Raw genomic sequence first — 53,601 nt, forward strand, 5'->3', positions numbered from 1 at the left:
CTTTTTATTCATATCATCTCCTTTCCATAGGTTAATTTATCGGAAAGGAGATGATATGAATAAAAAGACAACTGGATTATTAATAATTAGTCTGGCGTCAGTTTTCTTAAGTGGTTGCACTCATCAAAATAAAAAAGACAGGTTTGTATATGTTATCAATAACAAGTCATTTCTTTTGACGAAGGAGTGTGTTTCAGAAATTAAATTGGGCACTCCAGAAATTAAAGATAATAATTTCATATTTATAAAGCTAAAAGAAAAACCTTATTGTTCTGAAGAATTCAACAAATTTATTATTGATAACATCGGAAGTGATATGCAACAATACTTCAATGGCAAGCTAATAGGAAAGAGTTACATAGCAAGTAAATTGACGACTGAAAATGGTTACAGACAAATGCTACCAAGTCGAGATATTGGAAAAGAAATTATAAGTGCATACACTCAATAGTTTATAAAGCATGAAGTAATAAATGTAACTTCATGCTTTTCTTATAAAATATAATTATCGCGGGAAATCAATGGTTACAGTGACTGGTACTGAGTGTGATTTAACTCTTATGTATGAGTTTCCACCTCCAGTGGCTCTTATTTGATAAGAACCCGGGCCTATTGTATTAATGGTTTTCATGCCATTAGACTCTGGATATTTAATTTCAACATCAAAAGATGACTCTAAATTAGATGAAGTATTAAAATTTATGGTCTGTACAAGTGGGCGTTGTTCGCTACCAGTACCCCCTGTAATTTCAGTCCACTCACTCCAGATCCCAGGTGTGGCAATTACTCGTCTTGACTGGAAGGATTGACTACCTCCACACTTGCCGTCCTTTTTCCTTGCATCACGGGCTGCCTGAAGACCTTGTATCACTGCACCTTTGCTTTGTCCCCTACGTTGAGCAAACTTTATCATATATATTTTTCTGGCTTCTCCTGAATTGCCTTTTTTTAGGGCGCCAATGAGTTCCTGATAATCTTTGTCATTTTTGATATATGGACAGTTCTTTTTTCCACAAATGATACAAATATTATTTTCCAGCGCTTCTTTGACCTCTTCTGGGAATGAATCAGGAACTGAACCGGAACTCACACTCAGATCATCCCATTCCCAAGCACTTGTATTGGGATCCCAGTGGGTATTGGGTTCGTGCGGTTTACCGCTGTTACAGTCAAATGCATCATAAGTGACACTATCCGGATGATTTACCATTGATAATCTCCTTTCAGTTTTTTAGGTAAAAATACTGCATATATCACTGTTTATATATACAGTATCAATAAGCTACAGCAATCAGAAAAACCAGTCAACAAATGGGAATTACTCGCATTTGTGGCATTAATCACAGTACAGAGAAATATTCAAAAGGGATGGAGGAAATGATAAAATTTATTTATAAACAATACATTGCAATATTATCGTATTTTTTACATCATTAACCGTCAAACCCCTTGTATGGTTTTTTCTGCGAAAAATGCATTCTGATAGTTGTCAAAAGTCGTTTTTAGACCAAGTGGTATCAAAATAGTCCAATAAGAGAGTCGTTGAGTCTGGAGTTATAGGGGCGAATCCACCGTAGCAGATGGCACATCGTTGCGCGTAAAGGGTTCAGGTGGCTCCAGCGTGATGTAAGTCTGGGTCTTTAAGATGGTTGAGGCAGCAATGCTACCCTTCTTACTCTGATGGAGCGCTAAATTTTTCATGTGATATCACTCGAGGATTATCGCAGACAGTAAAATATGACACTGCCTTCTTCAGTCAATGGCATCTATCACACCACAACAAAGGCTTAAAATGGGACATCTGATATATGGATTTGGCTCTGTTTGTGCCGAGATATCGATTTAATAAAAGAACCGCCCATAAAGGGCGGTAATAGAAAAACTAAGAAAGAAGCTTTGGGTTGCTATGATTACCCAAGCTTATAGGAATATAGGTAGTAATTAGTTTGTATTCCACAAAGCATGAGCTAAATCAGAATTTACGCACCTGAAGCTAAGTGAATTTTTAGTAGACTTACGCTTCTTATGTATTCATGGACGGTTACATGCCAGGTGCCGCATATCCACCTATGATAAACCATGCCAATAATGCAACAGCCGTTATGATTATTGCTACTGGGAACAAATGTCCAATTTTCATACTTTCTCGCTATTTGGTGGCGCTTCCCGCCCAAGACTGGTGCTAACGCCCATTAGCTCGTGATGTTTGGGAATGCGCCGTAGATTAATTTCAAAAGTTATAACGTTGTGCTAAGGACGACAAGTCCGCACTAGGCGCAGACAATGTCATTCAAAGGAGTAAAACAACTATAACTCCGATTGCCAACCAAATTGCACAATCATCCATAGGCACTTCCCTGTTAGGTCTCTTCCTGAATGACCGACCAGCCCCCAAGATGACGGTCAATTTTAGATTCATACCATATCTAAAACGCTTTAGGCAAGTTATGGCAGTGTCATGACTTAAAAAATGCAAATTATCTTCAATTTTATGCTTGAAAGAGATTTTAACTCCTCTATTTACTTCTAACCATTTGAAATAAAATGGCATTAATATCAGCTGGACGATTTTTCGATTATATCTCGGTGAGCGGCACACAACAGGGCGTGATGCTCGGCACCTCCAACATTGCCGAACCGCAGATGCTGAAAGAGCCGAAAAATCTTGCAGAAATGCTTATAAATTAGGTAATAAGCTCATCTGAGATTAAGTTAGGGGCACTACCAGACTGGCTGACGAAGTGTGTCACCCTGTAAGGCTTGGTGGGTTGATCGGCCAGGCCGATCAATAGGCCATTATTGATCTGCCGAACCCATTGGACGCTCAATCGCCGCGCCGCCTATAGTGGCAGTGACCGAATATATGCAGCAACACCAGGGCATCCTATCGGCCGCTGAACGGCCAACATCATAACGACAAGCGCTCCCCAAACCGGCTCCGGCCGGTTTTTTATGCTTGCGGTTCAGGCTGTTCACTCTGTAGGTGAACAGGGGTGTACACCGAGAAGGTAGCTATACATCCATCTGTCTGCAGAAGCCTTGTTGAAAGCATTGCAGGCTGGTGTGTTACTGGAGGTGCATTGTGAGCAAGATCATTGAATCGCTGCGTGCCGTCGTCGGGTTCGCGGGCTTGGGCCCCGGGCCTCGTACCAAGTCATGGCCATCCGGCTTTGACCCTGACGCATTCGGCCCGTAGTCGAAGCAGCCGGAATTTCCCAGGCAGTGTCTAGGAAATTGATTTTGGCTTTTGCTCTTGTGGGCCTGCGTGCTTCGGTTGCCGGAAACCCAGGGCGTGGATATGTGGAGAAGGCGGCTTTCGGCGGCCAGATGGGCCATGCCGCCACCTACCATTCAACGTCCACTCCTGCCCTGGAAGCAATGAACTGCGACCCGAGTAGCATCGACGGCGTGAAGTAACCTGCCTGGTCCGTTGCCGACAGGCAATGCCCGGCAATTTCCAGTGCCGTGTCGACGGTCAGGGCGTAGACGTTGGGCGCAGTCATCCGCACGCTCAGCCGGTTTCCGGCGGCGTCGGTGGCTTCTCCCCAGAATTCCGTCCGTTGGTCCGCCCGGGCTTGTGCATCCGGGCCGCCGCCGAACATGCGATCGACCACTCGATTGAGCAGGCTTTGTGCCCATCCCGTCGCAAGCAGGCGCCGCAGCGGGTTGGTCACGCGCATCAGCACGCCCAACGCCAGCGGCAGCGCCGTGTAGACCATGCCATTGGGCACGCCCGTCGATACGTCGGCCGTGTAGACATCGCCCCAGGGAATCGTCACGGCCCAGCGCGCGCCCACAGGGAAGGGAATGCGCCTGATGCGGTAACCGTTCGCCACCTGTTGCATGCGATGGTTGCGGCGGATCAGGCCACCGGCCTCGGCGCCCTCCACGATCGTCCGCGCGGTACCGATGCTGGGCCGGGTCCCGAACGAGAATGCGAGATCGATCGTCACTGCGCCCGGCATCCGTTCCTTGAGCATGGCCGCAAGGCAATCGGTGGGCACGATGTCGAAGCCCGCACCGGGACACAGCACCACGCCCGCCGCTTTCGCCCGCGCATCGAGCCCATGGCACATCTCGAACACCGGAATCTCGCCGGTGATGTCCACATAATGGGTCCGGGTTTCGAGGCACGCTTCCACCAGGGGTTTGGCGGTCGATGAGAACGGCCCCGCGCAATTGACCATGACGCCAATGTCGTGCAAGTGCGCCGATGCCTGCCCGACATCGAAAGCCCGGTACTCGAGCCCGAGTTCGTCCGCCAATGGCGCCAGCTTCGATCCGGAACGCCCGGCGATCACCGGACGCAACCCGCGCCGCACGGCTTCGCGCACCACCAGTTCGCCGGTGTAGCCATAGCTGCCGTAGATCATCCATTCATTGCCCATGATCGCCTCCTTCCTCGTCTCCGGTCACCTTTCGACAGAACGCGTCGATGGCATCCACCATACGTGAGAGCCCTGGTTGTTCGAGCGGATAATGGCCGGCGTTCTCGAGCATGACGGTCTCGACCGGGACGTGCTTGATGCGCTCGAGGAACGGCTCGCTGAGATGCAGCGGCGTCCATCGATCCGCCGCCGGCTGGGTCAGCAGGACCGGGCAGACGTCGAACGCTTCGGGCTCGATCTCGGGCCGGTACGCGGCATAGGACGCCAGGAACGCCATGGTCATGGCATTGCCCGCTGAACGCCGATCGGACAGCCATATCTTCAGTGCCGCCTCGTTGTTCACCAAGGTATGCATCTTGCTCGCCAGGCGCATCGGCATGCGCAGACTCCTGAGCGGCGTCTTCGCGGCGATGGCCGCCATCGGCACGCCGATCCGGCTCATGAACAGGTTCAGCGCGGTCTCGTCGCGCACCTGCCGCAGGCACTGGTCGAGGAAGGTCATGCCAACGATGCCTTTCACCTTCCGGTTCATCGCCGCCACGTGGTAGGTGAGCATGCCGCCCGCGCTCAGCCCATACAGCACGATGGGACGGTCGTCGCGCGCCAGTTCCGCGTCGATCAGGTCGCTGCCGGCGCGCACCCAGTCGTCGTAGCGGACCAGCGCGCCCTTGGCGACTTCGGTCATGCCGTATTCGGGCATGTCGACTGCGATCGTCTCGAAACCGCGCCGCGCCAGCGGCTCGCCCAGGATCATCGACATCTGCCGCCCGTTGGTGCCGACGCCATGGAACAGGATGACTTTCATCTGCGCGTGCGGATTGCGGTAGGTGTCGAGGTGGAGGCGATGGCCCTTCCAGTCCCGCCATTCCTCTTGTGGTTGCTGACCTGCGTCCCACTGGAATTCCGGCGGCAAGAAGCGCTGCATATCGCGCCAGACAGGCTGGTCCGCATAGGTTTTGGGTGTGGTCTTCATGGCGAATTCGGCTCCAGGGTTGCGATAACGTCATCGTGCATGGCCAGCCCCATTCAAGCCATGACAGGATGGGTCATTCGCTTTAGAATTTAGGCCAAGTAGATAAAGGGGGCAACGCAGCATGAGTCACTGGAACTTTGTGCGCAGTCCGGCATCGGTGCTGCTCATGGTCGAATACGGGCGCGAGCGCAGGATCACCCCGGCGGTGCTGCTCAAAGGCGCGCACCTCACCCTGAACCAGCTCTCCGATCCCGACTTCACCGTGACGGCCGCGCAGGAGTTGGCCGTCGCCACGAATCTGCTGGAACTGACCCGACACGAGGCCGACCTCGGCCTTAAACTGGGTCTGTCCTACCGCCTCTCGGCCTATGGATTGCTGGGATACGGCCTGTTGAGCAGCGCGACGGGCCGGGAGGCTGTCGCGCTCGCGCAGCGCTATCTGGCGCTGACCTACACCTATGTCGGAATGGCGTTCCGCCACGTCGGGCAACGCGGCGTCGTGACCTTCGAGCCTTCGCCGGAGCTATCCGCGGAACTGCAGCGTTTCTTCGTCGGGCGGGCCATGGGCGCCACGTGCCGGGTGCTGCGCGACGTGATCGGCAGCGATTTCGAGCTTGCCGCCTTCGACCTCGCCTTCGGCGAAGCGTCCGGCGGCAAGAAGCAGGTCCTGGGTGCGCGGATCCGGCACGGCCAGCGCGCCAATGCGATCGCGTTCGAATACGCCTTCCTCGATCGGCCCCTGCCGCAGGCGAATGCCGCCACGGCGGCGATGTGCGAGCGCATGTGCGCGGAGCTGATCGCGCGCCGGCGGACCCGCCTGGACATGGCGTCGTTCCTGACCGAATACCTGTCGGCGCATGCGTTCGACAGTCCGCCGAAGTTGCAGGACATCGCGGCACTGCTCAACGTCAGCGAGCGCACGCTGAAACGCAGGTTGAAGGATGAAGGTGCCTCTTTCCGCGATATTTCGAACGGCGTGCGCAAGTCCAGGGCACAAGCACTGGTTGCCGAGGGACGCCTCTCGATGACCGAGATCGCCTATGTATTGGGCTTCAGCGACCTGTCCTCATTTTCGCAGTCCTACAAGCGGTGGACCGGCACGGCGCCAAGTTCTATGAGGCAAAACTCGACCGCTATGCCCGGCTCCATGCGCAAACCTATGGCGAAGCGGTCGATGCAGCGACGCTGATCCCGTACATGCTGGAAGCCTTCATGGCGGGGGATCGGGGGGGGCAGGAAGGGTGACGTGGACAAGCCCGCCGTCCCTTGGCAATCGTCACCGCTACAGCGCGACCCGGCTTGCTTTCCCAAGGCTCTCATGTGGCTCCCAGCCTAAACGCCGTATCCCCTGCAAGCTGCATGAAACAGAGCTAACCTATTGCCCCATATATGGTTTCAAGCCTCGCGTGATTTGCACGAAGGTCTTGACTCTGGCCGTTTTTTGTGCATGTGATTCAGGCTGTTCACCCTGTAGGTGAACAGAGGTGTACACCGAGAAGGTAGCTATGCACCCATCAATGCATTGAAATAAAAGGATAAAATAAAAAGGTGTATAGGGTGAACAGTTTTCCTATAAATCTTTTTTTAACATGATGAGCGCTGGGTTAGTGCTAATTGCTTATAATTTATTCTATGTATTGTGCACCATTTTATTGTGTATAGTTGTATGTATAGATTGCTGTTTTTTTATTATAAAAATGATTTTAAAACAGTTGCTTACTTTATTTGTTTTGTTCCTATTATCGCACCACCTCTCCTTCAGATTCCCTTTGCTTACCTTTTTGCCGGTTAAACAACCGTTTAATTAATCACTGTTATAATTACCCCTGTTGAGTCTTGATGGGTGAATGTTTTCTCCTCAAGCATTGCGATGCGGCGCTCTGTGGAGCGGCATCCGTTTTTAGGCATGCCGGTGGTTCGGTGAGAAGTAAGGAGAAGTGCACTATGAGCAGAAAAGACAAGCTCGCGGCGGCCCTGCTGGCCATCTTCCTGGGTGGGCTGGGCATTCACAAGTTTTACTTAGGGATGAAATGGTGGGGGCTGTTCTACCTGCTGTTCTGCTGGACGGGGATCCCGGCGATTGTCGGCTTTATCGAAGGCATTATTTATCTGTTCCAATCGGAAGAGAAGTTCAACCAGAAATACAATCCGGGTCTGATTTAACGCTTTTCTGACGGCGCTTCCTGTTGCGGGAAGCGCCGTTTTTCATTCCGTTACTGTTTCTTCATCATCATCTTGCCGCGCATCTCTTTGCTCATCATTTTATTCGAGCTGGAAATGACGCAGTTATATTGCTTGCCTTGGTTGATGATCATAAAGGTGCTGACCGGATCTTTAAAATTCTTGTCGATGGTGAAATAAATATAGGCCTGCGGCAACGCGGCCGGTTTAAAGGCGCCGAAGGCATACACATCCGCCAGGCCCAGCGCGGAGAGATCGACCGTCAGTTCCATCGGCTGTTTGTCATTTGGCGATGGGAACATCGATTTGGCCGACATCATCATGGTGCTGCTGTTAATGCTGTAATCGGTTTTAACCTTCATGCCGATATATTTCGATTCCGGCATGGAAAGTTCTTTTTGGCAGGCGGCGTCGTGCTGTGGCGCCGGGCTGCCGTTTTCCATCACGGCGTGCACGTGTTCCAGCGTCACTTCCGCGCTGCCTGTGGTAGGCTGCGCATCGGCCGCGTAAGCCGTGCCGCTGAAGGCGGCCACAGAGGTAAGGATAATGCCCGTAACGATTTTCATTGTCGGTCTCCGGAATGCTAATAATGATATTAATTGCGGTGTGTAGCCTATTGGCCCGATAAAATGCAAAGTGACCCGTTCCGTGGAGATAAAATATCCTCGGAATTTTTATAATTAATAGCGTTTCACCCACGCGGTATGCGAGGTTTGTTTAATTATATTGGGAGCCTTTCTCTTTTTTTTCAGTCTATTTACCTGCATATAAAGAGTATGTATAAACATAGTCAATATTTAGAATATGCACAAATTACTGCAGTTTTTTTTTCCCTTTTATCTTTTGGTTTTTAATAGGGTTGCGAATATTGCATTGAGATACAGGGAGTTGTCTTTTCTACGTTAAAATCACTCTTTGAAGCGTTATTTATGTGATCTTTGTAGTCACAGAAATAACGCTGAAATTATTATCTTTCTATTTAACGGCTAATTATTCATGGCATAGGCTTCAACCCTTTGCGTTTCCTGCGCTAGAATCAGGCGGTTTTCTCGTGGAAAAGGATATCGCCATGGCCGCCTGGGCCTTTTTGATCGTCGGTTGGGGGTTGATTTGGCAGGATCACCCGATTTTCGGCGTGCTGTGCATCGCGCTGTTTGCCGTGCTGCAATGGGCGAAGCACGCCGCTAAAGGCGTGCAAGACCCCGAAGAGGCCGCAGAGTGGCGCAAGACCGACTGGCGTTCGCAGCCGATTGAGATGGCGCACGCCGGCGACAGCGATCGGCAGATTGGCGGCGTGGGGGAACTGGGCATGGGCGGCCCCAATTTTTGGACGCTGCTGCTGCGTGACGGGGCGATTGTGCATGGCGCCTGTGCGGCGCCGCAGGACGTGGACGATGGCAAGCTGCGCCTGATCCCGACCCGCAGTCGTGAGGGTGAGGGGCTGACGGTGTACGAGCCTGCTGCCCGGATGATGTACGCGCTGCCGGCATTGACCGATCGCGAGCAGGACGCGCTGGCCGCCGGTACCGCCGAGGCGCTGGCGCGGCTGCGGGCGAGGTGTCGGCAGGCGGAGGCTACGCCATTGCACCTTGTGCGCGGTCTGTGGGTGCCGCCGTGGACAGAGGATCCGGCCGATCGTCTGGAGATCGCCTTGCCCAACGGCCGGGTGCTGGCGGCGCGCTTGATGTTGCCGGCGAATCTGCGCCTGGCGGACGATCCTGCCGCGCTGCTGCACACGCCGCCTTATGAACTGTTGCTGGATAACCGGCCGACCGATCGCTTCGTGCGCGATCTCGAACGCGTGGCGGAATCCCCGGCGGGTGACGGTTTGAGCGTCGGCGGCTGCCAGTTCCGCGGCGAGCATATCGTCGATGGCCTATACCATCTCTACTTCGCCGGCGAGTGGTTCAGCCTGCTCTCGTATGCGCATAAACCGGCGGGCGGGCGCGGTTCGGACACCACCTTTTTCGTCGAGCGGATCGAGCCGCAAGACGGCGGGGTGTTTGTGATTGAATGGGATGCCTACAGCGTGGGGCCAGGCGGGCGTGAGCCGCGCGTGCCGGCTCCGCCGGTATTGGTTATCGCGGTGAGCTGGCAGGAAACGCCGCTGCAGTTGCCCACGGCCAATAACCGCGTGATCGTGCGCTTGCCCAACGCCACGGCGTAAGGCTTAAGGCAGCACCCTGACTTCGCCGTTGTGCAAGGTCAGCACCGCGATCGGGCTGCCGGAGAAGCACTCCCTAAAGATCCAGTCGCTGGGCCGAAACGCCGCCGCAGGCAGCCCGGCCTGCCACTCCTCCCACTGCGGGGCCGGCCGATCCGGCGGCAACAAGAAGGTGACCAGCCAACCCGCTTCGCAGTGCACCCTTTGGCCGCTCGGGCGGGTAAAGGTATGCGCACCTGCCAGCTCCATCACCGGCGGTAAAACCTCGAAGGCGATGATCGGCACGCCGGCCACGCTCTGCGGCTGAGGAAAACGCACGGCGGTCACGCCGTTCATCGTGATAGGACTGTCTTCGGTGCCGGGCAGGCGTGGCTCCTGGCGGTTTACCCAACTGCCTTTCGGCAGCGTCGTTTCACCGAACGGCTTTGCCTCGTCGAGCGTCAAGTAGCTGCGTTGATTCCAACGATCTTCCGCCCGCTGGCTCTTGATGTCCTGGATGGCCATGCCGATCAGCATCAGCGCGAACGCCACCGGGTAGATCGCCAGCGCCGAGGCCAACAGATAGCCGCCCCAGGAAAGCGGCGGGCGCGGGCGGCCGCAGCGGGCGGCGGCGTATCGCCAGCCCCACCAGGCGAGCAGGATGCCGGCGAGCAGCAGGGCCAATAACAGCGCCAGCAGGCCGGCGGCGCCGGCGCCATAACCTAACAGCATGGCAAGTTCCTTATGTTCACGGCGTGGTGGAGCGATAGCGAACGAAGTAGGGCAGCGCCGGGATCTCCCCGTCATCGTCATAGTGGCTTTCTGGTTCGATCACGGTTTGGCGCGCGTCGTCGCGCCCGTTGTACCGGTACTCCAACGGCTGTCGGTAGTGCACGTCGGATGAGCGCAGATCGAAAATCAGCGAAAGACGCGCATCGCCGTTATCCGTTTGGGCGACCAGCTTATCGTTGCCCGCCCAGAGCTGATACAGCGATTTATCGCCGGTCTCCAGCAGCACCTTCAACTGCCCGTCGGATTGATAACGCAGAAGCTGATACAGCCCTCTGTCCAGCGTTTGTGCGATCAGGTAGATGCCGCCGTCCGGGGCTTGCGCGCTTTCCTCCACGCGCACCAGCAGCCAATGCATTTCAATCACCTCGCCGGTTTTACCGTTAACGGCGATGTGTAACGCGCCAGATCCGAGCACCGGGTTCATCCAGAAATGCACGCGGTCGCCATCAATGGCGGTGAATATCTCGGGTACGGATTTGCGCTTACCGGAGGCGTAAGCCGTCGGTGACTCCTCCTCGCCGCGCTCAAAGCCCAGCAGTTGCCGCGCGTCCAGCAGCGCCGGCAGATCCAGCGTCTGCCGCCAATGGGCGCCGAAGTCCGGGCTGTAGAATACGCCTTCGGTGCTGATGAGATACAGCGCGCGTTTTCCCGGTTGCGCCACCAGTTTGCCGCCGACAAAGGAAGGCCGGTTGTCGTCGCCCTCCGGCCAGGGGATCAGCGCCCCGATGGTACCCCGTTGCACATCAACCAGCCTGCGGCCCTCAGAGAGAAAAAGCACGCACTCCTGCTCGCCGCAAACCGCATCGTGGATCAAGTCGTCGAGTTCCCCCAGCATCTGTAACCCTTTTGGGCCGGCAAACAGCACCTGGCTGAGGTAGTTGGCCGCCCAACCGTAAAAGCTATTGTACGCGCGGTCTTCACTTCTTTTGCTGGTGAGCAGCAGGGCGCCGTCCTGCGCCGGGTAGCTGTGGATGAGATCGTACCGGGCTATCGTCGGCAACGCCTGGTCGCCCCGAGTCCATTGCCACTGCGCATAGCGTTGCTCAGGGGCGAGCAAATAGACGCCCAGCGCGCTGGCTAAAAACAGCGTCAGGATAATAAGGGGTCTTTTATAAAGCGCTAACGTCATCATTTCAGCTCCGTCACCTGAGCCTGCCGCCACAACCTGCGACGCAGATTTCGCAGGTATTTAAACGTTTTAAACGTGCGGTGCTGGTCAAAAGAGTACAGGCGACAGATCTGGGCGAAACCCTCGATCAGCAGCGCCAGGCCGCTGACCATCAGCATCAGCAGCAGAATAATCGGCGGCAATTCACTGCCGAGGCGCTTCAGGGTCCAGGCATCCAGGTAAAAGCCCGCCGGGGTATCGGCGTTATCCACCACCGTCATGCCGAGCACAAAACACGCCACGATTGCCCCAAAAATGAAGACAACGCGCGCGCACAGGTTAAGGCCGGCTTCGGTGAAGTAGCGGCTGCCGCCGATGAGATAGGTTTGGCGATCGCGATGATTGATGATCCCACGCACCGTCGGCAACTCGGGGACGGTGTCGTTTTCGCAATACAGCACCTGCAGCGGATCGCCTTTGGCGATGAAAAGCGGATGTTGCCGACGAAATACCGGGTGCAGTTTGGTATTGGGGACGTTGAGCGCGCGGGTCGTCAACGCGAAGTGCGTCTCCTTCTGGCGCCACGCATAGGTGTCCAAATACTGCACCTGCCGCGGGATCTCATAGTGGCAGAGTTCGTAGCTCAGGGCGTTGACCGTCTCTATGCCGGAGGCCTCGACGCCCTCGGGGAGGGGGAACTCGGTTTGTGGCGTTGCGGGCACTGGCGCGGCGTCTGCGCGGACGGCCCGGTATCTGATGCCGGGGATTTTCAGGCTGAGCGAGCCGGGCGGCGTGACGTCTTGCCCCTGCAGCACGCGATCCAGCGCTCTGAGCAGGCGCCTGCGGCCGCGGTGCGCAATCAACAGGAGCTCCGAACCGACGAACAGCACCATGCCGATGCCGATAAGGCCGGCGATGATGGCGATAAAGAACAGGACGATGGTCAGCCAGGAATCTTCCCGGTCCATGATGAAAAAGGCCGCCGGGAAACCGCCGGCCAGCGCCGCGCCCAGCAGCAGCAGGGCGAAGTATTTCAGCTTATATTTCAGCGTTCTGTCAGGCTCCAGCCGGCCTTTCGTGCCGTGCAGCAGCCAGTGCAGCCAGTAGCTGCCGTCCCGCAGGCGGTGGGCGCCGATCTTCACCCGATCGCCGGCGGCGAGCCTGGCCAGCAGATTTTCGCTGTCGCTGAAGTCATCGCGATAAAAAAAGAACGTCTGGCCGGAGGCGATGATCCTCACCAGATTGTCGGGCGCCGTCTGTTGGCAAGCGCATTGCTCGACGGTCACATGAAAAAATTGGGTTTGCATATCATTCCCTGTCAGCAGGCGTGGCCCGAAAATTCATCCCTGGCGCCGGATGGTCAGCGCTTTTTCATCAGTGGCAGCATGCGCACCAGCGCATTGTCCTTGACGATATAGTGGTGGAACAGCGCGGCGGCGGTATGCAGGCCGATCAGCCAGTAGCCGAATGACGCCAGCGTTTTGTGCCAGCCGATAATCGCCCGCGCCTGCGGCCGATCGGCCACGTCGGCGAACGGCATCGGCAGGCCGAATAGATACCACTCTTTGCCCCCCAGATAGCGCGAATAGACCCCCAGCACCGGCAGCGTCAGCAGCAGCAGGTAGATCAGGGTGTGCGTCAGGTGCGCCAGGCCGGTTTGCCACTTCGGCGGTTTGGGCGCGATGGCGGGCGAGGGGTGGCGCCAGCGCAGGAACAGGCGGGCGATCATCAGCGCAAATACCGTTACGCCGCAGCTGAAGTGGGTGACAACCAGCACGTACCAAGGGGCGCTGCCCGGTTCGGCAAAGCCCCGCAGCTCGATGGTGACACAGGTGATGACCAGCAGGATCGCCACCAGCCAGTGCAGGCGAATTTGCCACGGCATGTAGGTGTTCTGCACCGGGTTACCTTTTGATGTTAAAGGGTCTGTACGTCGATGGTAACGAAATGTTACACCGGAGGAAAGCGCGTGCGCGCAATTTAGGCAAAACGCCAGGTTCAGCTCGCTTATTAAGCTATTGGTTTAGTGGGATATGCGTCTGGTGATAGGTGAGCGCCGTAAGTTATGAAGCTAATAATGATAGGTTCAGAGGCTGGCAGCTTATTAAGCGATGAAGCGGGTTGCGCCGCAGTCCGCGCTGCGGCGCCTAAGATCAGTTCAATTTGGCCTTGGCGAAATCGCTGCCGTTCACGTCCACCACATAGCCGCTCAGGTTGCTGCGGGTGGCGTAGAACACTTTGCCGGTGGCCAGCGGCAGCCACGGCGCCTGTTTGGCGAAGATCACCTGCGCCTGTTGATACAGCTTGGCGCGCGCCTGCGGCTGGTTCTCCTGGATCGCCTGCTGGATCAGCCGGTCATAATCCTTATCGCACCAGCGTGCCACGTTGGCGCCGCTCTGCACGCCGGCGCAGCCGAGCAGGGTGGCGAAGTTGTCCGGATCGCCATTGTCCGACACCCAGCCGTACAGCGCGCTCTGTTGCTCGCCTTTGCGCAGCCCGGCCAGATACTGCCCCCACTCCCAGGTGACGATCTTGGCCTTCACGCCCACCTTCGCCCAGTCGCTCTGGATCATCTCGGCGATGCGCTTGGAGTTCGGGTTGTAAGGGCGCTGTACCGGCATCGACCAGATGTCGGTTTCAAAGCCCTGTTCCAGCCCGGCCTGCTTCAGCAGCTCGCGCGCCTTCTGCGGATCGTAGGCGTACTCCGGCAGTTTGTCGTTGTAGCCCAGCATGCCCGGCGGCAGCAGTGAATTGGCCGGCGTGCCGCTGTCTTTGAACACCGCGGCGACGATCGCTTTCTTGTCTACCGCGTAGCTCAACGCTTGGCGCACCAGCAGGTTGTCGAACGGTTTTTTCTGGGTGTTGAACGCCAGATAGCCGACGTTCAGCCCGGTAATGTCGTGCAGCTGCAGGTTGCCGTCGGCCTTGATGGCGGCGAACTGTTCCGGCAGCGGCGCGGGGATGATCTGGCATTCGTTGGTTTTCAGCTTGGCCAGCCGGGTTTGCGGATCCGGCGTGATGGAGAAGATGAGGTGCTTGCTGGCCACTTCGCCCTGCCAGTAGTGCGGATTGGCGATGTAGCGGATCAGCGAATCCTGTTTGTACTGCTGCAGCGCAAACGGCCCGGTGCCGATCGGCCAGTTGTCGACGTATTCCGGCGTGCCCTTTTTCAGCATGGCGTCGGCGTATTCGGCGGACAGGATCGAGGCGAAATCCATCGCCCAGTCAGCGACGAAGGCGGCGTTGGGCTGGCTCAGCGTGAAGCGCACGTGATGCTCGTCCACCGCTTCCACCTTGGTGATCAGCTTATCCAGGCCCATGTCGGTGAAGTATTCATAGTTGCCGCCGGAGACCTTGTGATAAGGGTTAGCGGGATCCTTCTGCCGCATCACGGTGAACACCACGTCTTCGGCGTTGAAGTCGCGTGTCGGGGTGAAGTATTTGTTGCTGTTGAATTTCACGCCCTGGCGCAGGGTAAAGGTATAGGTCTTGCCGTCCGGGCTGACGCTCCACTCGGTGGCCAGCGACGGGGCCGGGGTTTTATCGCTTTCACGCAGCGTCACCAAGCGGTTGTACAGCACCTGCGAGGTGGCGATAAAGGTCGGCCCGGAGCTGGAGAGCTGCGGGTTGAACGATTCCGGCGAGGCGACGGTGCAGTACACCAGCGCATCGGAAGCGGCCAGCGCGCCGCCCGCCGACAGCAGGCCGCAGCCGGCCAGCACCAATCCGGCGATAGGGTGTTTTAAAAACGTCAAGGCAAGATCCTCAGGTGGAGTGGGCCGTTACCGGCGAATTGATCTAACTATAGATAACGGATGGCGAGACGGGGAACAAGCGTCTCACCTGCGCATTCTGTGCGCCCCGCGTTGCCTGCCGCCGCAGCGCAGATCTACACTGCGGGACAATCAGTCACTCGCAAGGATTTCCCGATGAGCCACTTTCGTCCTGTCGCCCTCGAACACGCCAGCCGCCTGCTGAACCACGGCCCGACGGTATTGATCACCAGCCGCAGCCACGACGGCGCCAAACGCAACGTGATGGCCGCCGCCTGGTCGATGCCGGTGGAGTTCAGCCCGCCGCGCATCGCCATTGTGGTGGACAAAGGGGCGCACAGCCGGCAAATGATCGAGGAGAGCGGCGCATTCGGCATTTGCGTGCCGGCGGCCATGTTCATCGACGCCACCTACGCGGTTGGCAGCGTGTCCGGGCTGGATGAAGACAAGTTTGCCCGCTTTCACATCGCCGCAGCGCCGAGCGCCACGCTGCAGGTGCCGCTGATCGAACAGGGTTGCGTGGCGTGGCTGGAGTGCCGCTTATTGCCGGAAAGCGGCGCACAGGAAAAATACGACACCTGCTTCGGCGAGGTGTTGAGCGCGGCGGCGGACGAGCGGGTGTTCCAGCAAGGGCGCTGGAACTTCACCGCCGCCAATGCGGATCTGCACACCATTCATCATCTGGGGGCCGGCAACTTCGTGCGCAGCGGCGAGACGCTGCGGGCCAAACCGCTTTAATCGGCCTCGCGCCCGCGGTCGGCATCATAGCGCTCGCGGGCGGCGTCCAGCTCGGGGAAATGGTATTCCGCCCATCGGTCCAGCGCCGCCAGCGTCTCGACCAGCGAGCAGGCGACGGCGCTGAGCCGGTATTCCACATGCGCCTGATTCTTTTCACTTAAATCTAGCCGTTCGAGCAGCCCGTTGCGTTCCAGCTGGCGCAGCGTTTGCGTCAGCACCTTCTGCGAAATGCCGTCGATGCGGCGCAGCAGCTCGCCGTTGCGCATCGGGCGCTGCGCCAGCGCAGGCAGGATCAGCATCACCCACTTGCCGGAAATCAGCGCCAGCGCATCGCGTGCGGAACACTTGCTCGAATAGACGTCGCCGGGATAAGCCATTGGGGGTTACCTTCAGGTGCGTAATTGCCAAGGGGACGATAAAGCCACAGCATAACAGCACCACCTTACAACGGGAGACACAGGATGAACGTGCTGATTGTGCTGGCTCACCCCGAGCCGCATTCTTTCAATGCCCATTTGGCCGAACAGGCGCGGCAGGCCTGGCTGGCGCAGGGGCATCAGGTGAAAACGGTCGATCTGTATCAGGAGGGGTTTGATCCGTGCGAGGGCGCCGGCCATTACCCCAGCAGAAAGCAGGTGGACCGGTTCGATGCGATGCAGGAGCAGCGCCATCACTGGACGATCCAGGCGCTGCCGGCGGAGATCCGGCGGCATATCGAGCTGTTGCGCTGGGCGGATACGCTGGTGCTGCAGTTCCCTTTCTGGTGGTTCGGCGCGCCGGCCATCATCAAGGGCTGGATGGATCGGGTGTTCGTTTACGGCGGGATCTACGACAGCCGCCACCGCCATGAGAACGGCGTGATGTGCGGTAAGCGGGCGCTGCTGACCGTGACCGCCGGCGCTTCCGCACAGGCCTGCGCGCCGAACGGGCGCGACGGCGATATGCGGCTGATGCTGTGGCCAATCATGCATGCGCTGCACTATATCGGCTTTAGCGTGCTGGAGCCGTTCCTGGTCTATGGCGTGCGCGGCGGGTTGGCGGGCGAAGCTCTGCAGGCGCAAAATGCCGCTTTGGCACAGGTGACACAGACGTACCGGGACGGTTTGAACGCGTTTTCCACCTGGCCGGCGGTGCCGTTCAATCGCAATGAAGATTTTGACGCCGATCTGGCGTTGAAGCCCGGCGCGCCGGTCTACAGTCCGTTCGTGCGGCACCGCGATCCGGATTAGAACCCAGCCTTCAGCAGTTCCTCGCGCAAATCGTCGATAATCGCCGGTTCGATGTCGGGGAACTGTTGCTGAATATCGGCGATGGCTTCGGCCACGCTGGGGCCGGCGAAAGTGCCGGAGAAGGGCAGCAGCGGCAGATTGGCGTCGCTGTCCGGCAGTTCGCCGCGGATGGTGCCGGTGATCATGCCCGCTTTTTTTTCCGCCGTGAGGTCGTACTCCCCCACGTTTTTGTCGATCGGTTTCATTGGCCGCCTCGCTGTCGGTGAGTGTTTACCCTGTTCTGTTAAAGCATAGTGTTTCAGGCAATGAATACCAATCAGTGTATATAATATTAATATAAAACAATGTGATGCGTTTTTTGTCGTTTGACGTTTGCCGGGTGGCGGCGCTATGCTCGTGGCGCTAAAGGAACCTTCCTCACTGACAGGGACAGACGACATGAAAAGACTGAAAAGCGCGGCGCTGTTGTTGCCGCTGTTGGCGCTCAGCGCCTGCACCCATCACCTCAGCAGTGCCGAGCAGCATGCCAAACACTACGTTTATCAAACTCGCGACGATTTTGATCCGCAATTCCGCACCGATGTGAACGGCAGTATTAAGAACGCCGTGCCGATGTTCGAACAGTTCTACCAACTGGGGAAAAAGGATCGCGCGGCAGGCGTGGCGCGCAGCGAGGCGCAGAAAAAGGCCGATTACCTGGCCAGCGCGGAGTTCCAGCAGAACATGGAACACAAAACCATTTTCATTAATCGCGCCTACAGCAGTGCCGACAATCCTAAGCGCCGCCAGGTGCTCTCACAGGAAGCGGTAGGTGCGTACTGGGACGGTTACGAAGGTCGCTGAACATAATCCCTCACAAATAGAAGGTAATAAAAACTGGTCTTCTGGCGGTTATTTGATTATAAAAACCGCCGCTAAGGACGATGTTCATAGATGAAACCAGGAGTGTTTATGTTGGCAAAAGTTAAGCGTTCGTTCGCCGCCGCCGTCGTATTGATGTTGGCGCTGCCTGCGGTTCAGGCCGCGGATTACCGTGCGGGCGAGCAATACACCCGGCTGGATAAGCCGGTGGCCGCCGCGCCGGCGGTGGTGGAGTTCTTCTCCTTCTACTGCGGCCCTTGCTATCAGTTCGCCGATACCTATCGCGTAGGCAGTACCGTGGCGCAGGCGCTGCCCGCCGGTGAGAAAGTCACCAAATATCACGTCAGCCTGATGGGCAAACTGGGCAATGAGCTGACCGAAGCCTGGGCGGTGGCGACGGTGCTGGGCGTGGAAGACAAGATTGAAGGGGCGATGTTCGACGCGGTGCAGAAACAGCGCGCCGTCAACGGCGCCGACGATATTCAGCGGGTGTTTACGGCGGCCGGCATCGATGCCGCTACCTATGAAAACGCGCGCCACAGCCTGCTGGTCAAAGGATTGATCGCCAAGCAGAACGAAGCGGTGAAAGCATTCGAGGTGCGCGGCACCCCGTCGTTCTACGTGGCCGGCAAATACAAGATAGACAATGCCGGCATGGCCAGCACCAGCGTTGAAGGCTACGCCAAAGAGTACGCGGCGGTGGTGCGTTACCTGTTGGACAAACAGCCGTAAACCGGGTCGTCAGGGCCCGGTGCTAGCCGCCGGGTCTATTTCGCCGCGGGTAAATCCAGCGCCTGGCGCAGCTCGTCGCGTGCTTGCCGGTACTGCTGCTGGAAATCCTGCTGCTGTGAAAGCTGCTGGCTGATCACGCTGCCGGCGATGCGGCCCATCTCGATATCGGAAGGGTAGTGGATCCCCGCCACCACCCGGTTGTCGCCGTATTGCCAGGCGCGCGTCATGATGGCGGCACGCTTCTCCGGCACCATATTGGCCAGGGTGATGCCCATCAGCGTGCCCAGCGTGGTGTGGCCGGAAGGCCAGGAGCCGGAGCTGGAGCGCTTGACGATCGGCTCGATGCGGCTGTCCAGCATATGCGGGCGCGGGCGCTTCCAGAAATCTTTCGCCGGATCGACCACCGCCGCTTCGGTTGCGACGATGCGATCGAAGAAGGCGCTCACGGCCGGCAACGCTTCGGCGTTGAACTTCGGCCCCATCACGTTGCTGTATACCCAGACGTTCTCTTCCGCATCCGCCTTAGCCTGGCTGGCCATTTCCGGCGTGCGTTTCTGCTGCATGTCGAGCACTTCCCGCAGTTCGCGCTGGGTCTGCGCCGAGTCGTTGGCCGGCGGCGGCGGCAGGATGTGGGTCAGATCCACCTGCTGCGCGGTGGTGAACGGTTGGGCTTCCTCTGCCGCCTGCGCATGGAACGCGGCCAGGGCGCTGGTGGTAAACAAACACAGCGCTAAAATGGATTTCTGCAACGATTTCATCGGGTCATGTCCAGGGAGTCAACGTGAAGGGGGAACAGCCTGTATTTTTGGCGAGGCCTGTGACGATGAGATGACGGTTTCGTGGCGGATTGATGACGTGCGCCCGATGATCTGTGATCGCGGCGCCAAATCCCCCGCTCGCCATTGATTGTGTGTTAACGGATTGTTATGGTGTTTTTCTGTTCAACGGCGCAGCACCGCTGCTGTTTGAAGGGAGAGATCATGACGGCATTGGCAACGCTCCGGGACGTCGGCTTCGAAGAGTGGCTGGGGAAAATCAACACCGCCTGCGGCCGATTCTGCGCGAAAACGTTGGGGCCCGGCTTCAGCGGGGCGATGCAGGAGTTTCGTGCCCATGCCCTGCGCCTGAGCGTGGTCGATGTGTCCCAGGCCCGGCTGTACCGTACGCCGCGTGAAATTGCCCGCAGCGACGGTGCGCACTTTTTCACCGTCATCCAGCTGCGCGGCAGCGCATTGATGGAGCAGGGCGATCGCCAAACGGTGCTCTCTCCCGGCGACATGACGCTGATCGATGCCTCACAGCCCAGCAGTTTCACTTTCCAGCGCGATTCGCGCCAAATCTCCCTGTTGTTGCCGCGCGGCTGCCTGCCGCTGCCGCCGCCTTGCGCTCAGCGTCTGGGAGCCGAGCTCAGCGCGGTGCGCCTCAGCCGCCAGCTGGTGCTGAGCAGCATGCAGGATCCTCAGCTTGCCGCGGCGGAAAGCGAGGCGGTGCTGAATGCGCTGGCGGCGCTGCTGCGTCCGGCGTTGGCGCTCGAGCAGGCGCGGCCGGAGGGGCAGCAACCGGTCTTTGACAAGGCGCTGGCATTGATCGACAGGCATATTCAGTCGGCGCAGCTGCGCCCTGAGTGGGTGGCGGCCGAGTTGGGGGTGTCGTTACGCAGCCTGTATCGGATGTTCGCCCGTCAGGGGCTGGTGGTGGCGCAGTACATCAGGAACCGCAGGCTGGATCTGTGCGCGCAGGCGCTGCGCAGCGCCGCCGGGCAGGAAAAACTGGCCGGCGTCGGCCTCGACTGGGGTTTCACCGATCACAGCCATTTCTCGACCGCTTTCAAGCAGCGTTTCGGCATGTCGCCGAGCGAATACCGTCGTCAGTATCAGTAAATCAGGGCGCGGGCCAGGCCCGCGCCGCTTCACTCAATAGCGGATGCAGACCGATTTCGATTCGGTGTAAGCGTCCAGCCAATCCGGGCCGAAATCACGGCCGCTGCCCGACTGTTTGAACCCGCCGAACGGCATGTTCGGGTCGATCAGCGTATGGGTGTTGACCCACACGGTGCCGGCCTGAATGCGCGGCGTCAGCGCCATCGCCTGCTGCAGGCTGGTGGTCCACAGGCTGGCGGTCAGCCCGAAGTCGGTGTCGTTGGCCTTGCTCAAGGCCTCTTCGGCGCTCGCCACCCGAATCAGGTTGACCACCGGGCCGAACACTTCCTCGCGCGTCAGGTTCAGCCGATCGTCCGGGTTGATCACCAGGGTCGGCGGAATGTAGAAGCCGTTGGCGTCCGGCCCGGCCGCGCCGCCGATAAGCTCAGCGTTTTTCGCCCGGGCGTCGTCCAGGTAGGCCGCCACCTTGTTGCGGTGCGCGAGCGACACCAGCGGGTTGATTTGCGCGCCGGTATCCATCCCCGGCCCGACCGACAGCGATTTCACCGCCTGTTCGAATCCGGCCACCAACCGATCATAAATCGGCGCTTCAATATAAATTCGCGAGCTGGCGGCGCATACCTGCCCCTGATTGAGGAAGCTGCCAAGCATCAGGCCTTCGATCACCTGCTGCGGATCGGCATCTTTCAGCACGATGGCCGGGTTTTTGCCGCCCAGCTCCAGCGTCACGCGGGTCAGGCGATCCGCCGCCGAGCGCGCGATGCTTTTGCCCACCGGGGTGGAGCCGGTAAAGCTGACTTTGGCGATCAGTGGATGTTCGGTCAGCGCTTTGCCGCACACGGTGCCGCGGCCGGTGACCACGTTGAACACGCCCGGCGGCACGCCGGCTTCGCTCGCCAGCTCGGCGATGCGCAGCAGGGTGAGCGGGGTGGTTTCCGACGGCTTGATGACGATGGAGCAGCCCGCGGCCAGCGCCGGCATCACTTTCCACATGCCGATCATCAGCGGGAAGTTCCAGGGCACGATGCCGGCGACCACGCCGATCGGCTCTTTACGGGTATAAACCTGATATTTGGCGCCCGGCGGCATCGGAATAGAGGCGTCCAGCGTTTGACCGGTGATTTTTGTCGCCAGCCCGGCGGTGTAACGCATCCAGTTCAGGGTGCTGCCGACTTCGAAAGCGCGGGCGATGTTGATGGATTTGCCCTGCTCCAGGGTTTCGAGCTGCGCCAGCTCTTCGGCGTGCTGCTCCACCAGATCGGCGAAGCGCAGCAGGATACGCTCGCGCTCGACCGGCAGACGCTGCGCCCAGACGCCTTCACTGAAGGCTTTGTGGGCGGACTGCACCGCCAGTGCGACGTCGTGTTCATTGGCGTCGGCGGTGGTGGCGATCTGCTGCCCATTGGCGGGGTTATACACCGCCAGGCGGCCTTCCGCGGCGGACGCGCGCCACTGGCCGTCGATATACAGCCCATGCTGACGATCGAGAAAACGCGATACGCTATCCAGCACGGCTACGGTATTGTCAGACATACATCCTCCGATCAGGCTCATCAGGTTATCGTTAACCCTGCAAGTCTAGATCAGCGGGAAAGCGGCGGCTTTGGTCTGCCTGACATTCGGTTTGTCCTGCGTGTCATTTTGCCGTGACGGAAGGGTAAACCGCGGCCGGCGGGCGCCGGCCGGGAGGGATCACGAGCTCAGGGTCGCCAGACGGGTGGCGAAGCCGAGGAACAGCAGGCCGATGAGGCCGTTGCCGAGCTTCGCCAGGCCTTTCTTGTGATTGAAGAAATGCGCCAGCATCGCGCCGGAGAAGATCAGCGTGCTCATGTAGATAAAGCTGACGGCTTCGAGGATCAGCGCCAAAATGGTGAACGACAGCCCGGTGTGCGCATAGTTGAAATCGATGAACTGCACGAAGAACGACACGTAAAACAGGATCGCCTTCGGGTTGGTCAGGCTCAGCGTCAGCGATTTTCGCAGAATGCTGTGGCCGCCCTCAATCTGCTGCTGTTGCGCCTGCGCCTTCTGCACGAAGGTGGCGTAGAGGATTTTTGCGCCGAGGAACAGCAGGTAAATTGCGCCGAGAAAACGCACCAGGGTAAACAGGAACGGCGTGGTGCGGATCAGCGACGCCACGCCGATATAGGCGCAGAAGATCAGGATCGCATCGCCGATAAACACGCCCAGCGCGGCGGTATAGCCGGCGCGCACGCCGCGCGATATGCCGGTTTTCAGCACGTACAGCGTATTCGGCCCCGGCAGAATGATAATGAAGACCACCCCGGCCAAATAGGTCCATAAATTCAGGACGCCAAAACTCTCTAACACAATAACCTCTCCATGCGCGCAACTAACAGGCAAAAACACTGGCCACGCCCGTGGCCGGCCGCGATCCTAACGCTGTGCAACCGGGTTGGCAACGTAATAAACTTCATGTTGTTGGTTAAAAATTGTCGAAACATTGCTGAAAACGTCGGCGCCGAATTAAAAAGCAAGAGTCGGCGTGTTTCGCCAACGGCCCGTCACTATGCTGGTTAACATCGAAACCGCAGTGAGGAACGGATGATGAAAAACGTAATCGACAGCGCCGATCCGCGCTGGCTGGCGATCGTCAGCCGCGACAAGCACGCCGACGGCCGCTTTATCTACGCGGTGAAAACCACCGGCGTGTATTGCTCGCCTTCTTGCCCGTCACGTCAGCCGAATCGGCAAAACGTGGAGCTGTTCGACGATGCCGAACAGGCGGAAGCGGCGGGTTATCGGCCCTGCAAACGCTGCCGCCAGGGGCTGACGCCGTTGACGGAACAGCATGCGCGGCAGATAGCCGAGGCCTGCCGCTATATCGAACGGGCGGAGAAAGCGCCGTCGCTGCAGACGCTGGCGCGCCACGTCGGGTTGAGCCAATACCATTTCCACCGGCTGTTCAAAGCGATCACCGGCCTGACGCCGAAAGGCTACGCCGACGCGCAGCGCAGCCAACGCTTGCGCACCGGCCTTACGCAGCAGGAAACGGTGACCGACGCGATCTTCGACGCCGGCTATGGCGCCAACGGCCGCTTCTACCAACAAGCCAACGCCGCGCTGGGCATGACGCCGAAGGCCTACCGAGCCGGCGGCAAAGGCATGCGCATTCATTTCGCCGTCGGGCGCTGTTCGCTGGGCGAGATCCTGGCGGCGCAGAGCGAGGTGGGCATCTGCGCCATTCTGCTGGGGGACGATGCGCAGCAGCTGGTGCAGGATCTGCAGGACAAATTCCCCAACGCCGAGCTGATCGGCGGCGACGCGCAGTATGAAGCGCTGATGGCGCAGGTGGTGGGCCTGATTGAAGCGCCGGAGAACGGGTTGGCGCTGCCGCTGGATATTCGCGGCACCGCGTTTCAACAGCGGGTCTGGCGGGCGCTGCAGGCGATACCGGTCGGCGAAACCGTCAGCTATGCCGATATCGCTCGGCGCATCGGGGCGCCCAAAGCGGTGCGCGCGGTGGCCGGTGCCTGCGCCGCCAACGTGCTGGCGGTGGCGATCCCCTGTCACCGGGTGGTGCGCAACGACGGCGCCTTGTCCGGCTATCGCTGGGGCGTCGAGCGCAAGAAAGCCTTGCTGGAAAAAGAGGCGCAGCGATGAGCGGCGCGCTGGCGGCGCGGCTGGCCGACTTGGACTGGGCGGCCATCGAGCGCGAACTCGATGCGCAGGGTTGCGCGCGGTTGCCCAGCGTGCTCAGCCAAGAGCTGTGCCGCGAGCTGGCGGCGCTCTACCCGCAGGATGCGCACTTCCGCAGCCGCGTCGTGATGGAGAAGCACGGTTTTGGCCGCGGCGAGTACCGCTATTTCACCTATCCGCTGCCGTCGCCGGTGGCCGAAGCGCGCAGCCTGATGTATGCGCGGCTGGCGCCGGTGGCCAACCGTTGGAACGCCTTATTGGGCCTGGCGGTGCGTTATCCCGCCGACCATGAGGTTTACCTGGCCGAATGCCACCGGGCCGGCCAACGGCGGCCGACGCCGCTGCTGTTGCGTTACGAAGCGGGAGATTACAACTGCCTGCATCAGGATCTGTACGGCGAGCGGGTGTTTCCGCTGCAGGTGGCATTTTTGCTCTCCGCCCCCGAGCGGGATTTCACCGGCGGCGAATTCGTGCTGACTGAACAGCGGCCGCGGATGCAGAGCCGGCCGGAGGTGGTGCCGCTGCAGCAGGGCGACGCCGTGGTGTTCGCCGTGCATCATCGGCCGGTGGCGGGAGTGAAAGGCTACTATCGGGTCAATCTGCGCCACGGCGTCAGCCGGATACGCGCCGGCCAACGCCACACGCTGGGGGTGATCTTTCACGACGCGCTATAGCTTGCGCGCTAGCAGGGTGGCGAAGCGCAGCGAGATGCGGTTGCCGTTGGCGTCGGTCTTGTGCAGTTGGCCGACGTCCTCGTTGTATTTGAGGATCTCCCAGTCGCGATAATAATGCTTCAGCTCACCCGGGCTGAAGGTGAACGGGAACGGCAGCGGGCAGGGATAATCCTCGGTATCCATCGCCGCCACGATCAGGTTATGGCCGCCGCGCACGGTGCTGTCCTGCATGTTTTGCACGATAGGCGGGATCTGCTGCCGCTCGAGGAACATCATTACCACGGTGGACAGGATGAAGTCGTAGTCGCCGCTGAAGCGATGGGTATTGAGATCCTGCACCCCGGCACTCAGGCGGGTCAGCTGCTCGGCGTCGACGATCTGGTGGAGGCGGGCTATCGACGGCGCATGCTTGTCCCAGGCGGTGACGTCGAAACCTTTCAGATTGAGATAGAGCGAATTGCGCCCGCCGCCGCAGCCCAGATCCAGCGCCTTGCCCGGCGCGATGCGCGCCGCCGCTTCGATCACTTCGGAGTGGGTGCGCGTCAGTTCGTATTTCTTGTGGTAGTAATCTTCCGGCGTGCAGTAAAACGCCAGCCGGCAGGTCATGTCGTCCGAAAAGGAAACGATGCGATGCCACTGCTGCGGTGCGATAAACGGCGGCTGGCTTTCGGGGCTGAACTGCCAGGTCTCGGTGGTGGCGCCGTCTTCGGTCATCATGGCGAACGTCAGGTTCCCGCTCAGTACGGTGAGCTTCGCCCAGGTGCCGCTCTGGGTGTTGTGGCGCTGGCGGAAGGCCGCCGGCAGCGTGTCGCTGTTCCATTCTGGCAGGGTTTTATAGCAAAGCAGCTGCTGCTCCATAGGGGCCTCCTCTGGCTGGGCAAGCAAAGTGATTTATATGATGTATATAAAATACATCTTTATCGATCGTTTGAACATAGTGGCCTGACGGAAAGGCGCGGCGGTATCTTTATACTGGATTGTGCGCGGCGGCTGGGCTAATTTCAGTGCTGTTCATGTCATCACGTTCAGGGAAAAGATGCCGATACTTCGTTTATTCCACCCGACGCCCTTCCGTTGGCTAAGCCTGGCCGCGCTGCTGGCGCTGGCGGGCTGTACCAGCAAAACCACCACCACGGCACCGGCGGCGCGCCCCGCCGACGTCAAAGCCCGGCTGATGATGCTGATCCCGGCCAACGCCGGCGATCGGCAGGGCTGGGCTACCGATATTACCGCTGCCTTCGCCGCGCAGGGCATCGAGCCGAGCGATGAGAACCTGTGTTCGGTGCTGGCGGTGACCGAACAGGAGTCGACGTTCCAGGCTAACCCGCAGGTGCCGGGGCTGCCGAAGATCGCTTGGAAGGAGATCGACCGCCGCGCCGATCAGATGCACATCCCGAACTTTTTGGTGCACACCGCATTGAAGATTTCGTCGTCGAACGGCCAGAGCTACAGCGAGCGGCTGGATAAGGTGCGCACCGAGAAGGATCTGAGCGATATCTTCGATGACATGATCGACCGCGTGCCGATGGGGCAGAAGCTGTTCGGCCATTTAAATCCGGTACATACCGGCGGCCCGATGCAGGTGAGCATCGCCTTCGCCGAGGCGCACGCCAAAGGGTACCCTTATCCGGTCGACGGCTCGATTCGCCGCGAAGTTTTCAGCCGGCGCGGCGGTATGTACTTCGGCATTATGCATTTGCTGGGGTACCCGGCCGATTACAGCCGGCCGATTTACCGCTTCGCCGACTTCAACGCCGGCTGGTACGCCAGCCGCAACGCGGCGTTCCAAAACGCGGTCAGCCGGGCGAGCGCCATTCCGCTGGCGCTGGACGGCGATCTTATCGATTTCGGCAGCGACAAGCCCGGTTCGACCGAGCTGGCGGTGCGCACGCTCGGCAAGCGCCTGAACATGAGCGACAGCGCCATTCGCCGGGCGCTGGAGAAAGGCGACACGGCCGGCTTTGCCGACACCGAGCTGTATAAGAAGGTCTATGCGCTGGCGGGCGGCAAGCTGCCGCGTGAGATGCTGCCGGGTATCCAGTTGGAGAGCCCGAAAATCACCCGCAAGCTGACCACCGCCTGGTTCGCCAAGCGGGTGGACGAACGCCGCCAGCGCTGCATGGCGCGCGCCGGCGGGTAACGGCATAAAAAAACGCCGCCGGTTTCCTGAACCACCGGCGGCGCGATCGCGCATCAGGCGCTGCGACGCGGGTTGGTCAGGCCAAAGTTAAAGCTGTTGCAGCGGTTACAGAACTCTTTCATCACCGGCGGCGTGTCCATCATCGGCACTTTCACCTCGATAAACGCCAGCCGATCCTGCCGCGAGGCGTGTTCCAGGGCCATTTCCAGCTGTTGCGTGGTTTCCACCGCCACGCTGAACGGCTGCGCCTGGGTATTCAATACCGCCGGCAGTTTGGCGTAGTCCCACGGGCTGATGTCGTTGTAAGACGAGTTTTCGCCGAGGATATAGCGTTCAATGGTGTAGCCGTCGTTGTTGATCAGGAAGATGATCGGCTTTTGCTCGCAGCGCAGCAGGGTAGACACTTCCTGCGCGGTGAGCTGGAAGGAGCCGTCGCCGATGAACAGCAGGTGGCGGCGCTCCGGCGCCGCCATCAGGGTGCCGAGCAGCGCCGGCAGGGTATAACCGATCGAGCCCCAAATCGGTTGGTTGACCACCTTGACGCCCCCTGGCATGCGCATGCCGCCGATGGCCGCGCCTGAGGTGCCGTTTTCCACCACTACCACGTCATCCGCCTGGATGAAGCGTTGGATGCGTCGCCACAGATAGGCCTGGTCGATAGGCGCGTCGCTCGGCGTCGCCAGCTTCTCACGGGGATCGGCCAGCGGTGATAAACGCTGCGCCGGCGCGTCTTCGCTCAGATCCAGCAGTGCCTGCAGCAGATCCGCCGTCGCTACCGCTGGGTAGGAGGTGTTGTCCAGTTTCATCGAAAACGGCTGAATATCCACCTGAGCGGCGGCGGGAATTTGCTGCGAGAAATAGCCGGTGGTGGAGTCTACCAGACGTACGCCGAAGCTCAGCACGCAGTCCGAGTGGGCCATGTGTTCATACAGTTCGGGGCGCGACAGATTGCCGCTGTAGCCGCCCATCCAACCGGCGGTGTTTTCCGGGATAATGCATTTGGCGGTGGGCATATTGGTCAACGGAATGGCAAAACGATGAGCGACGGCGATAACCCGCTGCTGCAGCTGATAGCGATCCACCATTTGGTCGACCAACATGATTGGGCGCTGTGCGCGTTTGATTTTGGTTAACAGCGCCATCGCTGCTAATTGCACATTGTATTTATCGCTGGCCGGCAACTGCGGCGCCGCTGCGGCTGCGGTGATTTCAATTTCGACGTCGCAAATATCGGAAGGCAGCTGTAAATAGACCGGTTTCTTCTCTATCCAGGCGCGGGAAATAACGCGCGGAATTTCCTGCGCGGCATTTTCCGGCGTAATCAAGGCTTGAGCAACGGTGAATTGTTTAAAACAGTTCATGACGTTGTCGAAATTGCCGTCGCCCAGGGTATGGTGCAATAGCTGATGATTCTTCATCGCGTGCAGCGGCGGCGTGCCGGCAATGCAGATCACCGGCGAGGATTCGGCATAGGCACCGGCGATGCCGGACAGCGCGGCCAGATCGCCAACGCCGTAGGTGACGATCAGCGCGCCGGCGCCTTTCATGCGGGCGTAACCGTCTGCGGCGTAGGAGGCGTTCAATTCATTGCAGTTGCCGATAAACGCCAATCGGTCGTCGCTTTCCAGCAGCTCCAGCAGGCTGAGGTTATAGTCGCCGGGCACGCCGTAAATACGATCGACGTTCAGGGCGTGAAGCTGTTGCAGAATGAATGACCCGATAGTTATTTTCATTGATTGCTCCGGATTATTTATCTTTATTTTGTCAGGCGAAAATCAGCAAAAATAAATTGCTGGCGATGTTGTGTCGTTAGCATTAACAGTTATTTAAAGCGTCGACTTGTTCAAGATAGGGTTGGCAGCCGAAAAATGGGCGGTTTGTATTCGGCGCTTTACGCGATTGAGTAATACATAAAAAGTAGGGGTATTGCGTATTGGCGTGCGGCGGTATTTTTCCTTGATGGTATATCGACAGAAAAGCGGCGGCGCATTGGCATTTATCGTGATGCATGGCGAATCATCCGGTACTTTTGACGCCGCGTTAAATCCCATTGAGCGGCGTAACGCTTTTTGCCTGGGAAAGAAAAGCAGAACCTGGCGTAAAGGGGGATTTTGGTGATCCGACGCACGCTTATTTCATGAAATCACCTTGTAACCAATCAAAAACAAAAAATTAACAACGATCGTTTTTTGTCCGCCTTTTTTCGTCAGCTTTGCTTTACGGGCCTGCAGTGCGCGCCACGCCGGGCCGGCATTAAAATGTGCCGTCACGGCGTTAATATAACGTGGTGGTCATCACATTCCGTGGGAAGTGATACGTAAACTTTTCTCTACGTGCGCGCAGATGGCGTATACCTACCAGAGGGGCTGATGTCCCAACGGTGCTGGCCTGTGGGGGAAACTGCGATGAAAAACTATCGACATATTCTGGTACTGATTCATGATGAGCGCGATGGGCTGCCACTGCTGCGTCAAACGGCAGCGATGGTGCGCGGGCTGCCGATCGCCCTCACCGTTGGCCACCTTAACGCCGACTACGCCGAGCTGGAGTACGGCAGCGATGCGCGGGTCAAAGACCGCCAGGCGCAGGAGGTGATCGCCGCCAAGGCGATGCTGAGCCGGCTGGTGAGCGCCGTCGATGCGCCGGTCGCGGTCAAGGAGATCGTCACCATTCGGCGCTTTAAGGACGTGAGCGATTTCATTCACCGGGCCGGCATCGATCTGGTGGTGGTCGGGCACCAAAATCGCCTGTTCGGCCTCTATTCCTCATATTCCCTGGAGTTTGTGAACCGTCTCGATGTCGATGTGTTGGTCAAGCACCTTGCCCGCGAGTAGCATGCGACAAAGCGGACTTTTCCCACGGCTTTGCCGCCCTAAAGGCGATACCATGCGGATATCGGTACAGTTTGTTATGAATTATTGGCAATTTTCCGGTGCTAAGCTTAACCAAAGCACAACGGACGTTGGATAAATTAGATACAGCTTGATCTTGCCTGGGCTATCGGTAAAAATCTGCGGCCGTATTTTTACAGGAGCTTTACGATGTTTCTCAAACGGACTCTTTTGGCATGTTCTCTGGCGTTGATATTTCCTGCACTGCCTTCTTACGCTGAGGTTGGTACAGAAAGTGGCAATACCGCGCAGGCTGAAAAACCGGGTCTATGGCAGCGTTTTACCGATAACGTGGCGGAGACCTGGAACAACTCGCCTAACCACGATCTCTATATTCCGGCCATCACCTGGCACAACCGTTGGACTTACGATGATGAACATATCGATAAGTACAACGAGCGCCCGTGGGGGGCCGGTTACGGTATCTCCCGCTACGACAGCGACGGTGACTGGCACGGCATCTACATCATGGCGTTCAAGGATTCCTTCAACAAGTGGGAGCCGATCGGCGGCTACGCCTACGAGAAGATCTGGCGCCCGCTGGATGACAAGGATTTCCGCCTGGGGCTGGGCTTCACCGCCAGCGTCACCGCGCGTGACAACTGGAAATACATTCCTATCCCGGCACCGCTGCCGCTGGCCTCTATCGGCTATCAGCGGCTGACGTTCCAGGCGACCTACATTCCCGGCACCTATAACAACGGCAACGTGTTCTTCGCCTGGCTGCGCTGGCAGTTCTAAATTTCCTGAATTCCGAAAAACGGCGCGGCGGCGAGATAAAAGGAACTTGTCGCCGCCGGCGGCGTCGGAAGGGTATCCCGGCGCGCTGCGCCGATCGCATGCCGTTATTACAGGAGTTTTACCACTATGATCACCAAACATCGTTTACTGCTGGCCTTGGCGCTGTCCGCTACCCTGGCTAGCGGCGCCACTCAGGCTGCCGGGCTGATGGATTCCCTCAGCAGCGCGGCGGGCGAACTGAGCAAGTCGGGCGGCGACAGCAGCGGCGGCATGTCGCTCTCCTCGCTGACCGGCCTGTTGAACGGTGGCGACAAGGCGTTGAGCTCCAGCAGCATGACCAATGCCGCCGGTATCCTGCAGTACTGTGTGAAAAACAACGTGCTGTCGGCTAACGGTGCCGAAGGGGTGAAAGATCAGCTGCTCAGCAAGCTGGGCATCACCAGCACCGAAAACGCCAAGAGCCAGGATTATCAGCAGGGCCTGGGCGGCTTGCTGCAGACCGGCGAAGGCAAGAGCCTGGATCTGAACAGCCTGGGTACCTCGCAGATCACCGAGAAGGTGAAGCAAAAAGCTTGCGATCTGGTGCTGAAACAGGGCAAATCCTTTATTTCATGATGAACGAACGGCGGAGCGCTCCGCCGTTCTTTTTGCATAAGCTGGAAAAATGAAAAAAACGTTGATGCTTTCCCTGTTGGCAGGGATGACGATGTTGCAGGGGTGTTCCGTGAAATCCAACGATGCGCCGCCACCGCCGCAGGTGAAACCGATCGGCATGGCGAACCCGGCCGACGTGTATTGCACCCAAATCGGCGGCAAGCTGAATGCCAAAGAGAACGCGGCAGGCCAGTATTCCACCTGTACCTTGCCGAGTGGGCAGGAAATTGAAAGTTGGGAACTGTTCCGCCGCGATCACCCGGTGAAAAAGTAACCCTCGCGGCGCCGGCGCTTCCACCCGGCGCCCGATCAGAATTGGCGATCCCCTATCGACTGCAGCTGCAGGCTGCCGTCTTTTTGTAGCGTCAGCGGCATGCGCCAATCGCTCTGTTTATCCAGGTTGAACGGCCGGGAGCGGAATATGCAGCCGGTCTTGATGTTCTTGATTTTCATGACGTGTTCCGCGTCCGCATTGATTTTCACCTCGAAGCTGCCGGCGGGCGGAATAAAGACTTCCGCCAGCTGCTGCGGCGCCGTCGGCGTTTCCAGCTTGACCAGCACCGCGAAATCGTTGCCCTGATTATCCAGCGTCAGCCGATGCAGACCGGTTGCGGGCAGCCGCGTCGGCTGATGCAGATAACCGGCTGAGGCGGGCCATGGCTGCCCGGCATTGTCGTGCAGCGGCCCCCCGCACTGTTCACGCGCCTCGCGCAGCGGCATTTCGCGCTTTATCGCGCGGTTGTAATCGGTGGGGGCGGCGAGGCTGAATTCATCGTCATACTGGTGGGCGCGCAGATAGCGCTTGGCACCGAGCACCGCGATGGCGACCAGCATAAAGAACAAAAATATCCTCAGGCGATTTTTAAAAATCAGCCCGAACAGCTTCCCGGGGAGTTGAAACAGCCACCTTGCGATCGTCAATAACATCGTTTTCCCTTTACGCCCAAGCCGTTACGTCTGCGGTAACTTCGCCTGCCTCAGTATAGCCAAAGCGTTGCCTCCGGGCGGCATGCGCCATGAAATTCCTGTTTTTTTACCCCAAACCTTCCTCTAACAGCAACAGCAGCAGAAAGCCGGCAAAGAACATCGCGGTGGCGAACGGGGTCTCTTTCCCGCCTTCATGCGCTTCGACCAGCAGCTCCTCGGTCACCAGGTAGAGCAGGGCGATCAGGCCAAAGGCCAAAAAGGCGGTCAGCCAAAATGTGCCCAGCATGGCCACCGGCGCCCCCAGCAGGCCACCGATGGGCAGCAGCAGCGCCAGGCCGACTATCGCCGCCATGGCACGCAGCCGCCTGCCGAGAAAGTCTTTCAAATCGCCGACGATCGATAATCCGAGGAACAGCACTTCCAGCGTTAACGCCAGCGTCAACAGCAGACCGGCTTTGGCGCCGGCCGCGAAGGCAATGCCCAGCACCAGCCCATCGATAAAGATATCGACGCCGACCGCGGCGATAAAACCGACCGGCCCCTGCGATTTTTCACCCAGCCGCCGAACCAGCAACATCAACAGCACCCCCACAGCGCCGCCCAGCAACACGGCCACAGGCGACTGCTGCTTGAGATCGGGCAGGATTTCGGTGGCGGCAGCGGCGAAAACGATGCCGGCGGTAAAGTGATGGATGACGCGCATCGTGGCGGCACCGGGGAGGCGATAGAGCGCCACCGCAGCGCCGACGACGGTGGCTGCGGCGGGAAACAGCGTATAAAGCACGGCGGAGGTCATCGCGTCATAATCCCTTATTGGTGATGTCGCTTTGAGTCTAGACGAGCGCCGCCGCTTAGGCGTGGCGAAAAAAGTGATTGTTCGATTGTGTACGTTTATGTACATTTGTGATCACTTTAGCGCCGCCGGATCCATGCGATGCCCAAACTGTTACCGAATGAACGCCACCAGGCCATTCTCGACACGCTTCGCCAACAGGGGCGGGTACTTGCCCTGGAGATGGCGCAGCGGCTGAATACTACCGAAGCCACCATCCGCCGTGATCTGCGCCAGCTGGCGGCGCAGAACCTGTGCAAACGTATCTATGGCGGTGCGCTGGCGCCGACGCCGGCCGAAGGCCCCGTTGCGGCGCGCATGGCGCTCAGCGGCGATGAGAAACTGGCGCTGGCGCAGACCGCGCTGGGGGTGATCGGCGAAGAACAGCTGATTTTCCTCGATGCCGGCAGCACCCACCTGCATTTGGCGGAGCTGTTGCCACGCGATCGGCGTTTGACGGTGGTGACCAATGCGTTGAGTATCGCCGGTAAAATGCTGGAGCGGCCGGGGATCCGCACCATACTGATCGGCGGCGAGCTGGATGCGCAGGTCGGTGGCTGCGTGGACGCCAAGGCGGCGGAAGAGATCGACGGTTTCCATTTCGATCTGGTGTTCACCGGCATCTGCGCTTACGACCCGGCCGGTGGCTTTTCCGCATTGAGCTATCAGGACGCCACGTTCAAAAAGCGCTTGCTGACGCGCGCCGGCAGCGTGGCGGTGCTGTGCACCCGCGACAAACTCAATACCTATGCCCCTTACCCCTTCCTGCCCGCCGGGCGGGTAGATCATCTGGTGACGGCGCGCGGCGCGCACCCGCAGCTTGAGTTGCAGGTGGCGCAAGGCGGCGGCCAGATCTGGCACAGCGATTTATCGATCGGAGAATGATGATGAAAATAGCCCATGTTGCCCTGTGGACCCATAACATCGACGCGCAGCTGGCGTTCTGGCAGCGCTATTTCAACGGTGAAGCGGGGGAGGAGTATGTCAGCCGCAACCGGCCGGGGTTCGTTTCCCGCTTCGTCAGCCTGGCGGCCGGGCCGTCGCTGGAGATCATGTGCGTGCCGACGTTGCTGCCGGCGCAGGCGCAGGAGGAGCGGGTCGGTTGGGCGCACATCGCGCTGTCGCTGGGGGATGAGCGGCAGGTCGATAGGTTGGCGCAGCGCGCACAGCAGGAGGGTATTTTGCTGTCCGCGCCGCGCTGGACCGGCGACGGCTTCTATGAGGCCATCATCCGCGATCCGGATGGCAACGCGATCGAAATCACCGCCTGATCACTCTTCTTCAATGCTGGCGAACTGCTCCCCCAGATAGTCGAGCAGCAGCCGCACTGCCGGCAGCAGGCCGCGGCGCGACGGGTAGACTGCGTGCACCACGCCGCCCTGTGGCTGCCAGCCCGGCAACAGTTGCACCAGCTCGCCGCGCAGCATGTCGTCGCGCATCATCATCGCCGGTAGCTGAACGATGCCGGCGCCGGCGATGGCGGCGGTACGCAGCATCAGCATGTCGTCGGTGACCAGCCGCGGCGTGTGTTCCCACTCCACCCGTTCACCCTGCGGGCCGGTCAGCCGCCATTGGTGCTGAGCGCGCGCCGGGCCGAGATCGAGCGTCGGGTATTTACGCAGGTCTTCCGGCGTTTGCGCCGGCCCGAGGGTGCGCACCAGCGCCGGGCTGGCGGCGACGCACCAGGTGCGCTGCGCCAGGATCTTCAGCACCAGATCGCTGTCCTCCAGCGGCGGCGGCCGTACGCGGATCGCCAGATCCAACCCTTCCCCCACCACGTCCACCCGGCGGTTGGTGGCCTCCAGATGCACCGTCACCTTGGGATAATCGGCCATAAAGGTCGCCACCATGCTGCCGACGCGGGTGTGCAAGATCGCCACCGGGCAGGACATGCGCACCGTGCCGCAGGGCTCGGCGCGGGTCTGCTCGATCGCTTGCTGCGCCGCTTCCGCTTCCACCAGCATCGCCTTGCAGTGCGCGTAATAGGTTTGGCCGAGCTCGGTCACCGAGAAGCGCCGCGTCGAGCGCTGGATCAGGCGCACGCCCAACCGCTCTTCCAGCAGCGCCACGCGGCGGCTGAGCTTGGATTTGGGAATGCCCAGCGCCCGGCCGGCGGGGGCGAATCCCTGGTGATCGACCACGCTGGCGAAGAAAAACAGGTCGTTTAGATCGGTCAGCATCGCATCCCTTATCGTTCTATCAGTAGAACGCTGAGTGTACATCTTGCCTACTACTGCAGCAAACCCCGGCGGATTAAACTTCTGACATCAACTTAAGGCCGTGAGGTCTGAAACGGGAGTTCAAGATGAAAAAAATCCTCGGTATTCACAACAGCCCGGAAGCACATTGGGTCGGTAACGGTTTCCTGGTGAATTCGCTGTTCTCTTATAACGATTTGGGGGCGGAAATGAGCCCGTTCCTGCTGCTGGATCACGCGGCGCCAACCAAATTCCGTTCCGCCTCCGGCACCCGCGGCGTGGGTCAGCACCCGCATCGCGGGTTTGAAACGGTGACCATCGTCTATCAGGGCGAAGTGGAACACCGCGACTCGACCGGCAGCGGTGGGGTGATTGGCCCCGGCGACGTCCAGTGGATGACCGCCGCCTCCGGCATTCTGCACGAAGAGTTCCATTCTCGGGACTTCTCGCGCAAGGGCGGCACCATGGAAATGGTGCAGCTGTGGGTTAACCTGCCGGCCAAGGACAAAATGGCCGAGCCGGGTTACCAGACGCTGCTGAACGCCGATATTCCGGTGGTTCCGCTGGCGGACGGCGCCGGGCAGGTGCGGGTGATTGCCGGTGACTTTGGCGGCCACGCCGGCCCGGCACGCACTTTCAGCCCGCTCAACGTGTGGGACATGAAGCTGAATGCCGGCCATACCACCACGCTGACGGTGAAAGAAGGCCATACGCTGGCGCTGGTGATGCTGCACGGTGCGATCCTGGTCAACGGCGAAGACGTGGTGCGCGAAACCCAAATGGTGCGTTTCGACCGGGCGGGGGATTCGATCACCATCGAAGCTAACAATGACGTCGCACTGCTGGTGCTGAGCGGCGAACCGATCGATGAGCCTATCGTCGGCTACGGCCCGTTCGTCATGAACAGCGACGCGGAAATCCAGCAGGCGTTCCGCGATTTCAACAGCGGTAAGTTCGGCAGCATGAACGCCGAAGCGAGCGCCGGTTGAACTTTGGCGCCTGGGGCGGGCCGTGTTCCCCGGCTCAGGCGCTACACTTAAACCTCAACGCCCCGCCGCCAGGCGGGGCGTTTCATCCGCAACATCAACCCCACAGGAGTAAAACCATGACTGCAAACTACAAGCGCCTCGACAAAGACCAGGCCGCCGTATTGCTGGTGGATCATCAGGCAGGGCTGCTTTCGCTGGTGCGTGATATCGATCCCGATCGGTTTAAAAACAACGTGCTGGCGCTGGGTGATTTAGCGAAATACTTCAACCTGCCGACCATTCTTACCACCAGTTTCGAAAACGGCCCCAACGGCCCGCTGGTGCCGGAACTGAAAGCCCAATTCCCCGATGCTCCCTTCATTCCTCGCCCTGGCCAGATCAACGCCTGGGACAACGACGACTTCGTCAAGGCGGTAAAAGCCACCGGCCGCAAGCAACTGATCATCGCCGGCGTAGTAACCGAAGTGTGCGTGGCATTCCCGGCGCTGTCGGCGCTCAATGAAGGTTTCGAGGTCTTTGTGGTGACCGACGCCTCCGGCACCTTCAATGAGTTGACGCGTCAGTCGGCCTGGAGCCGCATGGAGGCCGCCGGCGCGCAGTTGATGACCTGGTTCGGCGTCGCCTGCGAGCTGCACCGCGACTGGCGCAATGACATCGAAGGGCTGGGCGCGCTGTTCTCCAACCATATCCCGGACTACCGCAATCTGATGACCAGCTACAACACGCTGACGAACGGCAAGTAACGCGACGGCCCTTTACCCAACCTTTCGCCTTTCATCACGTTAGACGCGGGATGTAAGCAAAACGTAGCGGGGCGAAAAGGTAGCGAAAAGCGGCTTTCTCATGGGCCGGGGGCGGGGTAGCGTAATCCCGAACCCGGCAAATGAGGCTAATTCAATGAAACAAGCAATCAAGATCCTGGCGCTGCCCTGCATGGGCATGGCGCTGTTGTTCAGCGCGAGCGCGATGTCGGCCCCCGAGGCGCCTGCGGCCAAAGCGTTGCCGCCTGTGGCGGATGAACCGATGCGCATGCCGCCTTTCCCGGGCGGGCACCCGCCCAAGCCGGGGTTCTGCCACGGCGGCGAGCTGTTCTGCTCCACCTCGGCCAGCGACAATCCGGTGGAAACCATCAACAAACTGACGGCGGTGATCCCGGCGGGCAGCGCCAAACATTACGAAGTTCGCGTCGCGGTGGTGGCGGTGCCTGAGGCACCGCCCGCGCCTTAACACGCCCTGTCATCCCGCTCTGGCCTGGGCGCGCTAGGCGCGTTAGGCTAAGGCGAGCGTTTTTCGGGAGGCGGGATGACCCCTTTATCACATCTGCCTTATCTCCAGCCCGGCGATCGCGCGCTGTTGTTTGACGGCGAATGTAATCTGTGTCACGGGCTGGTGAGGTATCTTATTCGCGCCGATCGGCAGCGGCGCATTCTGTTGGCGACGGTGCAATCCGCCGAAGGGCAGGCGATCCTGCAGGCGCTGGGATTGCCTACCGATCGTTTCGATTCCGTGGTCTATGTTGAGCAGGGGCGCTGTTGGCTACGTTCGGCGGCGTTGTTTCAGGCGCTGCGTCAAGTGGGGTGGCCGTACCGCGTACTGGCGCTGGCGCGTTACCTGCCGCCGCGACTGGCGGACAAGGTCTATGATGCGGTCGCCGGCAATCGCTACCGGCTGTTTGGCCGCAACGACGGCACCGGCCTGCCGGGCACCGATCAGCCCGGGCGTTATCTGCCCCGGCGGCAGGAACCGCCGGCCTGAGCTTTACGCTTCTTTACCATCCAACCGCTTGAAATATCAACACTCCAGCTCCATATAATGGAACGTTCAGCCAACAAGGAGCGCGTATGGGAATCAGTGAAGAAGAGCACATCCGCCGTTTGACCCAGGAGAAGAACGACATGGGCAATACGGCGAAATGGGTGGCGATCGTTTCCGCCGTGTACTTTGCCTTGATGGTGTTTTACGGCCACCCGACCGGCGTGTTGGCGATGTCGGGCGCGGTGTTCATCGTGTCTACCACCACCTGGTTGAAAAAGCGTCAGAAGGTCAAATCTTACCGCATGGCGTTGGCCAAAATCAGCGACGATCAACCCTGATAGTCGCCGCGCTTTAGCGTATACACCAGGCTCGGCGCTGCGCCGGGCACGTCATCCAGCGTATCCACCCGCCGTAAACCGACCTTTTCCAATACTCGCCACGAGGCCTGATTCTCCGTACGTACAATGGCGGAAATCTCCTCCAGCGCCAATCCGACAAAACCGTATTGCAGCGAAGCCCGCGCCATCTCGGTGGCCAATCCCATGCCCCAGACGCGAGTATCGAAGCGATAGCCGAGGTTCACGGTGCGGTGCGCCCCGAGCGCTTTCCGGGACAATCCGCCAAAGCCGATAATCCAATCCGGCCGTTCGCGCAGAGCGATCGCCCAGGAACCGTAACCGTGTTGTTGCCACCCGGCAATCCTCTCGTGCAGCACCGATGCGGCCTGCGCTTCGCTGGTGAGTGGGCCGGCGGGATTGAAACGCTGCGTTTGCGGATCGCCAAAGATGGCGTAGAAACGTGCGAGGTCCGCCATTACCGGTGGGCGCATCTGCAGGCGTTCGCTGAAGAAAGGGGTGGCAGGATTAAAGCTTGTCATCGTTTCTCTCCGCTGGATAAATGAACAGTGTTCACTGTAGACCAGATTGGCGAAACGGGAAATCCCCCTCTGCGGGTGAGAGGGGGAGAGGGCATTACAGGAAGGAGTCGTCGTCGTCGCTGTAATCGTCGTCGGCGTAGTCCGTGTCGTCCTGATAGTTGGCGTTCTGGAAGCCGTTGTCCTGGTTCAGGAAGCTGCCACCGTCGCCGTTGTTGAAGGTATCAAGGTTGTTGGAGGCGTCGAAATTGCGCATCGTGCTGTCGTCCAGCGGCGCCGGGGTTTCTTCGATAATATTCACGATTTCCTGCGGCTGCGAATGGCGGAACATGCCGGTCAGCATGTCGGCCAATACCACGCCGCCGGCGACGCCCGCTGCCGTTTGCAAGGCGCCGCCCAGGAAGCCGCCGGCACGTGAAGGCGCCGCCTGCTGCGGTTGGGCATAGGCCGGTTGCTGAGGCTGTTGCTGCGCGTTGTTCCAGGCCGCCGTATTTTGCTGCTGCGCCTGATACTGTTCGCGCGGGCTTGGCGTGCGGCTGCCGCCGCCAAACAGACCGGCCAGGAAACCGCCGCTGCTTTGCTGGCCGTGGGCGGTTTGCTGCAGCTGCGCGACCTGGGCTTCCAGATCTTTGACCCGCTGGTCCATCTGCTTGAGCGCTGCTTCCTGAATGATCATCGCCTGCGCCATGTAATAAGGGGCGGAAGGCTGCTCGCGAATATGCTGGTTGATTTGCTGCTCTGCCTGGAGATCCCGTGGGCCCGTCTTGGTCTCGGCTTCTTTCAGGCGGCCAAACAGACCATCGATAAGGCGTTGTTCTTCGGATTGCATAGGCGTACCTCGGGAGATAAATAACGTTGCTGGATGATGACTATCATCGGTAACAATCACCCTAGCGCGTTTACATGAACCAATAAATAAATGGCGGGTAAACCTGCCTATGAATTTGTTACCAATTGCGGCAGCGGGATCAGCATCACCAGCTTCAGACCGGCGTGCTCCGCCGGATGGAAGGTGAGTTGGCGATAGCGCAGTGCGCCTTGCTGAGGATGTTCGAACGCTCTTTCGCCGCCTTCGCGCGCCATCACGTCATGTTGCTTCCACCAGTGATTAAAGTCCGCGCTGTTGTGCGTCATGTTGCGCACGAAGGCGCGCATCTCTTCGGTATTTTGATGATGGCTGGTCTCGGCGCGAAACTCGGCCACCACGCGGCGAGCGCGTTCCTCCCAATCGCTGACCAGCGTTTTCGCCAACGGGTGGAAGAACATGAAGTGCAGCAGGTTGGGGCTGTTGGCCACATCCAGCCAGCCGCGGAACAGCGCCGCCGCCTGCGGGTTCCAGGCGACGACGTTCCAGGTCACGTCCAGCAGATAGCAGGGCACCGTCATCTGATGCACGCTTTGCAGCACCGCGTCGTTGGCGGTTTCGCGGTGCGCTTCCTGTTCGGGATCGGCGATGCGCGCCAGGGTAAACAGGTAGTGGCGTTCGGCCGGGCCGAGCCGCAGCGCTTTGGCGATGCGTGCCAGCGTATAGGGGGAAATAGACACCTCGCGGCCCTGTTCGATCCAGGTATACCAGGTGGCGCTGATGCCGCTGATTTGCGCCAGTTCTTCGCGGCGCAGGCCGCTGGTGCGGCGGCGCGAAGAGCTAGGCAGGCCGATCATTTCCGGCGTGATGCGTTCGCGGTGCGCGCGCAGAAATGCGCCGAGGGCTTTTGGCCCGGATAAGGCTTCTGATGACATAGCGTGGTACCTATTTATACCAGGATAACTGCTCATATTGTACCCGTATAGTAGCCTGATTATAGTAGCCGAAAAGCCTTCAGGCACAGGCGCAAGCCGGATAATAACAGGAGCAAACATGAGCAACAGCAACAGCCACAAAAACGCGGTAGACCGGCAGTTCGGCGAGCAGGCCAACGCCTACTTAACCAGCGCGGTACATGCGCAGGGCAAGGATTTGCAACGCCTCGCGCAGTTACTGGCGCCGCATGCCGACGCGCGTCTGCTCGATTTGGGCTGCGGCGCCGGGCATGCCAGCTTCACCGCGGCGGCCAGGGTGGCGCAGGTGGTGGCCTACGATCTGTCGGCGCAAATGCTGGCGGTGGTGAAGCAGGCGGCGGCGGAAAAAGGCCTGGGTAACATTCAGCTGCAGCAAGGCGTGGCGGAGTCTTTGCCGTTTGAGGACGCCAGCTTCGATCTGGTCATCAGCCGCTATTCGGCGCACCACTGGCACGATGTCGGCCAGGCGCTGCGTGAGGTCAGGCGGGTGCTCAAACCGGGCGGCAGAGCGATCTTTATGGACGTGGTCTCACCGGGGCATCCGCTGCTGGATATCTACCTGCAAACCGTGGAAGTGCTGCGTGATACCTCGCATGTGCGCAACTATGCGCCAGGCGAGTGGCTGGCGTTATTGACCGAAGCCGGGCTGGTGGTGCGTGAGGTGACGTCGGATCGCTTGATGCTGGAGTTCGATAGCTGGGTGGCGCGCATGCGCACCCCGGCGCATTTCGTCACCGCGATCCGCGCGCTGCAGCAAAGCGTGTCGCAAGAGGTGGCGGAGCATTTCGCGATTCAGCTGGATGGCTCCTTTACCAGCGATATCATGATGTTTGAAGTGACGAAGGGCTGAAAGCAACGGGGCAGCCGATGAAGGCTGCCCCGTGAAACGCGATCGACTGCGATACGCTTATTTTTTGTCTTCCAGCAGGCAGCGGTAGATCAGGCCGCCGATAATGCCGCCGACCAGCGGCACCAGCCAGAACACCCACAGCTGCTGCAGCGCCCAGGTGCCCTGGAAGATCGCTACGCCGGTGCTGCGCGCCGGGTTAACGGAGGTGTTGGTCACCGGGATGCTGATCAGGTGGATCAGCGTCAGCGTCAGGCCGATCGCCAGCGGGGCAAAGCCTGCCGGCGCGCGCTTGTCGGTTACGCCATGAATAACGATCAGGAAGAAGGCCGTCAGCACCAGCTCAATCACGATGGCTGATTGCAGAGAATAACCGCCCGGTGAGTGTTCGCCGTAACCGTTGGAGGCGAAACCGCCCGCGGTGGCGTCGAAACCGGCTTTGCCGCTGGCGATCAGATACAGCACCGCCGCTGCGGCGATACCGCCGATCACCTGTGCGATCACGTAAGGGATCACGTCTTTCGCCGCGAAACGGCCGCCGGCGAATAAGCCGACGGTGATCGCCGGGTTAAAGTGCCCGCCGGAAATATGGCCGACGGCATAGGCCATCGTCACCACGGTCAGACCGAAAGCGAGCGCGACGCCGAGGAAACCAATACCCAGTTGTGGGAATGCCGCTGCTAATACTGCGCTACCACAACCACCAAACACCAACCAAAATGTGCCAAAAAATTCAGCAAAAAGTCGCTTTGACATAGATTCCATCCTGCGGAATTGACTAACGGGCGTTAGCACTAAAAACTATAGAACAGCTTTTTCAGTTCATGCAGATATTCTATAGAATTTTCTTAATGCACCTTGAATAACGGCGGTATTAAATCCCTGGTATTTTATTTTGTCTATGAGAAAAACACCGTTTTTCGCCGTGTTGACGCGCGTTTGCCGATTTTTTTATCTTTGTTATCAGAATTTACCCTAAGCAAAATGACGGGTTATTTCCGGGCGGTTTTTTCCAGCGGTTTTCTCCATTCAATACGCTCAGGTTAATTGCTAATTTCTATTTGCCAGCCAACCTTATTGCCTGATGTGCATTTGACGAATTGCCTATTGTCATCTAAGTGTCATGCTAAATTAATATCGTCTTCTGCCTGACAACGCTTCATTTAACCTCGGGTAACAAATATGAAAATAAAATCGCTCTCCCTGCTGTTGGCTTCACTGTTTCCTGTATTGGCCCACGCTGCCGACATTGAGGTGGCGCGTTATGTGGTCGGCTTCCCCGGTGGGGAACGCGTCGCCTATCAGGGGGCGTTCGCCAAGCATTTCCCGCAGGGGTTGCCGGTGGGGATCGGCTCCGGGTTGATGTTCAACAAGAAGCAGGGCGACGATTTGGTGCTGACGACGCTGACCGATCGCGGCCCGAATGCCGATGCCCCGGCGGTAGGCAAGCAAGAGGCCAAGATTTTCGCCAATCCGCAATTCATGCCTCTGTTGATGGACATTCGTATCGGCGGCGGCAAGGCCGTGGCCGAGAATGCGCGGCCCTTGCATGACGAAAAAGGGCCGATTAGCGGGCTGCCGCTGCCGAGTGAGCTGATTGGTTCCACGAACGAAGTGGCGTTGAACGACGCGCTGCAACCGCTGTCCGGCGATCGCCGCGGGTTGGATACCGAAGGCATCATCGGTGACGGTAACGGCGGTTATTGGCTGTGCGATGAGTACGGCCCGTTTCTGATCCATGTCGACGGCAAAGGTAAAATCCTCGCCAAATATGGCCCAACGCCGCAGGCCGGCGAGCAGGCGGTGGCGAGCGGGTTACCGAACATCTTGAAATGGCGCCAGCCTAACCGCGGTTTTGAGGGGCTGACCCGGATGCCGGATGGGCGCATTCTGGCGGCGGTGCAGAGCACGCTGGATGTCGATGGCAAAAGCAAAAACAAGGCGCAGTTTACCCGGCTGGTGAGTTTCGATCCGCGCAGTGGCAAAACCGCCATGTACGGCTATCCCATCGATATCGACAGCTATAAAAAAGCCAAAGACGCCAAGATTGGCGATGTGGTGGCGTTGGACAATCAGCGCATCCTGTTGATTGAACAGGGAACCGGTAAAGATAAGACAATGATCAACAAGATCTATCTGGTGGATCTCGCGCAGGCCAGCGATCTGGGCGCGTTTGACGGCCAGGGTAAAGCGCTGGAGTTCGACGACGCGAAAGATCTCGCTAAGCGCGGCGTGAAGCTGGCGCAGAAACGGGAAGTGGCGGATTTGCGCCAGTTGGGCTGGCGCCAGGAGAAAGCGGAAGGGTTGGCGCTGATCGACGATCGCACGCTGGCGGTGATCAATGACAACGATTTCGGCCTGCAGGCCAAACTGGTGGACGCATCGCCAAAGAGCAAGAAAATCGGCGACTACCAGCTGGAGAAAGAAGGACGGCTGAGCCTCGACGGCGACAAGACCGACGCCCGTATCGAGTTGCGCCCGCTGGAGCAGCCGGAATCGCTGAGCGAGCTGTGGGTGCTCACCTTGCCGCACCCCTTGAAGTGACCGAGATAGGGGGGGCGATAGCGCCCCCGTCAGACCGTTGACAAAGGAGGAAAAAACGTGGTTTTTCCTCCTTTGTGGCCATCAGCCGAAAATCAATAAATTGATTTTCCTTGTTTTTTATCCGCTGCTCTTTGCAAACCCGGCAATGGCATGAGGTTTGTCATCAATCTCACAGCGGGGGCGATAGCGCCCCCGTTTGTGTCAGGCTTCCGCATGCTGCTGCGGCGCTCTGCCGCGCGAGATGCTCTCCCACACCGCCACCATCACCATGATCAGCGTCGTCAGGCCATTGACCATCAGCAGATCGGTTAAATAGGCGATAGGGGCCAATACCGCCAGCGCCAGCAGCCCAACCAGGTGCGACAGCGGAAAACGGTGATACACCAGCCGTTTGTACAGCGCGTTGGCGAACAGGTAAATCGCCGGGCCGAGCAGCAGCACCGCCGCCGTGGCGTGTTGGATGCGGCCGTCGGGATGGGCGATCACCTGCTCGTTGGCCACGGCGCAGACGATGATCGCCCCCACCAGCGCGACGTGCACATAATGGAAATAAGCGCCCAGTTGGCCGGGGTTTTCCGCCTGGCTGATGGCGTGGCTGCCGGCTTTGCTGCTGGTGTCGAAGTAAACCCACCACATCGCCAGGCTGCCGAGAAAGGCCACCAGCGAGGCGATGAGCACCGGCAGACTCCAGCTTTCCATCTCGCTCAGGGTAGCGCCGGTGATCAGAATGGTTTCCCCCAGCGCCACGATCACGAACAGCTGGCAACGCTCTGCCAGATGGTGGCCTTCGATGGTCCATTCGCTGCTGCTGTCCGAGCGCCCCAGGACCGGTAAACGGAAGCCGAACATCGGCGAGACGTATTCGCACAAGACGGCGATCGCCCACAGCGCCAGGCGGGCATTGCCTTCTGCCAGCCCACCGACGATCCAGAAGACGGCGGAGATGCACAGCCAACCGAGAATGCGGCGAAAGTTTTGTTTTAACGGATGATCGGGCGCCAGCAGGCGTAGCACCGTGACGGAGCGGCCAACCTGAATGGCGACGTAGAACAGCGCGAAGATCAGACCGCGTTCGCCAAACGCCTGTGGCAGCGCGGCGGCGGCGAACAGCCCTAGCAGCATGATCGCGAACAGCAGCAGGCGGATCTGACGGGTATCGGGATTGAACCAGTTGGTGACCCAGGCGGTGTATTGCCAGGCCAGCCAGACGGCGAACCACAGCAGCAGGGTTTCCAGTGCGCCGGTCAGCGTCAGGTGATGCAACAGATAGTGGGAAAGTTGGGTCACGGCGAAAACGTAGATCAGATCGAACAGCAGTTCGGAGAATGAGACCGAAGCGCCCTGACCGTCACGCACGCGCAGCAGGTTTTGCGACATAAGCGTTCTTCCTTAAAAGGGTAAGCCACAAAATCAGCGTAGCTCAGCGCGCCTCGGCGGGTAAAAAATCTTAAATAGCGGCGGCGTGCGTTCTTTCTTTCGCCCTGTCTTTAATTGTTCATCAAATAGGGGTAAGGTGAACTCAATAAAGTCATTCCTGCCTGAAAATACACACTCGCACTCATATCCTCCTTATTCTCCTCACAATGATTGATGTTCTTTACGTTGCATGACGTCCGTTTTCATTGGCTAGCGGATAATTAACATCACTGACAACGAGCTAATAAACAAGAACACCTGGAGTCAATCATGAAACTTATCCCAAGCATCGCAGCCGTATTGATCGCCGCCGCTTCCTTCTCCACTTTCGCCGCGCCGCTGTCGTCGGTGAAACAGGTCAACAGCGAGCAGGCCGCCAATCTGCAAAGCATCGGCGTCGTGTCGGTTTCCGGCATTAGCGGCTCACCGCATGACGCCATCACCGCCCTGAAAGAAAAAGCCGCGGCGGACGGCGCCAGCCATTACCGCATTATCGGCCTGGACACCCCCGGGGACTCCAGTAACTGGCGCGGCAATGCGGAAATTTATCGCTAAGCGTTGATTGTTACTCTCTGGCCACGGCAACGTGGCCAATAAAATAAACGGTCGTAATAATTATCTGAACAGTCGGCGCATAAACGGCTTATTTTCAGGTCATTATTACGACCGTTTTTCTTTGTGCCGTCGTGGCTGAGGTCGCATTTTATTACAACTGTGTCTGCCGCTTTCGGAATCATGTTAATGATTACTTAAGAAATTCGGCTCACATTGGGGGCTTAACCCAAGGAGGCCTCAATGTTAAATGCGACCCGGCTGCAACTGATGAATCACTTCGCTTACTTGCAGCAATTTATGGCTTCACCGCGCACCGTCGGTACGCTGGCGCCTTCTTCCCCGTGGCTGTGCCAGGCGATGCTGAACCAGATTGAATGGACCCGTGCGCTGTCGATCGCGGAGCTGGGCGCGGCGGACGGCGTACTGACCAAACGCATCCTGGGGCGGATGCGCGCCGATGCGGCGCTGGAGGCTTTCGAAATTCAACCGCATTTCGTGCATCGGCTGCGGGGGATAGACGATCGGCGGCTGCAGGTGATGCCCCATTCGGCGACCCAAATGGCCACGGATTACGACGTGGTGTTTTCCTGCCTGCCGCTGCTGTCGATCCCGGTCAGGATCAGCGTGCGCATTCTTCAGCAGGCCCGGCAGCGGCTGCTGGCGCGCAACGGCACGCTGGTGTTGTTTCAATACAGCCACCTGTCGGAAAAATTGCTGTCCCGCTATTTTCACTGGAAGCGCCTGCGGGTGGTGCGCAACTTCCCGCCGGCGCTGGTGTATGTTTGTACGCCGCGTTAGCTACAGCGTTTTCGCCATTACTACCACTTCTTCGTCATGCTGCCGCCGGCGTTCCACGGGATGCCAACCCCAGCCGGCGTACAGCGCTTCCGATTTGTCGGTGATGAGATGCAAAACCGAGTGATGGCGTTGCCGCGCCGCCTCGACGATGGCCATCTCAAGACGGTGGGCGATGCCCTTGCGGCGGTGATCGGGATGCACGAAGACGCCGGCCAGCCATGGGGTGAGATCCTGGCGCTGATGATCGTCGCTGGGCCACAGGCTGGCCATGCCCACCGGACGATCGCCGTCGATCATCATCAGCGTCAGGTGATCGTCGCTTGGCCGGCTGCAGTGGGCGAAGCGCAACTGGGTGCGCTCCAGCGAACCGCCGCGCTGTGAGCCCCATTGGCCGAAGGCCCAGGCGGCGCACACATCGGCAAACTGCGGGCACTCCGACAGCGGAATAATGTGTTGAGTCATGGAGGTCTCCCGGTTTTTTGCTGTTTCCCCGTTCTATTTAACCGATTTCCCCGCCATTTTTTTAACTTTTTAAAGCCGTTATTTTAGCGGTTTCGCCATGTTTGCCGCGCGCCCGGCGCCGTTTCCCGGATTTCTTTTGGCAATCGCGGCGTGGGATTGCAAGTGTTAATGAGAGTGATTATCATGCGCACATTATTTCCCCCGTTTCGGCTCAATCATGCGCAATTCCCTCATTTTACTGCTGCTTTCCCTGTGGTTCGGCCTGTTCTCCGCCCAGGCGAAGACGGTGACCGATATCACCGGCCGTCAGGTTGTGGTGCCGGACAATCCGCAGCGCATCGTGGTGGGGGAGAGCCGCATGCTGTATACGCTGGCGCTGCTGGAGCCGGGCAACCCGGCGCAGCGCATCGTCGGCTGGCCGGCGGATCTGGCGCGTTTCGATGCGCAAAGCTGGCAACGCTATACGCAGAAGTTCCCGCAGATCGCCGCGATCCCCGTGATCAGCGGCAATAACTTCCGCCAGGTCAATATTGAAAGCCTGCTGCAGCTGAAGCCGGATCTGGTGATCCTGGCGCGCTACGCGCGTGAAGACGGCGACAACGATCTGCTGGTTTCCGCGCTGAACAAGGCCGGCGTGGCGGTGATCTACGTCGATCTGCGTATCGATTTGCTGAACAACACCGTGCCGAGCGTGCGGCTGCTGGGCGAAGTGCTCAATCGCCAGCAGCGCGCCGAGCAGTTCATCGCGTTTTATCAGCAGCATATGGCGGTGATTCAGCAACGCCTGGCGGGCTATCAGGGGGCGAAGCCCAAAGTGATGCTGCACCTGCATCTGGGGCGGCGCGATACCTGTTGCACCACCGCCGCACACGGCAACCTTGGCGATCTGCTGACCTTCGCCGGCGGCGACAACATCGCCAACGCCAGCGTCAAAGGGGTGTATGGCGAACTGAACCCGGAAACCATTCTGAGCGCCAATCCTGATGTGTACCTCGCCACCGGCATGGCCGGCCCGCAGGGCAAACGGCTGTCCGATCTGCGCCTCGGGCCGCAGGTCAGCCCACAGGAGGCCGCCGACAGCTTCCGCCGGCTGATCGCCAAACAGCCGATGCTGACCAACCTGCAGGCGGTGAAAAACCACCGTGCCTGGAGCGTCTGGCACAACTTTTACCTCAGCCCGTACCACGTGGTGCTGGTCGAGGTATTCGCCAAAGCGTTTTACCCGGATCTGTTCGCCGACATCAACCCGCAGCAGACCTTCCAACAGCTTTATCAGCAGTTTTTGCCGTTACCTTTTTCAGGGACCTATTGGAGTCAGTTAGATAATGAATAACAACAAGCGCGGCTGGTGGTGCGCATTGCCTTTGGCGGCCTGCGCAACATTGCCGACGTGGGCGGCGGAAAAAGTCGCGTCGAAAGAAGAAAGCCTGACGGTGATTGGCCGCAAAGACGCCGACGGTGTGCAGAGCTATCAGCCGTTGACCAGCGTCACCGGCACCCGCAGCGAAACCAACCTGTTGAATGTGCCGCAGGCGATCGACGTGGTGCCGCAGCAGGTGATTACCGATCAGGCGGTCAGCAGCCTGGACGAAGCGCTGTACAACGTCAGCGGCATTACCCAGGCCAACACGCTGGGCGGCACTCAGGACGCGGTCATGAAACGCGGCTTCGGCGATAACCGCGACGGCTCTATTCTGCGCGACGGCGTGCGCTCGGTGCAGGCACGCAACTTTACGCCGACCACCGAGCGGGTGGAGGTGCTCAAGGGGCCGGCCTCGATGCTGTATGGCATGGGCGAGCCGGGCGGGATGATCAATATGATCACCAAAAAGCCCCAGCTGCAGCAACATACCCACGTGGAAGGCTGGGGCAGCAGCTTCAACGGCGGCGGCGGCCAGCTCGACGTTACCGGGCCGCTCGGCACGTCGGGATTCGCCTATCGCATGATCGTCGATCACGATGAAACCGACTACTGGCGCAACTTCGGCCGCAACCGCCAGACGGTGATCGCGCCCTCGCTGATGTGGTATGGCGAGAACACCACCGTGCGCTTGGCCTACGAGCATATGGAATATCTGGTGCCGTTCGATCGCGGCACCATTATCGATTCGCGCACCGGCAAACCGGTGAATACGCCGCGCGATCGCCGTTTCGACGAAGCCTATAACGCTACCCGCGGCGATCAGGACAGCATTACCCTGCAGATCGATCAAACGCTCAACGAGCGCTGGAAAAGCTCGCTGACCTACGCCTACAGCCGCAACAGCTACAGCGACAACCAGGCGCGCGCCACGGCGCTGAACCCGGTGACCGGCGCATTGAGCCGCCAGGCCGACTCGACAGCCCATGCCGTCAGCCACGCCAACGCGGTGCAGCTGACGCTCAATGGCGATGTGGACTGGGGTAGCATCAACCACCAGATGCTGTTCGGCTTTGATTTTGAAGATAACCGTACCTACCGCGGCGACATGATCCGCGGTAAAAAGAACAGCGATTTCAATATCTATCATCCGGTATACGGCCTGATGCCGCCGTCGACCGCGGTCAGCGCCAAAGACAGCGACCAGCGGGAAAATCTCACCAGCTACGGCTGGTTTATGCAGGACTCCATCCAACTGACCGATAAATGGTTGGTGATGGGCGGGCTGCGTTACGACGCTTTCGACGTCTATGCCGGCAAGGGGCGGCCATTCCAGACCAACACCGACAGCTCGGACGGCAAGCTGGTGCCGCGCGCCGGTGTGGTCTACAAGCTGACGCCTTACGTGTCGCTGTACAGCAGCTATACCGAGTCGTTCAAGCCGAACTCTTCCATCGCCACCCAAATTGATTCGCTGCCGCCGGAACAGGGCAAGTCGTGGGAGGTCGGCGGCAAGCTGGCGCTGCCGAACGGCGTCACCGGTACGCTGGCGCTGTTCGACATCACCAAACGCAACGTGATGGTCAATGAGCTGGTGGAGGGCGAAACCGTGACGCGCACCGCCGGGCGCGTGCGTTCGCAGGGCGTGGAGCTGGACGTGGCCGGTAATCTTACCGACTCGCTGAGCCTGATCGGTTCCTATGCGTATACCGACGCCCGCGTGGTGGACGATCCGGACAACAAGGGCAAAGAGATGACCAACGTGGCGCGCCATACCGCCTCGCTGTTCCTGACCCAGAACCTCGGCAGCCTGGGCCTGTACAGCGGCGATGAGGTGCGTATCGGCGCCGGCGCGCGCTACGTGGGCCGCCGCCCGGGGGACGCCGCCAACAGTTTCTCCCTGGATAATTACACCGTTGCCGATGCGTTCGCCGCTTACACCATGCCGATCAACGGCTATCGGGTGAAATGGCAGCTGAACGTGAAGAACCTGTTCGATAAAACCTACTATCCGTCCAGCGGTGGCAATCTGCGCGTGGCGGTAGGAGAGCCGCGTGAGGTGGTGCTGCGCGGCAGTATCGATTTCTGAGCCACGGGCGGTGGAATTTGTTTAAATAACCGCCCCAACGTTAAGGAGAACTCATGAGCCTGCAGATCCGTTTGGCGCAGCAGCGAGATATCGCGCATCTGATGGCGGTTGAACGTTCGGCGGCGCAGCTGTTTCGCCAGCAGCCGGAATGGCGCTTTATCGCCGAAGGCGAGGTGATGGCCCCGAAACAGCACGCCGCGTTTATCGCCGAGCGCCGTGAATGGCTGGCGGAAAGCGACAACGGTGAGTGCGCCGGTTTTATCGCCGTGTTGGCTCAGGGGGAAGACTGGCATGTCGCCGAATTATCGGTCGCCGCTGCCTGGCAACGGCAGGGCGTCGGCCGCCGCCTGATCGGCGCGGTGGTGGAAGAAGCCAAACGGCAGGGCGCCACTCGCCTGACGCTCACCACCTTCATTGATGTGCCGTGGAATGCGCCCTACTACCGGCGGCTGGGATTCCGGCCGCTCGACGACGCGCGGCTCACGGTCGCCCTGCGGCGGCACCTGGATGAGGATCTGGCGCACGGCTTTGCCGTCGGCAGTCGCTGTGCCATGGAATTTACACTATCGTAAATATTGAAATACAGAGCGGGCAGGGTATGATGCAGCCACCACGCCATCGCACCCGCTCGGTATTTTGGTATGCAATGCACTCAAGTCACCGCATAAGGGACAACCCGTAATGACACAAACCCTGTTCATGATAGGCGCTCGCGGAGCCGGCAAGACCACGGTAGGCAGCGCATTGGCGCTGGCGTTGGGCTATCAGTTTGTCGATACCGATCTGTTTATGCAGCAAGCGGTACAGATGAGCGTGGCGGAAATGGTCGAGCGCGAGGGCTGGCTGGGGTTCCGTCGCCGCGAAACCATCGCGTTGCAAACCGTGACCAAACCGTCAACTGTAGTTGCCACCGGTGGCGGCGCGATCCTGGCGGAAGAGAACCGTCAGTTTATGCGCCAGCATGGCACCGTTATCTATCTGCGCGCGCCGGCCAGCGTGTTGGCGCAGCGGTTGGAAGAGTACCCGGAAGATGCGCAGCGCCCGACGCTCACCGGCAGGCCGATCGCCGAAGAGATGCTCGAGGTGCTGGCGGCGCGTGAAGCGCTGTATCAGGACGCCGCGCATTACGTGATGGACGGCGCCGCCGATCCGCAGCGGGTGGTGGAGCAAATCCTCGCGGTGCTGCCGCGTGAGACGGTGAAATAACCCTTTCTTCTCTTCGGGCGCTGGGCGCCCGTTTTCCTATTCCGTTTGCCGAGCGGCCGCAAAGTACGCCCCGGGCGTGACGCCGAAGCGGCGGCGAAAGGCGGCGATGTAGGCGCTGACGTTGTCGTAGCCGCAGGCGTCGGCCACCTCGGCGACCGCTGCGCCGCGTGATAATCCCTCCAGTGAACGCAATACCCGCGCCTGCTGGCGCCACAGCGCGAAGCTGATGCCGGTTTCCTGCACAAAGTGGCGGCTCAGGGTGCGCGGGCTGAGCCCGGCCCAGTCGGCCCAGTCGCGCTGGCTGCGCAGGCTGGCGGGATCGTTCAGCAGCGCCCGGGCGATGTTCAGCAACCGGGCGTCCTGCGGCAGCGGCAATTGCAACGGCGCGCGGCTTGCCGCGTGCATTTCATCCAGCAGCACCTGCAGCAGCCGCCGTTGCGGCGCACTCAGTGGGCCGGCGGGGAACTGCGCGATACGCTCCACCAGGGCCTGCAACAGCGCAGAGGCCGTGAACAGCTGCGGCTGCGGCGGCATCTCCGGCACGCTTTCCCCCGGCAGATACAGACTCCAGCCCGCCACGTCGCCGCAGGCCAGCGCCTGATGGGCGCATCCCGGCGGCAGCCAGCCCAGCGTACCGCCGGTGATCGCCCATTGCCGGCCCGGGAGTTCCATTGCCAGCATGCCACGCGTCAAGAGATAGATCTGGCCGCCTTCGTGCCGGTGCCAGGGCGTCAGGTGCTTTTTTTCATGCTGAAGGCGTTGGCTGCGGATCTGCGTCATGTTGGCCGTTTAACGTTATTGAAAGTCTTGATGTGGTTATTATGCCATCGCCTGGCCGGGATAGGATCGCCGTTCACCCTATTTCGGAGAAACGTGATGACTCAAGTTACCCCACTGAACCTGGTGCTCGATACGCTGCAGCAGGTCGTCGCCAGCCCGGAGCATCGGCCGACGCAGCTCGCTGCCCGTTTCAGCGCAGACTACCGCCAGCAGGTGGATGGCAAGGTGCTGAACTTCGAGCAGTTTGAGCAACATATGGCGCTGCTGAAACGGCAAACCCGCCGCATGACGCTGAGCGTGATCGCGGCGGCGGAGCAGGGCGAGGCAGTGCTGACCCACCATCTGGTCGAGGTGGAAAAGCGCGACGGTACCCGCAGCCGCGTGCGGGTGCTGGCGCACTTCACCGTGCGTGAAGGCCGCATTTGCGCCTGCGACGAACTGACCGAGCTGTTGGCGGGCGCCCCCGGCGATCGCGATCTTGGCTCGCGCGTGCCGGAATGAGGGCGGCTGCTATACTTGCTACTGTGTGAAACACACGGGAGAACGGCATGCGCGAAAATGATCAACCTGCTTATCCACGGAGCGCCCGCGTCGTTGAGGTGTTTCGGGGCGACCCGAACCTGCATCTGCGC

The 53,601-nt window shown here is 59.3% G+C and carries 60 protein-coding genes and 1 pseudogene (1 of these 61 only partly in view); 34 read left to right on the forward strand and 27 right to left on the reverse strand.

The features are described 5' to 3' along the window. The coding region (locus ACJ8IL_RS14985; protein WP_442516636.1) for a hypothetical protein at positions 1–451 on the forward strand (451 nt) is incomplete at its 5' end. A 54-nt stretch (positions 452–505) separates the two neighbouring features. Here the strand turns inward: ACJ8IL_RS14985 and ACJ8IL_RS14990 are convergent. The 4 genes from ACJ8IL_RS14990 to ACJ8IL_RS15005 all read right to left on the reverse strand — a co-directional run bounded on the left by ACJ8IL_RS14990 (position 506) and on the right by ACJ8IL_RS15005 (position 5,361). Continuing rightward, positions 506–1,210, reverse strand: a complete 705-nt coding sequence (locus ACJ8IL_RS14990; protein WP_273853205.1) for a colicin Z family toxin — start codon at positions 1,208–1,210, stop codon at positions 506–508. Between the two features lie 831 nt (positions 1,211–2,041). Then, the gene (locus ACJ8IL_RS14995; RefSeq protein WP_154871247.1) at positions 2,042–2,140 is read right to left on the reverse strand and encodes a YoaK family small membrane protein; all 99 of its coding nucleotides are present in this window, start codon (positions 2,138–2,140) and stop codon (positions 2,042–2,044) included. A gap of 1,204 nt (positions 2,141–3,344) precedes the next feature. Then, complete coding sequence (locus tag ACJ8IL_RS15000) at positions 3,345–4,388, reverse strand: saccharopine dehydrogenase family protein (RefSeq protein ID WP_442516637.1); 1,044 nt, start codon at positions 4,386–4,388, stop codon at positions 3,345–3,347. Then, the gene (locus ACJ8IL_RS15005) at positions 4,378–5,361 is read right to left on the reverse strand and encodes an alpha/beta hydrolase (protein ID WP_442516638.1); all 984 of its coding nucleotides are present in this window, start codon (positions 5,359–5,361) and stop codon (positions 4,378–4,380) included. Before ACJ8IL_RS15005 ends, ACJ8IL_RS15000 begins: the two co-directional genes overlap by 11 nt. A 166-nt stretch (positions 5,362–5,527) precedes the next feature. Between ACJ8IL_RS15005 and ACJ8IL_RS15010 the strand changes: the two are divergent. From ACJ8IL_RS15010 to ACJ8IL_RS15020, 3 genes and pseudogenes are all read left to right on the forward strand, one after another. Further along, positions 5,528–6,472: pseudogene (locus ACJ8IL_RS15010) on the forward strand (AraC family transcriptional regulator); the annotation flags it as partial. After that, the gene (locus tag ACJ8IL_RS15015) at positions 6,451–6,606 is read left to right on the forward strand and encodes a DUF2274 domain-containing protein (RefSeq protein ID WP_442516639.1); all 156 of its coding nucleotides are present in this window, start codon (positions 6,451–6,453) and stop codon (positions 6,604–6,606) included. The pseudogene ACJ8IL_RS15010 and the gene ACJ8IL_RS15015, both read left to right, overlap by 22 nt. Before the next feature lie 699 nt (positions 6,607–7,305). Beyond that, positions 7,306–7,524 (forward strand): TM2 domain-containing protein, encoded by a 219-nt coding sequence (locus ACJ8IL_RS15020; protein ID WP_015376761.1) that lies wholly within the window; start codon positions 7,306–7,308, stop codon positions 7,522–7,524. A gap of 50 nt (positions 7,525–7,574) precedes the next feature. On the opposite strand, the gene ACJ8IL_RS15025 is transcribed toward ACJ8IL_RS15020, so the two are convergent. Continuing rightward, a complete protein-coding gene (locus ACJ8IL_RS15025; protein WP_442516640.1) occupies positions 7,575–8,108 on the reverse strand; it encodes a hypothetical protein in 534 nt (177 codons plus the stop codon). A 485-nt stretch (positions 8,109–8,593) separates the two neighbouring features. On the opposite strand from ACJ8IL_RS15025, the gene ACJ8IL_RS15030 reads away from it, so the two are divergent. Beyond that, complete coding sequence (locus tag ACJ8IL_RS15030; protein WP_442516641.1) at positions 8,594–9,709, forward strand: hypothetical protein; 1,116 nt, start codon at positions 8,594–8,596, stop codon at positions 9,707–9,709. Positions 9,710–9,712: 3 nt separating this feature from the next. Here ACJ8IL_RS15030 and ACJ8IL_RS15035 read toward each other — a convergent pair whose 3' ends face one another. The 5 genes from ACJ8IL_RS15035 to ACJ8IL_RS15055 form a co-directional block, all read right to left on the reverse strand. Next, entirely contained in the window at positions 9,713–10,417 is a 705-nt protein-coding gene (locus ACJ8IL_RS15035) for a hypothetical protein (RefSeq protein ID WP_060432512.1), read from the reverse strand. A gap of 16 nt (positions 10,418–10,433) precedes the next feature. Then, the gene (locus ACJ8IL_RS15040; protein ID WP_149570260.1) at positions 10,434–11,609 is read right to left on the reverse strand and encodes a hypothetical protein; all 1,176 of its coding nucleotides are present in this window, start codon (positions 11,607–11,609) and stop codon (positions 10,434–10,436) included. Continuing rightward, a complete protein-coding gene (locus tag ACJ8IL_RS15045) occupies positions 11,606–12,892 on the reverse strand; it encodes a hypothetical protein (RefSeq protein ID WP_025301680.1) in 1,287 nt (428 codons plus the stop codon). Before ACJ8IL_RS15045 ends, ACJ8IL_RS15040 begins: the two co-directional genes overlap by 4 nt. 53 nt (positions 12,893–12,945) lie before the next feature. Beyond that, positions 12,946–13,470 (reverse strand): cytochrome b561, encoded by a 525-nt coding sequence (cybB, locus tag ACJ8IL_RS15050; RefSeq protein WP_080271280.1) that lies wholly within the window; start codon positions 13,468–13,470, stop codon positions 12,946–12,948. 268 nt (positions 13,471–13,738) lie between these two features. Next, on the reverse strand, positions 13,739–15,340 hold the full coding sequence (locus ACJ8IL_RS15055; RefSeq protein ID WP_025301682.1) for an ABC transporter substrate-binding protein: 1,602 nt from the start codon (positions 15,338–15,340) through the stop codon (positions 13,739–13,741). A 174-nt stretch (positions 15,341–15,514) separates the two neighbouring features. Here ACJ8IL_RS15055 and ACJ8IL_RS15060 point away from each other — a divergent pair, with 174 nt between their 5' ends. Then, a complete protein-coding gene (locus ACJ8IL_RS15060) occupies positions 15,515–16,096 on the forward strand; it encodes a flavin reductase family protein (RefSeq protein ID WP_043135548.1) in 582 nt (193 codons plus the stop codon). Here the strand turns inward: ACJ8IL_RS15060 and ACJ8IL_RS15065 are convergent. Further along, a complete protein-coding gene (locus ACJ8IL_RS15065; RefSeq protein ID WP_025301684.1) occupies positions 16,093–16,473 on the reverse strand; it encodes a winged helix-turn-helix transcriptional regulator in 381 nt (126 codons plus the stop codon). The genes ACJ8IL_RS15060 and ACJ8IL_RS15065 overlap by 4 nt on opposite strands. An 84-nt stretch (positions 16,474–16,557) precedes the next feature. Between ACJ8IL_RS15065 and ACJ8IL_RS15070 the strand changes: the two genes are divergently transcribed. Further along, positions 16,558–17,325 carry an NAD(P)H-dependent oxidoreductase gene (locus tag ACJ8IL_RS15070; RefSeq protein WP_049206240.1) on the forward strand — a complete coding sequence of 256 codons (768 nt, stop codon included), beginning with the start codon at positions 16,558–16,560 and terminating at the stop codon, positions 17,323–17,325. Here ACJ8IL_RS15070 and ACJ8IL_RS15075 read toward each other — a convergent pair. Further along, positions 17,322–17,570, reverse strand: coding sequence for a hypothetical protein (locus ACJ8IL_RS15075; RefSeq protein ID WP_019454278.1), 249 nt, complete (start codon positions 17,568–17,570; stop codon positions 17,322–17,324). The two genes, ACJ8IL_RS15070 and ACJ8IL_RS15075, sit on opposite strands and share 4 nt — an antisense overlap. Positions 17,571–17,763: 193 nt before the next feature. On the opposite strand from ACJ8IL_RS15075, the gene ACJ8IL_RS15080 reads away from it, so the two are divergent. After that, positions 17,764–18,168 carry an Exc2 family lipoprotein gene (locus tag ACJ8IL_RS15080; RefSeq protein WP_060447666.1) on the forward strand — a complete coding sequence of 135 codons (405 nt, stop codon included), beginning with the start codon at positions 17,764–17,766 and terminating at the stop codon, positions 18,166–18,168. A 108-nt stretch (positions 18,169–18,276) separates the two neighbouring features. Next, positions 18,277–18,918: a DsbA family protein gene (locus ACJ8IL_RS15085; protein WP_043135553.1), complete on the forward strand. Its 642-nt coding sequence runs from the start codon at positions 18,277–18,279 to the stop codon at positions 18,916–18,918. Positions 18,919–18,953: 35 nt separating this feature from the next. On the opposite strand, the gene ACJ8IL_RS15090 is transcribed toward ACJ8IL_RS15085, so the two are convergent. Then, positions 18,954–19,676, reverse strand: a complete 723-nt coding sequence (locus ACJ8IL_RS15090; RefSeq protein ID WP_060447665.1) for an acid phosphatase — start codon at positions 19,674–19,676, stop codon at positions 18,954–18,956. A 222-nt stretch (positions 19,677–19,898) separates the two neighbouring features. On the opposite strand from ACJ8IL_RS15090, the gene feaR reads away from it, so the two are divergent. Further along, the gene (gene feaR / locus ACJ8IL_RS15095) at positions 19,899–20,798 is read left to right on the forward strand and encodes a transcriptional regulator FeaR (RefSeq protein ID WP_261127942.1); all 900 of its coding nucleotides are present in this window, start codon (positions 19,899–19,901) and stop codon (positions 20,796–20,798) included. Positions 20,799–20,831: 33 nt separating this feature from the next. On the opposite strand, the gene ACJ8IL_RS15100 is transcribed toward feaR, so the two are convergent. Further along, positions 20,832–22,331, reverse strand: coding sequence for an aldehyde dehydrogenase family protein (locus ACJ8IL_RS15100; RefSeq protein WP_442516642.1), 1,500 nt, complete (start codon positions 22,329–22,331; stop codon positions 20,832–20,834). A gap of 159 nt (positions 22,332–22,490) precedes the next feature. After that, on the reverse strand, positions 22,491–23,129 hold the full coding sequence (gene leuE / locus ACJ8IL_RS15105) for a leucine efflux protein LeuE (RefSeq protein ID WP_004940625.1): 639 nt from the start codon (positions 23,127–23,129) through the stop codon (positions 22,491–22,493). Between the two features lie 237 nt (positions 23,130–23,366). Here leuE and ada point away from each other — a divergent pair, with 237 nt between their 5' ends. Both ada and ACJ8IL_RS15115 read left to right on the forward strand, forming a co-directional pair. Further along, a complete protein-coding gene (gene ada / locus ACJ8IL_RS15110) occupies positions 23,367–24,422 on the forward strand; it encodes a bifunctional DNA-binding transcriptional regulator/O6-methylguanine-DNA methyltransferase Ada (protein WP_099817533.1) in 1,056 nt (351 codons plus the stop codon). After that, complete coding sequence (locus ACJ8IL_RS15115) at positions 24,419–25,132, forward strand: 2OG-Fe(II) oxygenase (RefSeq protein ID WP_147823613.1); 714 nt, start codon at positions 24,419–24,421, stop codon at positions 25,130–25,132. The genes ada and ACJ8IL_RS15115 overlap by 4 nt, the downstream gene beginning before the upstream one ends. Here the strand turns inward: ACJ8IL_RS15115 and tehB are convergent. Continuing rightward, positions 25,127–25,990, reverse strand: coding sequence for an SAM-dependent methyltransferase TehB (gene tehB / locus ACJ8IL_RS15120; protein ID WP_147823614.1), 864 nt, complete (start codon positions 25,988–25,990; stop codon positions 25,127–25,129). The genes ACJ8IL_RS15115 and tehB overlap by 6 nt on opposite strands. A 178-nt stretch (positions 25,991–26,168) precedes the next feature. On the opposite strand from tehB, the gene ACJ8IL_RS15125 reads away from it, so the two are divergent. Beyond that, positions 26,169–27,272: a DUF1615 domain-containing protein gene (locus ACJ8IL_RS15125; RefSeq protein WP_197770055.1), complete on the forward strand. Its 1,104-nt coding sequence runs from the start codon at positions 26,169–26,171 to the stop codon at positions 27,270–27,272. Positions 27,273–27,325: 53 nt separating this feature from the next. Here ACJ8IL_RS15125 and ACJ8IL_RS15130 read toward each other — a convergent pair whose 3' ends face one another. Continuing rightward, positions 27,326–29,005, reverse strand: coding sequence for an alpha-keto acid decarboxylase family protein (locus ACJ8IL_RS15130; RefSeq protein WP_060432528.1), 1,680 nt, complete (start codon positions 29,003–29,005; stop codon positions 27,326–27,328). Between the two features lie 672 nt (positions 29,006–29,677). Here ACJ8IL_RS15130 and ACJ8IL_RS15135 point away from each other — a divergent pair. The 4 genes from ACJ8IL_RS15135 (at position 29,678) to ACJ8IL_RS15150 (ending at position 31,832) form a co-directional block, all read left to right on the forward strand. Continuing rightward, entirely contained in the window at positions 29,678–30,106 is a 429-nt protein-coding gene (locus ACJ8IL_RS15135; RefSeq protein WP_060432529.1) for a hypothetical protein, read from the forward strand. 207 nt (positions 30,107–30,313) lie between these two features. Continuing rightward, positions 30,314–30,904: a lipid IV(A) palmitoyltransferase PagP gene (pagP, locus tag ACJ8IL_RS15140; protein ID WP_025301698.1), complete on the forward strand. Its 591-nt coding sequence runs from the start codon at positions 30,314–30,316 to the stop codon at positions 30,902–30,904. Between the two features lie 126 nt (positions 30,905–31,030). Continuing rightward, positions 31,031–31,519, forward strand: a complete 489-nt coding sequence (locus tag ACJ8IL_RS15145; protein ID WP_015376789.1) for a DUF2501 domain-containing protein — start codon at positions 31,031–31,033, stop codon at positions 31,517–31,519. A gap of 49 nt (positions 31,520–31,568) precedes the next feature. Continuing rightward, positions 31,569–31,832, forward strand: coding sequence for a putative hemolysin (locus tag ACJ8IL_RS15150; protein ID WP_004940597.1), 264 nt, complete (start codon positions 31,569–31,571; stop codon positions 31,830–31,832). A 35-nt stretch (positions 31,833–31,867) separates the two neighbouring features. Here ACJ8IL_RS15150 and ACJ8IL_RS15155 read toward each other — a convergent pair whose 3' ends face one another. Continuing rightward, on the reverse strand, positions 31,868–32,485 hold the full coding sequence (locus ACJ8IL_RS15155) for a hypothetical protein (RefSeq protein ID WP_414104805.1): 618 nt from the start codon (positions 32,483–32,485) through the stop codon (positions 31,868–31,870). Positions 32,486–32,591: 106 nt separating this feature from the next. After that, on the reverse strand, positions 32,592–33,281 hold the full coding sequence (locus tag ACJ8IL_RS15160; protein ID WP_342096019.1) for a transporter: 690 nt from the start codon (positions 33,279–33,281) through the stop codon (positions 32,592–32,594). 138 nt (positions 33,282–33,419) lie between these two features. Here ACJ8IL_RS15160 and ACJ8IL_RS15165 point away from each other — a divergent pair, with 138 nt between their 5' ends. Next, a complete protein-coding gene (locus ACJ8IL_RS15165; RefSeq protein WP_442516643.1) occupies positions 33,420–34,202 on the forward strand; it encodes a DeoR/GlpR family DNA-binding transcription regulator in 783 nt (260 codons plus the stop codon). A 2-nt stretch (positions 34,203–34,204) separates the two neighbouring features. Then, positions 34,205–34,588, forward strand: coding sequence for a VOC family protein (locus ACJ8IL_RS15170; RefSeq protein ID WP_442516644.1), 384 nt, complete (start codon positions 34,205–34,207; stop codon positions 34,586–34,588). On the opposite strand, the gene ACJ8IL_RS15175 is transcribed toward ACJ8IL_RS15170, so the two are convergent. After that, entirely contained in the window at positions 34,589–35,497 is a 909-nt protein-coding gene (locus ACJ8IL_RS15175; protein WP_025301703.1) for a LysR family transcriptional regulator, read from the reverse strand. 125 nt (positions 35,498–35,622) lie between these two features. Between ACJ8IL_RS15175 and ACJ8IL_RS15180 the strand changes: the two genes are divergently transcribed. The 5 genes from ACJ8IL_RS15180 (at position 35,623) to ACJ8IL_RS15200 (ending at position 38,597) form a co-directional block, all read left to right on the forward strand. Further along, a complete protein-coding gene (locus tag ACJ8IL_RS15180; protein WP_016928920.1) occupies positions 35,623–36,504 on the forward strand; it encodes a pirin family protein in 882 nt (293 codons plus the stop codon). Between the two features lie 116 nt (positions 36,505–36,620). Further along, entirely contained in the window at positions 36,621–37,247 is a 627-nt protein-coding gene (gene ycaC / locus ACJ8IL_RS15185; protein WP_025301704.1) for an isochorismate family cysteine hydrolase YcaC, read from the forward strand. Positions 37,248–37,401: 154 nt separating this feature from the next. Continuing rightward, a complete protein-coding gene (locus ACJ8IL_RS15190; protein ID WP_442516645.1) occupies positions 37,402–37,731 on the forward strand; it encodes a hypothetical protein in 330 nt (109 codons plus the stop codon). 75 nt (positions 37,732–37,806) lie between these two features. Next, entirely contained in the window at positions 37,807–38,259 is a 453-nt protein-coding gene (locus tag ACJ8IL_RS15195) for a thiol-disulfide oxidoreductase DCC family protein (protein ID WP_025301706.1), read from the forward strand. An 86-nt stretch (positions 38,260–38,345) separates the two neighbouring features. Beyond that, complete coding sequence (locus ACJ8IL_RS15200; protein ID WP_025301707.1) at positions 38,346–38,597, forward strand: hypothetical protein; 252 nt, start codon at positions 38,346–38,348, stop codon at positions 38,595–38,597. On the opposite strand, the gene ACJ8IL_RS15205 is transcribed toward ACJ8IL_RS15200, so the two are convergent. The 3 genes from ACJ8IL_RS15205 to ACJ8IL_RS15215 form a co-directional block, all read right to left on the reverse strand. After that, positions 38,588–39,136 carry a GNAT family N-acetyltransferase gene (locus tag ACJ8IL_RS15205; RefSeq protein ID WP_173889188.1) on the reverse strand — a complete coding sequence of 183 codons (549 nt, stop codon included), beginning with the start codon at positions 39,134–39,136 and terminating at the stop codon, positions 38,588–38,590. The genes ACJ8IL_RS15200 and ACJ8IL_RS15205 overlap by 10 nt on opposite strands. A gap of 94 nt (positions 39,137–39,230) precedes the next feature. Continuing rightward, positions 39,231–39,962, reverse strand: coding sequence for a DUF2076 domain-containing protein (locus tag ACJ8IL_RS15210; protein ID WP_127146273.1), 732 nt, complete (start codon positions 39,960–39,962; stop codon positions 39,231–39,233). A gap of 107 nt (positions 39,963–40,069) precedes the next feature. After that, on the reverse strand, positions 40,070–40,873 hold the full coding sequence (locus ACJ8IL_RS15215; protein ID WP_025301710.1) for a helix-turn-helix transcriptional regulator: 804 nt from the start codon (positions 40,871–40,873) through the stop codon (positions 40,070–40,072). A 118-nt stretch (positions 40,874–40,991) separates the two neighbouring features. Between ACJ8IL_RS15215 and ACJ8IL_RS15220 the strand changes: the two genes are divergently transcribed. Continuing rightward, on the forward strand, positions 40,992–41,762 hold the full coding sequence (locus tag ACJ8IL_RS15220; RefSeq protein ID WP_049295122.1) for a class I SAM-dependent methyltransferase: 771 nt from the start codon (positions 40,992–40,994) through the stop codon (positions 41,760–41,762). Positions 41,763–41,819: 57 nt separating this feature from the next. On the opposite strand, the gene aqpZ is transcribed toward ACJ8IL_RS15220, so the two are convergent. Further along, the gene (gene aqpZ, locus ACJ8IL_RS15225) at positions 41,820–42,515 is read right to left on the reverse strand and encodes an aquaporin Z (protein WP_025301712.1); all 696 of its coding nucleotides are present in this window, start codon (positions 42,513–42,515) and stop codon (positions 41,820–41,822) included. A 426-nt stretch (positions 42,516–42,941) separates the two neighbouring features. On the opposite strand from aqpZ, the gene ACJ8IL_RS15230 reads away from it, so the two are divergent. Then, positions 42,942–44,303, forward strand: coding sequence for an esterase-like activity of phytase family protein (locus ACJ8IL_RS15230; protein WP_442516646.1), 1,362 nt, complete (start codon positions 42,942–42,944; stop codon positions 44,301–44,303). Positions 44,304–44,504: 201 nt separating this feature from the next. Here ACJ8IL_RS15230 and ACJ8IL_RS15235 read toward each other — a convergent pair whose 3' ends face one another. Beyond that, a complete protein-coding gene (locus tag ACJ8IL_RS15235) occupies positions 44,505–45,680 on the reverse strand; it encodes a low temperature requirement protein A (protein ID WP_442516647.1) in 1,176 nt (391 codons plus the stop codon). A 309-nt stretch (positions 45,681–45,989) separates the two neighbouring features. Between ACJ8IL_RS15235 and ACJ8IL_RS15240 the strand changes: the two genes are divergently transcribed. Next, the gene (locus ACJ8IL_RS15240) at positions 45,990–46,274 is read left to right on the forward strand and encodes a YdgH/BhsA/McbA-like domain containing protein (protein WP_004940519.1); all 285 of its coding nucleotides are present in this window, start codon (positions 45,990–45,992) and stop codon (positions 46,272–46,274) included. Positions 46,275–46,514: 240 nt separating this feature from the next. After that, a complete protein-coding gene (locus tag ACJ8IL_RS15245) occupies positions 46,515–47,072 on the forward strand; it encodes a class I SAM-dependent methyltransferase (RefSeq protein WP_025301715.1) in 558 nt (185 codons plus the stop codon). On the opposite strand, the gene ACJ8IL_RS15250 is transcribed toward ACJ8IL_RS15245, so the two are convergent. Further along, positions 47,073–47,534 (reverse strand): GNAT family N-acetyltransferase, encoded by a 462-nt coding sequence (locus ACJ8IL_RS15250; RefSeq protein WP_043135591.1) that lies wholly within the window; start codon positions 47,532–47,534, stop codon positions 47,073–47,075. 217 nt (positions 47,535–47,751) lie between these two features. Here ACJ8IL_RS15250 and ACJ8IL_RS15255 point away from each other — a divergent pair, with 217 nt between their 5' ends. The 4 genes from ACJ8IL_RS15255 (at position 47,752) to aroL (ending at position 52,189) form a co-directional block, all read left to right on the forward strand. Next, positions 47,752–48,867 (forward strand): ABC transporter substrate-binding protein, encoded by a 1,116-nt coding sequence (locus ACJ8IL_RS15255; protein ID WP_342096024.1) that lies wholly within the window; start codon positions 47,752–47,754, stop codon positions 48,865–48,867. Beyond that, positions 48,860–50,983, forward strand: a complete 2,124-nt coding sequence (locus ACJ8IL_RS15260; RefSeq protein ID WP_442516648.1) for a TonB-dependent siderophore receptor — start codon at positions 48,860–48,862, stop codon at positions 50,981–50,983. The genes ACJ8IL_RS15255 and ACJ8IL_RS15260 overlap by 8 nt, the downstream gene beginning before the upstream one ends. 53 nt (positions 50,984–51,036) lie before the next feature. Further along, positions 51,037–51,555 carry a GNAT family N-acetyltransferase gene (locus tag ACJ8IL_RS15265; protein WP_049206222.1) on the forward strand — a complete coding sequence of 173 codons (519 nt, stop codon included), beginning with the start codon at positions 51,037–51,039 and terminating at the stop codon, positions 51,553–51,555. Positions 51,556–51,664: 109 nt separating this feature from the next. Beyond that, on the forward strand, positions 51,665–52,189 hold the full coding sequence (aroL, locus tag ACJ8IL_RS15270) for a shikimate kinase AroL (RefSeq protein WP_025301720.1): 525 nt from the start codon (positions 51,665–51,667) through the stop codon (positions 52,187–52,189). Between the two features lie 36 nt (positions 52,190–52,225). Here aroL and ACJ8IL_RS15275 read toward each other — a convergent pair whose 3' ends face one another. Continuing rightward, the gene (locus tag ACJ8IL_RS15275; RefSeq protein WP_197770064.1) at positions 52,226–52,969 is read right to left on the reverse strand and encodes a helix-turn-helix domain-containing protein; all 744 of its coding nucleotides are present in this window, start codon (positions 52,967–52,969) and stop codon (positions 52,226–52,228) included. Between the two features lie 96 nt (positions 52,970–53,065). On the opposite strand from ACJ8IL_RS15275, the gene ACJ8IL_RS15280 reads away from it, so the two are divergent. Together ACJ8IL_RS15280 and ACJ8IL_RS15285 are read left to right on the forward strand one after the other, a co-directional pair. Next, on the forward strand, positions 53,066–53,470 hold the full coding sequence (locus ACJ8IL_RS15280) for a nuclear transport factor 2 family protein (RefSeq protein ID WP_043135601.1): 405 nt from the start codon (positions 53,066–53,068) through the stop codon (positions 53,468–53,470). 47 nt (positions 53,471–53,517) lie between these two features. After that, positions 53,518–53,601, forward strand: partial view of a YaiA family protein gene (locus tag ACJ8IL_RS15285; protein ID WP_004940491.1) — the 5' portion only. The gene runs 117 nt beyond the window's last position; only the first 84 of its 201 coding nucleotides appear in the window; its start codon is at positions 53,518–53,520; its stop codon lies off the right edge, out of view.

The organism is Serratia sp. CY47444, assembly GCF_052168635.1.
Taxonomy (GTDB): Bacteria; Pseudomonadota; Gammaproteobacteria; order Enterobacterales; family Enterobacteriaceae; genus Serratia; species Serratia bockelmannii.

Coding starts and splice junctions, on each gene's coding strand:
- ACJ8IL_RS15200 (WP_025301707.1), top strand. CDS start 38,346: ATGGGAATCAGTGAAGAAGAGCACATCCGCCGTTTGACCCAGGAGAAG.
- aroL (WP_025301720.1), top strand. CDS start 51,665: ATGACACAAACCCTGTTCATGATAGGCGCTCGCGGAGCCGGCAAGACC.
- ACJ8IL_RS15275 (WP_197770064.1), bottom strand. CDS start 52,969: ATGACGCAGATCCGCAGCCAACGCCTTCAGCATGAAAAAAAGCACCTG.
- pagP (WP_025301698.1), top strand. CDS start 30,314: ATGTTTCTCAAACGGACTCTTTTGGCATGTTCTCTGGCGTTGATATTT.
- ACJ8IL_RS15160 (WP_342096019.1), bottom strand. CDS start 33,281: ATGACCTCCGCCGTGCTTTATACGCTGTTTCCCGCCGCAGCCACCGTC.
- ACJ8IL_RS15080 (WP_060447666.1), top strand. CDS start 17,764: ATGAAAAGACTGAAAAGCGCGGCGCTGTTGTTGCCGCTGTTGGCGCTC.
- ACJ8IL_RS15205 (WP_173889188.1), bottom strand. CDS start 39,136: ATGACAAGCTTTAATCCTGCCACCCCTTTCTTCAGCGAACGCCTGCAG.
- ACJ8IL_RS15220 (WP_049295122.1), top strand. CDS start 40,992: ATGAGCAACAGCAACAGCCACAAAAACGCGGTAGACCGGCAGTTCGGC.
- ACJ8IL_RS15060 (WP_043135548.1), top strand. CDS start 15,515: ATGAGCCACTTTCGTCCTGTCGCCCTCGAACACGCCAGCCGCCTGCTG.
- ACJ8IL_RS15180 (WP_016928920.1), top strand. CDS start 35,623: ATGAAAAAAATCCTCGGTATTCACAACAGCCCGGAAGCACATTGGGTC.
- feaR (WP_261127942.1), top strand. CDS start 19,899: ATGACGGCATTGGCAACGCTCCGGGACGTCGGCTTCGAAGAGTGGCTG.
- ACJ8IL_RS15025 (WP_442516640.1), bottom strand. CDS start 8,108: ATGAAAATCGTTACGGGCATTATCCTTACCTCTGTGGCCGCCTTCAGC.
- ACJ8IL_RS15250 (WP_043135591.1), bottom strand. CDS start 47,534: ATGACTCAACACATTATTCCGCTGTCGGAGTGCCCGCAGTTTGCCGAT.
- ycaC (WP_025301704.1), top strand. CDS start 36,621: ATGACTGCAAACTACAAGCGCCTCGACAAAGACCAGGCCGCCGTATTG.
- ACJ8IL_RS15115 (WP_147823613.1), top strand. CDS start 24,419: ATGAGCGGCGCGCTGGCGGCGCGGCTGGCCGACTTGGACTGGGCGGCC.
- ACJ8IL_RS14990 (WP_273853205.1), bottom strand. CDS start 1,210: ATGGTAAATCATCCGGATAGTGTCACTTATGATGCATTTGACTGTAAC.
- ACJ8IL_RS15005 (WP_442516638.1), bottom strand. CDS start 5,361: ATGAAGACCACACCCAAAACCTATGCGGACCAGCCTGTCTGGCGCGAT.
- ACJ8IL_RS15020 (WP_015376761.1), top strand. CDS start 7,306: ATGAGCAGAAAAGACAAGCTCGCGGCGGCCCTGCTGGCCATCTTCCTG.
- ACJ8IL_RS15085 (WP_043135553.1), top strand. CDS start 18,277: ATGTTGGCAAAAGTTAAGCGTTCGTTCGCCGCCGCCGTCGTATTGATG.
- ACJ8IL_RS15280 (WP_043135601.1), top strand. CDS start 53,066: ATGACTCAAGTTACCCCACTGAACCTGGTGCTCGATACGCTGCAGCAG.
- ACJ8IL_RS15260 (WP_442516648.1), top strand. CDS start 48,860: ATGAATAACAACAAGCGCGGCTGGTGGTGCGCATTGCCTTTGGCGGCC.
- ACJ8IL_RS15145 (WP_015376789.1), top strand. CDS start 31,031: ATGATCACCAAACATCGTTTACTGCTGGCCTTGGCGCTGTCCGCTACC.
- ACJ8IL_RS15165 (WP_442516643.1), top strand. CDS start 33,420: ATGCCCAAACTGTTACCGAATGAACGCCACCAGGCCATTCTCGACACG.
- tehB (WP_147823614.1), bottom strand. CDS start 25,990: ATGGAGCAGCAGCTGCTTTGCTATAAAACCCTGCCAGAATGGAACAGC.
- ACJ8IL_RS15240 (WP_004940519.1), top strand. CDS start 45,990: ATGAAACTTATCCCAAGCATCGCAGCCGTATTGATCGCCGCCGCTTCC.
- ACJ8IL_RS15230 (WP_442516646.1), top strand. CDS start 42,942: ATGAAAATAAAATCGCTCTCCCTGCTGTTGGCTTCACTGTTTCCTGTA.
- ACJ8IL_RS15075 (WP_019454278.1), bottom strand. CDS start 17,570: ATGAAACCGATCGACAAAAACGTGGGGGAGTACGACCTCACGGCGGAA.
- ACJ8IL_RS15035 (WP_060432512.1), bottom strand. CDS start 10,417: ATGCTGTTAGGTTATGGCGCCGGCGCCGCCGGCCTGCTGGCGCTGTTA.
- ACJ8IL_RS15265 (WP_049206222.1), top strand. CDS start 51,037: ATGAGCCTGCAGATCCGTTTGGCGCAGCAGCGAGATATCGCGCATCTG.
- ACJ8IL_RS15090 (WP_060447665.1), bottom strand. CDS start 19,676: ATGAAATCGTTGCAGAAATCCATTTTAGCGCTGTGTTTGTTTACCACC.
- ACJ8IL_RS15175 (WP_025301703.1), bottom strand. CDS start 35,497: ATGCTGACCGATCTAAACGACCTGTTTTTCTTCGCCAGCGTGGTCGAT.
- ACJ8IL_RS15190 (WP_442516645.1), top strand. CDS start 37,402: ATGAAACAAGCAATCAAGATCCTGGCGCTGCCCTGCATGGGCATGGCG.
- ACJ8IL_RS15070 (WP_049206240.1), top strand. CDS start 16,558: ATGAACGTGCTGATTGTGCTGGCTCACCCCGAGCCGCATTCTTTCAAT.
- ACJ8IL_RS15215 (WP_025301710.1), bottom strand. CDS start 40,873: ATGTCATCAGAAGCCTTATCCGGGCCAAAAGCCCTCGGCGCATTTCTG.
- ACJ8IL_RS15195 (WP_025301706.1), top strand. CDS start 37,807: ATGACCCCTTTATCACATCTGCCTTATCTCCAGCCCGGCGATCGCGCG.
- aqpZ (WP_025301712.1), bottom strand. CDS start 42,515: ATGTCAAAGCGACTTTTTGCTGAATTTTTTGGCACATTTTGGTTGGTG.
- ACJ8IL_RS15045 (WP_025301680.1), bottom strand. CDS start 12,892: ATGCAAACCCAATTTTTTCATGTGACCGTCGAGCAATGCGCTTGCCAA.
- ACJ8IL_RS15130 (WP_060432528.1), bottom strand. CDS start 29,005: ATGAAAATAACTATCGGGTCATTCATTCTGCAACAGCTTCACGCCCTG.
- ACJ8IL_RS15245 (WP_025301715.1), top strand. CDS start 46,515: ATGTTAAATGCGACCCGGCTGCAACTGATGAATCACTTCGCTTACTTG.
- ACJ8IL_RS14995 (WP_154871247.1), bottom strand. CDS start 2,140: ATGAAAATTGGACATTTGTTCCCAGTAGCAATAATCATAACGGCTGTT.
- ACJ8IL_RS15255 (WP_342096024.1), top strand. CDS start 47,752: ATGCGCAATTCCCTCATTTTACTGCTGCTTTCCCTGTGGTTCGGCCTG.
- ACJ8IL_RS15065 (WP_025301684.1), bottom strand. CDS start 16,473: ATGGCTTATCCCGGCGACGTCTATTCGAGCAAGTGTTCCGCACGCGAT.
- ACJ8IL_RS15000 (WP_442516637.1), bottom strand. CDS start 4,388: ATGGGCAATGAATGGATGATCTACGGCAGCTATGGCTACACCGGCGAA.
- cybB (WP_080271280.1), bottom strand. CDS start 13,470: ATGCCGTGGCAAATTCGCCTGCACTGGCTGGTGGCGATCCTGCTGGTC.
- ACJ8IL_RS15135 (WP_060432529.1), top strand. CDS start 29,678: ATGAAAAACTATCGACATATTCTGGTACTGATTCATGATGAGCGCGAT.
- ACJ8IL_RS15235 (WP_442516647.1), bottom strand. CDS start 45,680: ATGTCGCAAAACCTGCTGCGCGTGCGTGACGGTCAGGGCGCTTCGGTC.
- ACJ8IL_RS15210 (WP_127146273.1), bottom strand. CDS start 39,962: ATGCAATCCGAAGAACAACGCCTTATCGATGGTCTGTTTGGCCGCCTG.
- ACJ8IL_RS15155 (WP_414104805.1), bottom strand. CDS start 32,485: ATGTTATTGACGATCGCAAGGTGGCTGTTTCAACTCCCCGGGAAGCTG.
- ACJ8IL_RS15170 (WP_442516644.1), top strand. CDS start 34,205: ATGAAAATAGCCCATGTTGCCCTGTGGACCCATAACATCGACGCGCAG.
- ACJ8IL_RS15150 (WP_004940597.1), top strand. CDS start 31,569: ATGAAAAAAACGTTGATGCTTTCCCTGTTGGCAGGGATGACGATGTTG.
- ACJ8IL_RS15100 (WP_442516642.1), bottom strand. CDS start 22,331: ATGTCTGACAATACCGTAGCCGTGCTGGATAGCGTATCGCGTTTTCTC.
- ada (WP_099817533.1), top strand. CDS start 23,367: ATGAAAAACGTAATCGACAGCGCCGATCCGCGCTGGCTGGCGATCGTC.
- ACJ8IL_RS15040 (WP_149570260.1), bottom strand. CDS start 11,609: ATGATGACGTTAGCGCTTTATAAAAGACCCCTTATTATCCTGACGCTG.
- ACJ8IL_RS15125 (WP_197770055.1), top strand. CDS start 26,169: ATGCCGATACTTCGTTTATTCCACCCGACGCCCTTCCGTTGGCTAAGC.